The organism is Granulicella mallensis MP5ACTX8 (assembly GCF_000178955.2).
GTDB lineage: Bacteria > Acidobacteriota > Terriglobia > Terriglobales > Acidobacteriaceae > Granulicella > Granulicella mallensis.
Window position 1 is genome coordinate 1,492,072 of sequence record NC_016631.1, and the last position, 56,118, is coordinate 1,548,189.

A 56,118-nucleotide genomic window follows, 5' to 3' on the forward strand; every position below is an offset into this window, starting at 1 on the left:
CGGTGTATCGTGCAGTCGCGATAGGTCGCCCCTTTGGGGCTTGCAGTCGTGGCTGTTTGAGCGCGCTTTTTCTACCTTGAGCAGCCGTACCCGGGCTTTCGTGCTGGAAATGATCCCAATATCATGGGCGAGATAAATCCTTCGGGGTCCTTCGACTGCGTGTCTCGCAAAAGCGCGAGACACTTCGCTCAGGATGACGTTTCAGTGGGGGTGAACAAGGACAACAGGAACATTTACCTTGTGTTCGTTAGTTCGTGCTGTAGAAGGTGTACGTGGCTGCGTAGGGGACGCGGAGGACGACGTTCACGTTCTTCGCGTCGCATCCGGAGGTGGGGGCCTGGCCGGCCTGGGTGTCGGAGCGGCGTACGAAGGTGATGTTCGACAGGGCGCCGGTGGTGGTGCCGGTTGGGTGCGTCTCGAGCAGGAGCCAGGGGATGTTGGCGGGGTTGTCGGAGGGCTTCGTCTGCAGGACCTTGCCGGTGATCGAGCTGCCGTCGCTCCAGGTCCAGGTGGGGCCGGCGGTGTGCACGCCTATCTGCTGGTGGGTGGTGGGATCGAAGAGTCCTGCTGCGGGCTCTTCAAAGACCCAGGCGAAGCCGCCGTTCTGCGCGGTGCAGTTGTAGGTTTGAACGCCGTGACCTTCGACGGTGTAACGAACATGAGCCGTTGCGGGAGGCAGAGTCGGGTCCGCTGTTTGCTGTGGGGCGAAGAGAGCGAGCAGTGCGAGCGCGAGGATCATATTCCGTCTGACTTTCTCAGCGCAGAGGCGCTGGAATGAATGCGGCCCTGGGCCGGTTTTGAGGTCGCGTTGCTACACGATACCTCTCGCGAGGGTCGATGCGATAGTTGCCAGGATGTTGCAGTCGCGGTTCTATCCTAGAGACGCATGGTACCTGAGAAGTGTTTCTAACGAGGGAATGAAAATGGCGCCGACGAAGCTTGTTGCGGTGATTACCGGGGCCTCCAGTGGGATTGGCCTGGAGTTTGCGCGAAGCTGGCGAAGAGGCATGGAGAAGAGATAGATTTCTAACCGTAATTTGCTTGGCCGGGTGGTTGCGGGGTGGCATAGTGGGTGACAGTTCGTGGCGCCTGTCTCGCTGGGCCTTGTATGGCGAGTAGAGCTTCTGGTTTGCGATGAAGCCCCGGTGGAGATCAGCGGGTTGTGGCACGGAGGGGTGTGGCTTGTTGGATGCTCGCCGGTGCGGAAGACAGCAGATTCCCTGCGGGAATGACAACTAGAAAAGCAAGAACAAGAACAAGAGCGAAAGCAAAGGCGAAAGTGAACTCACACCCGTAGAGGGTGTTTTTTATTGGAGATTTTATGGCTACTGCACGTTGTTTGAAGGTTATGCCTGGCGCTGAGATGCAGCAGGAAGCGCAGCCGGGTAAGAATCGCTATGAGCTGTAAGTTGATGGCCTGATGGATGGCAAGACGAAGTCGCAGGCGGCGCTGGCTGCGGGGTTTTCCAAGAATCAGGCGCGTCATCCGGGCAGGAGTATCGAAGGGCCTGTTACCGAGGCGCTGCTGCATAAGGCCCTGACGCGGGAGCCTTCGGGTGAGGTTGCGACGAGCCGTTACGAACTCTATGTAGCGGGCTTGATGGATGGCAAGACAAAGAGACGGGCGGCGCTGGATGCAGGATTTCCTGCGAAGCGAGCGGATCATCCGACCACGCGGATCGAGGGGCCCATCACAGAGATGTTGATCCGCAAGGCGATGGCCCATGCAGGGATCACGCTGAATATCCTGGCGGAGAAGATGCGCGAGGGGTTGGATGCGGTGCGTCCGCAGGTGGTGGCGAGCGGCGAGCGAGGTAAGGCGGCGACCGTGCAGATGATTGCCGACTTCGAGACGCGGCTGAAGTATATCCAGCAGTTGTTCAAGATGATGGGGGCTGTCGAGCCGGAGGAGCGTGAGGTGCAGGAGGTGCGGGTGAATATTGTGGCGGTGGGGGCGCGGGAAGAGACGGTGGTGCAGTAGGACGGATGAGCTCTGCGGAGATCTGGCGCGCTGAAGCGCGTTCCCTCAGCGGCTAAAGCCGCGTGCCGGTTCAAGCTTTTACGGCACGGCTGAAGGCGGCCCTTAAACGAAACATGATTTTCAGCGTGCTCTGTTCTAGCGTGAGTTCTGCCACGCTTGAAAATCTTTGATTGTGTCGGGGGTTAGTTCGAGGATTGTTTCGGCAAGATCGGCAGAGCCCTTGCTGACGGCGATTGCGGCTAAAGCGCTGAGGCGGAAGTCTTCACTCCAGGGGCGGAATGTTACGGCACAGACAAGACTCGGCAATGTTTCGATGGCCTGGGTATACGCTGCCGATAGAGTATCGGGTACGGTGATGCCTTTGCGGTAGCGGCAGATTTCAATCCATGTAGGCAGCAGAAAGAAATCGTAGGTCGTTCGCTCCGGCGCTGTAGCGATCACACGGGTTATATGTGGCACCGCAGCGAATGAGGCGGAATAGACATCGCCTTGATGGGCGAGGGCGCTCCAGAGTGAAAACCATGGTTCATTCTTCGGGCCGGAGGGAGGGAACTCCTCCAGCTGACGCAACAGGTCAGGAATATCGGAGGCCTCTCCATAGGCGTGGTCGAGATTCGACCACGCCTGGTTCTCAAGACTGAGCATCGCTACTCTCCGGTTGAGCTAGTCGAGAAAGCGGCTGGTGATGCCGCCGTAGGCGTCGATGCGGCGGTCGCGGAGGAAGGGCCAGTGCTGGCGGGTGATCTCGACTTCCTTGGAGTCGAGGTCGGCGTAGAGGATCTCTTCCTTGTCGTGCGAGGCCTTGGCGAGGATGCGGCCGAAGGGATCGGCGATGAAGCTGCCGCCCCAGAACTCGAGGCCGGAGGCCGGGGTGTGGTCGCCGGGGCCCTCCATCATGACGCCGTTGTGCTCCACGTCTCCGTGCTCGTGGCCTACGCGGTTGACGGCGCAGACGAAGACACCGTTCGCGATGGCGTGGGCGCGCTGGATGGTCTGCCAGGCGTCGTACTGGCGCTCGCCGTACTCGGCCTTCTCGCTGGGGTGCCAGCCGATGGCGGTGGGGAAGAAGAGCGTCTCGGCGCCCTTGAGCGCGGTGACGCGTGCGCCTTCGGGATACCACTGGTCCCAGCAGACGAGCGTGCCGATGGGGCCGGCGGAGGTCTTCTGCGCCATGAAGCCGAGGTCGCCGGGCGTGAAGTAGAACTTCTCGTAGTAGAGCGGGTCGTCGGGGATGTGCATCTTGCGGTAGATCGCGGCGAGGTTGTCCGGCGCGGCGCTGGTGTGGTCGAGGATGGCCGCGGTGTTGTGATACAAACCCGGAGCGCGGCGCTCGAAGAGGGAAGCGATGACGACGAGCTTGTGCTCGCGAACGACTTCGCTGAGGGCGGCGGTCGAGGGGCCGGGGATGGACTCGGTGATATCGAAGAGGACGTGTTCCTCGCGCTGGCAAAAGTACTGCGCGCGGAAGAGCTCCGGCAGGCAGATGAGTTTGGCGCCGTTTTCGGCGGCCTCGCGCACGCGGGCTACGGCCTTCGCGAGGTTGGCCTCGGTGGAGGGGGCGCAGGACATCTGGATGAGGGCGACGCGAGTCGTTTTCGATATGGGCATGAGGGCTCCGGTTAAGCTACTTCAACTACAAGATTTGTCTGCTTCGCGAAGCGAAGGATGTCTTTGTCTCGCGTCATCAGTGCCAGATTTTCGATGCGCGCAGTGGCAACAAGGATGCGGTCAGAAGGGTCTTTGTTGAGTGAATCGGGTAAGTCTACCGATTCAATGGCGATCTGTGGAGTGAAGGGCAAAAGCTGAATGCCAGGAAGTTGAAGCGCCCTCTCGGCCCAGCGTTCCACCCCGAAAGGCAAGGCCAGACGTCCTTTGCGAACTAAAAGAGCAATCTCCCAGATCGATATGACAGAGATGTATGCCGCTCCCGTTTGACGTGCGCGGTCAATGGAAGAGATTGCGGATGGTTTCAGGCCTGGAGCTCCGTTGATGTAGCGAACCCATACATGGGTATCAAGAAGAAGACGTGTCGAGCTACTCATTCCCTACAGTCCATTCTTCCCCGGTAGGACCCACGATGTCTCCCTGCTCATGGACGGTGCCACGCATCCAGCCATAACCGGAGACGGGTGTTGCTTCTGTCAGTGGAACAATCTTTGCGACTGGAACGCCCCGTCGCATCAATGTGATCTCTGTCCTGTCGGTTTCCACGCTTTTTAGAAGAGAGGACAGGTTTGCTTTTGCCTGGGCCACGGAGGCGCTCCTGTTGAGTACAGGAACCCGGCCAGCCACCTTGAGTTTGCGAGAAACAAGTTTTGCCGGTGGAGTATGCGGTAAATGCTTGGGAAGGGTGGCCATATGGTCATCTCCAAATGACTAGTATATACCGAAAGAAACACGAGGAATTGCCCACAGAACCTGGTCAAGTCTTCCCATTCATCCGCAATCCAGAAATAGTGGAATCGCGAAGGAACGATGTTGCTTGACGATGAATTTCTGCTAACTTTAGATGTGGCCCAAAGGTTGCCCGCGGCCTCGGTAATTTGTTCCCCCTGCACCGTTCTTGCAAAAATCCATCACCCGGCAGCAAACGCTGTCACCCCAAGGAGTGCCATGTCGAGCGAATTTCGCAATTTTCTGGAGTTGTCCTACGAAGAGCTGGAAGACCTGAACCTGCAGGCCAAAGAGCAGCGCAAGAAGCGCGTAGCCGCAGACGTCATCCAGGAAGAGCGCCTGAAGTATCTTGCGGATACACCCGGCATCAAGGCTGTGACGGTCCTGTTCTCGGACCTCGAAGGCCGCCTGCACATGCTCGACTACGACAAGAAGTTCCTGATCAAGAGCTATGACAACCTGACGTTCGACGGCTCCTCGATCCGCGGCTTTACGGCGCAGCGTGAGAGCGATCTTCGCCTGGGCCTCGACTGGAGCGCGTTCTACTGGACGCCGGCCGATGTGTTCGGTTCGGGCAAGGTGCTGGTGTTCGGCGAAGTCATCGACAAGAACGGCGGACACTACTCGGGTGACCTGCGCGGTGTGTTGAAGAGCTTTGCTACCGAGCAGTTCGAGAAGAACGGTTACACGCTGAACGCGGCCAACGAGATCGAAGGCTTCCTGTTCGACGGTATCGATGCAGAGCGCACGTTCCACGAGACGGGCAAGTTTGAGTACGTCAACCAAGGCGGCTACTACCACTCACTGCCGGGCGACCCGCTGCGCGAGTTCATCGACACGACCGCTGAAGTGCAGCGCGCGATGGGCTTTGAGAATGAAAAGGACCACCCGGAAGTGGCGCCTTCGCAGTTCGAGATCAACTACTCGTACGGCGATGTGGTGGCGGCTGCCGACCAGATCCAGCTCTACAAACTGATCTGCCGCCAGGTTGCGACCCAGATGGGCATGACGGCGAGCTTCCTGCCGAAGCCGGTTACGGGCGTGAACGGCTCGGGTATGCACACCAACGTTTCGATCACGAACAAGAGCGGCAAGAACCTCTTCTGGGATCCGAAGGGCGAGGAGAAGGTCTCGAAGTTTGCATGGGGTTTTGTGGACAAGATCCTGACCCATGGCAACGACCTCTGCCTGCTGCTGAACGCCAGCGTGAATGCGTATCGCCGCCTCGATCCTCACTTCGAAGCTCCGAATCAGATCAAGGCTTCGGCGACGGATCGTGGCTCGATGGTTCGTATTCCGATCGGCAATGAGAAGTCGGCGCGTGTCGAGGTTCGTTCGGTTGGACCGGATGCGAACCCGTACATGGTGCTGTACTCGATCTTCAAGAGCGGCTTGCAGGGCAATACGTCGAAGATCAAGAACCTGCGCCAGGCTGAGCGGTATCTGCCGGACAACATCTATACGGCTCTCGAAGACTTCCGCAATGCGGAGTGGACGACCGAGCTGCTGGGTGAGGATGTGAAGGCTCGCTACGCGGACCTGAAGCAGGCTTCGGCTGATCGCTGCGCACGGTTGCTGGGTACGATCGTCAAGCCGTCAGAGATCCAATTCCACCACGATGTTTATAACCAGTTGCTGTGGGGCCAGTTCTAAGAGGCCCTTTAGCAGTGGGAGATGCCCCGGCTTTGGCCGGGGCATTTTTTTTGTTTCTGGTGGCCGCGTAGCTCGGTCAGTTGTGGTCGTGGCACGGCTTTCGTGGTGACACCGGCAGACAGCAGGTTCCTCGCTTCGCTCGGAATGACAACCAGAAAAGCAAAGGCGAATCAGAGGTTGAGGTTGGAAATCTGTGGTGTGGGCGTTTATCGCTCGGCTTGTGAGTAAGCCGTTGCCAGTTGCATTTTGACGGTGGTAGGTTGGGCGGCATCTTGAAGGAGGGCCCCAACCTATGCAGACCAGTTATAACGACATTCCGGTACCCAGCGACGGACAGGCGATTGAGTATGCCAACGGCAAGTACACTGTGCCGGACCATCCGATCATTCCGTTCATTGAAGGCGATGGTACGGGACGCGATATCTGGAAGGCGTCGCAACGGGTGTTCGATGCGGCGGTTGAGAAGGCCTATGGGGGCAAGCGCTCGGTGAAGTGGTTCGAGGTGCTGGCGGGCGAGAAGAGCTATCGCAAGACACAGAACTGGCTGCCGGACGATACGGTGAAGGCAACGGTGGACTTTCGCGTGTCGATCAAAGGGCCGCTGACGACGCCGGTGGGTGGTGGGATTCGCAGCCTGAATGTGGCGCTGCGGCAGTTGATGGATCTATACCAGTGCGTGCGGCCGGTGAAGTACTACAGCGGTGTGCCGAGCCCGGTGAAGTCGCCTGAAAAGCTGGATGTGGTGATCTTCCGGGAGAACACCGAGGACATCTATGCGGGCATCGAGTTCCGCGAGGGAACGCCGGAGGCTGCGAAGTTCATCGCGTTCGTGAACGATGAGATGCTGAAGGGCACGAAGAAGAAGGTGCGGCTGGACTCGGGTGTGGGAGTGAAGCCGATCTCGATTACGGGATCGAAGCGGCTGGTGCGCGCGGCGATTCAGTATGCGATCGACCATCAGCGCAAGACGGTGACTCTGGTACACAAGGGGAACATTCAGAAGTTCACCGAGGGCGCGTTTCGCGAGTGGGGCTACGAGGTAGCGACGCAGGAGTTTCGTGCGCATACCGTGACCGAGCGGGAGAGCTGGATCCTGGGGAATCTCGAACAGAATCCGAAGCTGACGCCGGAGGAGAACGCGGCGCTGGTGGAACCGGGAATCGAGTTCGCGTCGAAGGAGTTTGGCGAGAGCATCGTGCAGGAGGTGCGCGATGTGGTGGCGAGCATCGGAGCGACGCACGGCAATGGGCAGTGGAAGAACAAGATCCTGGTGAATGACCGCATTGCGGATTCGATCTTTCAGCAGATCATCATTCGGCCTTCAGACTACAGCGTGCTTGCGACGACGAACCTCAATGGCGACTACATCTCCGATGCAGCGGCGGCGCAGGTGGGTGGATTGGGGATCGCTCCGGGAGCGAACATCGGCGATGGCTACGCGGTGTTTGAAGCGACGCATGGAACGGCACCGAAGTATGCGGACAAGGATGTGATCAACCCGGGATCGGTGATGCTTTCGGGCGTGATGATGTTTGATTTTCTCGGCTGGAGTGAGGCCGCGCGGCTGATCGAAAGCTCGATGGAGAAGACCATTCAACAGAAGTTCGTGACGTATGACTTCGAGCGGCAGATGCAGGGTGCGACGAAGGCGAAGACGAGTGAGTTCGCCAGCCGGATGATTGAGAATATGGGGTGAGAGGAGCCGGCCTCTAAACAGCGAAGGGGTTGATAATTGCGACAGGAAACCCTTCGAAGTCACGCACATTACGTGTTGCGACGGTTAGATCGTACGTGAAAGCCTGTGCCGCAATCATGGCATCCGCAAGCATGTCGGATGAATGCCTGGCCATGAATTTTGCTGTCAATTGTGCCGCAGCGCCATCCAGGGGAAGGACGTCGAACGTGGTCGACAATGTCGTTATCCACTGCTCGATCTCTACTGCTTTCGACTTGTCCTGCCGACGAGTTAGTTCAGAGCCTCGTTGGAGTTCGTACAGGGTGATAGAGGACAAAAATAAGTCGTCCAGCTTCTGTGCTCGATACCACTGTAGCAACGCGCCGTGAGGGCGCAGCTTCCGCATTTCGGAGATCACATTCGTATCGAGAATGTACATCGTCTTCTAACGCAGTGACTTTCGTTTCCGGCGCGGGTGACGTTCCGGAACATCAAATGGTGGTGCTGACTGTAAGAACGCCAGTACACGCTCTTTCCGTTCTTCTTCGCTGGCCAACCCGTTGGTCTTATGTTTCTGAGAGCGTTCGTACTCATCCATTGAGACAATAACTGCTTCTTTGACACCGCGTCGGGTAATAATCTGAGGTCCACTACTATGAGCCGACGCGATCACCTCGCTCAACTTTGCCTTTGCTTCTTGTAGTTGCCACGTTGCCATGCGGGACGCTCCTGACCAGGTACCTGACTAGGTTAGCATCGGTGCGAGCAGGCGACAATTGGCCGGTTAGCGGTCAATTGTTCGGCGCCCGGCAGGTATCATTAACAAGACGACACGCAAGAGCCTGCGACCGCGGGCGCTACGGGCGCCATACCCTTCTGGAGAACTTTTCACCATGCGTAAGAAAGTCACTATTGTCGGTGCCGGTAACGTCGGCGCCACTGCCGCTCATTGGATTGCAGCGAAAGAACTCGCGGATGTTGTGCTGATCGATGTGATCGAAGGTGTGCCGCAGGGCAAGGCCCTCGACCTGTCTCAGGCCATGCCGATCGAGAAGCGCGATTGCTCGATCGTGGGTACGAATGACTATGCCGATACCGCGAACTCCGACATCGTTGTGATTACGGCGGGCATTGCTCGCAAGCCCGGCATGAGCCGCGACGATTTGTTGAATACCAACTTCAAGATCATGAGCGAGGTGGTCGAGAAGGTCGTGAAGGCATCGCCGAATACGATCCTCATCATCGTCTCGAACCCACTCGACGCGATGGCGCAGACGGCCTTCAAGAAAGCCGGATTGCCGCGCGAGCGTGTGATCGGCATGGCTGGTGTGCTCGACTCCGCACGCTTCCGCACGTTCATCGCCGAGGAGTTGAAGGTATCGGTGGAGAACGTAACGGCGTTCGTGCTCGGCGGACACGGTGACACGATGGTGCCGCTGTCGCGCTACTCGACGATGGCCGGCATTCCCATCACGGAGCTGATCGAGCCCACACGGTTGAAGGAGCTTGAGACCCGCACGGCCAATGGCGGCGCGGAGATTGTGAAGCATCTCAAGACGGGCTCGGCGTACTACGCGCCTTCGGCGGCGGCTGTGGAGATGGTGGAAGCGATCCTGAAGGACAAGAAGAAGATCCTTCCCTGTGCGGCTTATCTGCAGGGCGAGTATGGCATCAGCGGACTGTACGTCGGTGTGCCTTGCAAGCTGGGGGCCAAGGGCTTGGAGCAGATCATCGAGATCAAGCTTACGGCCGAGGAACAGACTGCGTTGAACAAGAGCGCGGAAGCGGTGCGTGAGTTGTGCACCGTGATTGGCGTTGCTTAGTTGGTTGGCTGGGGGAGATCCGGGCTTTAGCCGTGAAGGGGCTCTTGGCTAAGCGAGCATTCCCTCCGTGGCTAAAGCCACACTAACAATCGTGCAGAGACGGCGGGACTGAAGTCCCGCCCCTTCAAAGCAAAGGCAATCGGCGAGGCAACGAATGCACGAATCAGGACACTAGAGCATGAGTAAAGCGCTCTAAGGACGTACAAAGGGCTCGCCGAGGCGAGCCCTTTGTGTTGCCGCTGAAGCTGAACTAGCTGCGGTTGATGGTGACGCTCTCGAGCACGACTGCTGTCTTGGGGCGGTCCATGCCGTCGCGCGCTACCTTGCTGATCTTTTCGACGATGTCATAGCCTTCGGTGACTTCACCGAAGATGGTGTGCTTGCCCGTGAGCCAGCTGGTGTCGGTGACAGTGATGAAGAACTGCGAGCCGTTGGTGTTGGGGCCGGAGTTCGCCATGGCGAGCTTGCCGGGCTGCTTGAAGTGGTGGGGGCTGCCCTTGGTCTCGTCGGCGAACTTGTAGCCGGGACCGCCCATGCCGTTGCCTTCGGGATCGCCACCCTGGATCATGAACTCGGGGATGACGCGGTGGAAGACGGTTCCGTCATAGAGCTTGGCGCCCTTCTTGGAGCGCGAGTTCCACTCCTTGGTGCCTTCGGCCAGGGCGATGAAGTTGGCGACGGTTTCGGGGGCTTCAGCCTCGAAGAGGTTGCATACGATGGTGCCTTCGGAGGTCTTGAAGGTTGCGGTAGTGGGCATTGTTTCTCCTTACGTGCTTTGGTTGAAGATTGGATGCTCTGGGATAGCTCGTGGGTTTCTATTCAGCGATGAGCTATGAGGAAAACAGCGAAGAGAAAAGGCGGTTATTGCGGCGGATGTTGGGCTGCCACAGGGGGAGTGGCGGGGGCGGCTGCCGGGAGGGCCGGTTCCGGTGGAAGGGGTTGGCCGTCGGGAACGATCGTCACCTTGTTCATGACTACGGGCGTCAGAGGCTTGTCTTCGGCGTTGCGTTCGACGCGTGCGATGGAGGCCACGAGCAGAACGCTATGGGCGTCGCACTGGCCAAAGATGGTGTGCTTGCCGTTGAGGTCGGGTTGGGGAGCTTCGGTGATGAAGAACTGTGAGCCGTTGGTGTTGGGGCCGGAGTTGGCCATGGCAAGACGTCCGGGGATGTCGAAGCGCAGCGCGGGAGAGAATTCGTCTTCAAAGTAGAAGCCTGGGTCACCGCTGCCGGTGCCGAGACGGTCGCCTCCCTGGATCATGAAGCCGGGGATGACGCGGTGGAAGGTTGTGCTGTCGTAGAAAGGCTTGCCGGTGACCTGCTTCTGCGTGGTGGGATCGGTCCAGGCTTTCTTGCCGGTGGCGAGGCCGATGAAGTTGGCGACGGTGAGGGGCGCTTCCTTGTCGAAGAACTTGCAGGTGAGCCGTCCCATCGTGGTATCGATGACGACGGTGGGGCCGGTAGGAGCTGCGGGCGGCTCATCGTGCGCGGTGGTGCTGGGTGCGTCAGGCAGTGCTGCCGGGGTTGGGGTCTGAGCGTAGGCCGCCGCAGAGAGGACGAGCGAGCAGAGGAGAGCTGGGAGCTTGAGGTTCGCGAACGTCATTTCAGGTACAAGGCTACTCCGAAGAGGCGAGCGGGGCAAAGGGGCGGTTTCGATTTATTGGTCTTCACGTAACGTTTCCATGGCATCGTATGTCTCATGGCTGTGTCACATATTAAGGGAGAATTCAATCATGGTTAAAAAAGCAATCTGGGTGATGTTGAAGGCGAAGCCGGGCAAAGAGGCTGAGGTAGAGGCGTTTCTGAGCCAGGGTGGGGCGATGGCGAACGAAGAGCCGCTGACGGTGAACTGGTACGGGGTGAAGATCGCGCCGGGCATGTATGGCGTGTTCGACACGTTCGCTGATGAGGAAGGCCGCGACGCTCATCTGAATGGCGAGATCGCAAAGGCGCTGATGGCGAGCGCGCCTGATCTGTTCTCGAATGAGATCAAGATCGAGAAGATGGAAGTTCTGGCTTCGAAGTAGTGGGCTACTCCTTCGCGGCCTCGGCCTGGACATCGGCGAAGACGCGAAGGAGATTTCCGCCGAGGAGTTTCTTTAACTGCTCCTCGGTGTAGCCGCGCCGCTGGAGTGCGGCGGTGATTTTCGGCAGGTCGGCGGCGCTGGAGATCTCAGCCGGCAGGATGGAAAAGCCGTCGAAGTCCGAGCCGATGCCGACGTGGTCGATGCCCGCAACCTTCGCGACGTGATCGAAGTGGTCGATCAGCGAGTCGAAGGGAGCCAGCGGCATCGTGGGCGCGAGATGCTGTGCGTAGAACGCGCGATCGATGGCAAGAAAAACAGAGTAGGGAACGGGTTCTCCTCGTTCGAGGTAGGGGGCGGTGGCCGCGGCATAGAGCGGCTCGCGCTGCGGCTGGGTGGCGGACCAGGCGGTGCGCCAGTTGTCGTCGATGAAGGACGTGCAGAAGTTCACCATCACGACTCCGTTGTTGGTTGCGACGGCGCAGAGCTGTTCGTCGGTGAGGTTGCGAAGAGTGTCGGTGAGTGCCCGGGCGCTGGAGTGCGACGCGATGATGGGCGCGTGCGTGGTCTGCAGCACATCCCAGAAAGTTTTGTCGGAGACGTGGCTTACGTCGACCATCATGCCCAGGCGGTTCATCTCGCGGATGACGTCGCGGCCGAAGTCGTTGAGTCCGTTGTGGTGGTGCACGCTGGGATTGTCGAGATCGCCGGAGCTGTCGGCCCACTCGTTGGTGTTGGTCCAGGTGAGCGTCATGTAGCGCACGCCCAGGCGATGATAGAGGCGCAGCAGGCCGAGGTCGGCCTCGATGGAATGGCCGCCTTCGATGCCCAGCAGCGCGCAGAAGACGCCGTCCTGATGCGCTTGCACGATGTCCGCGGGGGTGAGGCCGAAGCGCATGGTGGAGGGGTGTTTGCGGAGCTGCTCGTAGACTCCGTCGATCAACTGCAGTGTGCGATAGGCGTAGCGGCCACGCCAGCCTTTGGGCTCAACCCAGATGGCGAAGAACTCCGCGGCAAGGTTGCCCTGGCCAGCGCTGTCGAGGTTCAGCATGCCGGAGTTCAGGGGATCGGAGAAGTTCCAGCCTTCGTCCACGAAGCGTTGCGGGGTGTCGGCGTGACCGTCGATGACGAGGGCGGAGGCGTGGAATTTTGCGGAATCTTGCATGTGATTGAGGCCGCTGACGTTATATCAGTCTGCGAGGTCGATTGTAACAATGCCGGCAATCGCTGCCTGATGGCGCGGCAACCCGTGAGAGCTACAGGCCATCTGTCTAGGGTAGAGGTGACTTATGGCAATCGGTGTAGATTCAACAAAGACTGGAGCACGACCATCGCATGAGGCGATCGAGAGCACGGGCGGCGTTGCGACAAACGTAGCCAAGACCCCCATGCAACGCGTGGACAACACAGCCATGGAAAGCGCCAAGCGTGCACAGAACCGGGTCCACAGCAATGAGACGAAGGAACCGGGGAACTCGATCTTTACGAAGTAAGCCAACAGACAGACGCTCAACGAAGAAGCCCCGCCTGGAGCGGGGTTTCTTGCGTTGATAGGGGTTGAAGTTAGAATGCTGCCGCGCCAGCCTCGGCGACGCTGTGGTCCTGTTCGCCGGAGCCGCCGCTGACACCGATGGAGCCGATGACCTTGTCGTCCTGCTTGATGGGAATGCCGCCGGCGAAGATCATGACCTTGCCGTCGTTGGAGGCGTGGATGCCGAAGAACTGGCCGCCGGATTGCGAGTGCGCTGCGAGCTGGCCGGTCTCGATGTCGAAGGCACGCGAGGTCCAGGCCTTCTTCTGGGAGATGTCGATGGAACCCATCCAGGCGTTCTCCATGCGCTCGAAGGCGAGCAGGTTGCCGCCTGCATCGGCAACGGCGATGCACATGGGCTGCTTGATCTCTTCGGCTTTCTTGGTGGCTGCGGCGATGATGCGGCGGGCGTCGGCGAGTTGCAGGGTCTTGATGGTGGTGCTCATGGGAATCTCCTCTAGCGAGTAACGTGCGCTCTTTGAGATTGTATGCAAAGGATGCGACGCCGGGTTGTGGTGGTGGTTTAGAGAATGATGAAATTCGCCGATGTGTTATGAATGCTGATTCAAAACGTAGAACAAGTGATGTCCTATAAGGGCTTTCCACAGGGAAAGAGAGGGTGCTTGATCCCGCTGCGGTATCGGCTCCGCAGAAGAAAGCAATTCAGTCGTTACGGCTGCGCCTTCACTCCGGCCTGCGGCAGCAAGGTGTAAGTCGTTGTCTCGGTCGTTGTCGGCACGGTTGAAACCGTGCCCTTCCGGTTCGTGGATTCCCTCTCAATGCGGTGATAATGAAGAGGTGAACGTACTGATCAACACCCACTCGATTGAAGGAATTGAAGCGCGAATTGCTCCGCTTCGTGAACGGCTTACACGACATCCGCTTTATGCGGCGATCAAGACTCGGGAGCATCTGCAGCTCTTTATGGAATCGCATGTGTTTGCGGTGTGGGATTTCATGTCTCTGCTGAAGGCTTTGCAGAAGGAGTTGACCTGCGTCTCCGTGCCGTGGACTCCGACGCGCTGGCCGGAGAGTCGTCGCTTCATCAATGAGATCGTGCTGGGAGAAGAGAGCGACCAGTTTGAAGGCCGCGCGGTAAGCCACTTTGAGGTGTACCTGGAGGCGATGGAGGAGTGCGGGGCGGATACGGCGCCCATTCGTACGTTGGTGCAGCGCGCGCCTCATGGCCTTCTGCTGGAGGTTGCGCCTGAGGCGGCACAGGAGTTTGTCCGTGCTACGTTTGCGTTGATCGATCGCGCCAGCGTGCCTGCTATGGCGGCGGCGTTTACGTTTGGGCGGGAAGATGTGATTCCGGATATCTTTCGCGAGCTGGTGCGGGATTTGAATCGTCAGCAGCCGGGGAGTTTTGGAAAGTTCGTCTGGTATCTCGAGCGGCATATCGAGGTGGATGGTGAAGACCATGGGCCGCTCTCGTTGCGGATGGTGGCGGATCTGTGTGGGGATGATGCGGAGTTGTGGGAAGAGGCGGGTGCGGCGGCAGAAGCGGCGATTGAGGCGCGGTTGGCGTTGTGGGATAGGATTCTGGAGTTGATTCAGGGGTAGAGGGAGGCTGGGCAGAGGCTTGATGGCTCTTATGAATATTCAGGACTATCTAATCGACCAGAACGAAAAAGATTGGTCCGAGCTTTTGTCGGGCTGGTCGGATGTATTGCCCCTGTCATTTACGCTTTGGCTGGTGAATCGTTTTGGCGATGTGTTTACCGTCTTTGAAGATGGTTCTGTTCATATGCTCGATCTGGGCGTTGGAGTGATCAAACGGGTAGCGGACAATCGCGACCACTTCGCCATCCAGCTTGATGAAGAGGAGAACGCCAGCAACTGGTTCATGATTCAGCTCGTTGACGGGTGCGTTGCTGCGGGCCTCAAACTGGAACCCAACCAATGTTACGGCTATAAAATTCCACCCATCCTTGGAGGGAAATACACCATTGAAAATGTGGTGCCGTTAAATCTCTCCGAACATTATTCATTTTTGGCCGGCATTTATCGTCAGACTAAAGCTTTGGCGGATGGGACCTCGGTCAAAATGAAGATAGTTATGCCTGAGTAACGAGACGTGGTGGGACCGAGTGCAGGCCCATGAATTTTGTAATAGCGTCTAAACCCAGCCCCGAAGGGGCGGTTTCATCATAGCCCAGGGTGAAACCCTGGGTACGGGATCGCCTGAAATGCAGAGCGCTGTAAGCGCGATCTATCGATCAATCCCACACATACCGTTCATCGTATTCGACGCCGTATTTCTCTAGGAATATTCGATACTCCTGCTGAAATGTGAGGGTCTTGTGATGCTCTTCCTGCATGTCGATATATTTCTTCAACACCTCCAGATCTGAAGAGCCGACGGAAAATACGCCATAGCCGCTCTGCCATGCAAAGTTGGCAAGAGTCGGTGATTGGGCCTTGAGCCATTTTGAGGAGGATATTTTTAGTTCTTTTACAAGCTCTGCAACCGCAAGAGTTTGTGAGAGGAGAATGGCGAGATGGATATGGTCTGCAACGCCTCCTACGCGATAGCATTCACATCCAGCGTTTCGGGTTACGGTCGCGAGATATGCGTGGAGTTTTGGGCGTATCTCTTCTTTGAGAAGCGGTAAGCGATCTTTTGTGCTGAAGATGACGTGGATGAGGAGATAAGAGAGCGATTGCGCCATACAGAGAGGATAGATCGCGCTTACAGCGCTCTGCATTTCAGGGGGTACCTAACCCAGGGTTTCACCCTGGGCTATGATGGGGCCGCCCCTTCGGGGCTGGGGTCGTGCCTGGTTATACGCCGTGGCATTTACGGTCAGGGTTCCAGTTTATGTATCTGGTATTTCGTGGCCCCGTAGTAAAGATGTGTGGACTTTGAGGGTCTCGCCCCCACATATGGAACATGGTCGAGGTGGCAGGAGAGCAATTGCGACATCCAGAGAAGATGGATCGCGCTTACAGCGCTCTGGGTTTCAGGGGGGGACCGTAACCCAGGGTTTCACCCTGGGCTATGATGGAGCCGCCCCTTCGGGGCTTGAGTGCGTGCCTGCTTTGATCGGTGGGCTTCCGTAGAAGCGCTGTTCGCAGTAACTGTCCAGCAACTACCGCGTAAAGAGATCCTTCACCTGTTGCACGAATACATCGCGGCCCATGTCGCTGATGGCCTCGGTGAGGGGAAGGCCCTTGGGGCAGGCCTGGACGCAGTTCTGGGCGAAGCCGCACTCCTGGATGCCGCCGTCGCCTGCCAAGGCGCGGAGACGATCTTCCTTGAGCACGGAGCCGGCAGGGTCCATGTTGAAGAGACGGGCCTGGGCGATGGTGGCCGCGCCGACGAAGCCGGTCGCGTCGTTGAACTGCGGGCAGACCTCCATGCAGATGGTGCAGGAGATGCAGTTGGAGAGCGGATAGCGCTGCTCCTGCACCTGCGGGAACTGGCGGGGTGCGGGGCCGAGGTCGTAAGTGCCGTCGATCGGCACCCAGGCCTTGACGGCCTTCAGGTTCTCGAAGAGCACCGAACGGTCGACCGCGAGGTCGCGAACGACAGGGAACTTGCTCAGGGGCGCGAGCCTGATGGGCTGTTCGAGTTTGTCGACCAGCGCGGAGCAGGCCATCATCGCCTTGCCGTTAATGAGCATCGCGCAGGAGCCGCAGATCTCTTCCAGGCAGTTCGAGTCGTAGGTGATCGGCGTGGTCTCGACGCCGGTGACGGTCGTGGGGTTGAGCGCGATCTCGCCGAGCAGCGAGGTGATGTTCATGTTCGGGCGATAGGGAATCTCAAAGGCTTCGGTCGTGGCTTTGCCGTCCGGCGTGGACTGGCGTTTGATTTCGACCTTGATCGTCCTGGTGGCTGCTTGTGCCATGTTGGTATTCCCTCGCTTTTTTCTCTTACCGCAGACTTCTCTGGTGCTACACAGGGATCACGCGCGAGCGGTTTGAATGCCGCCCGTGGCGACCCTGATGGCGGAAGAGGCCTAGTGGCTGCTGGCGAATATGTGGTGCCGCTTGTGTTCCAGCGAGACCAGAATGCCTTCTTCCAGTGACATCGGCAGGCGGCCCTTTTCTGCCAGGGTGTCCCGCTTGCTGTGGAGGTTGATGTTATACGTGACCATCCCAACAACGACGGCCACGTAGACGGTTGCGAGCGTGATGTACAGTAGGTCGATCATGCACCGTTAGATGGCGAAATCAGCGACCACGGATAGTGTTTCCCGTACGGTTGTGGGCCTACGCCCGTTTCGTGTTGGGCACGCTTGGAGCCGTGCCCTTTCAAGACATAAGAACTTTGCTATTCCGAAATTCCTGTGACGGTGCATCGCCATAGGGTGTTATCCGGTAGAAGTAGCTCATATTCCTGGAATAATAGAGCGCTCTTCGTTTTATGAGGATCCTTCAAAAGTCGCGCCTGATAATCTCCCAGTAACAGATCGTAGGGTTGGACGGGACTGTACGATCTCGTTTGCAATTCAACTTTTTTCCCATTGAGGATGGCGTCCACGTACGTTACGTCGTAGTTCTGAGGCGTGCCAATGTCTTCAGTGCGGTAATGCAGACCGGAAACATGCACTTTAATCGGGTAAACCACTCCCGGTTTTGGATGTGGCAGTTCGTCCCCAAAACGCGTCTTCTGACCGCGTGCTGCGAAGCAACAAAAGCCGATCGCCAAAGCAACAAGGAACTTTCTCATTCTTACCTCATTGATTGAACCCAAGCGCTTCAATCTAGTTATGTGCCGAAGGGATGAGTCGGGCTTACAGCCCTCGGATCTTCTTTGGCACCTGACCCGGGGCTAGGCCCTGGGCTGGTATGAGACGGGCCTTCAGCCCTACAGCAACAACCTGGTCCTGCGATAAAAGCCTGGGCCTATGGCGGGGAGCAGATTCCCTTCGGGAATGACAACAAGAAAAACAAAGGCAACAAGAAAAGCAAAGTCAACTGCAACGACAAAAGCAAAGGCAAAAGCTAGGCGGTGGCGTCGTAACGGCGCGGCCGTGGGGTGATGAACTGGGTGTCTACCTCTTCGAACTCGAAGGCGGGAGCGCCGTCTTTGTAGGAGGCCTTGGTGGTCTTGAGGAACTTTTCGTCGTTGCGCTCGGGGAAGTCGGGCTTGTAGTGCGCGCCGCGGCTCTCGTCGCGGAGACGGGCTCCCTGCACGATCACGCGGCCGAGCTCGAGCATGTTGTAGAGCTGGCGGGTGAAGGCGAAGCTGGTGTTGGCCCACTGGCTCTTGTCCGAGAGGTTGACGTTCCGGTAGCGCTCGAGCAGCTCGACGATCTTGGCGTCGGCTTCATCCAGGCCTGAGTTATACCGAATGATCGTCGCGTGCTTGGTCATGGTCTCGCCCAGCTCGCGCCAGATCTTGAAGGGGTTCTCCGTGCCCTTGTTGTTCAGCAGGGCGGAGTTCATCTCCTTCTGGCGGGCCAGTTCTGCGGCGTGGCCACCGTCGCCTTCCTGGGCCGGCAGGGCCTTGGCGTAGGCCATCGCCTGCGGTCCGGCGACGAAGCCGCCGTAGATGCAGGAGAGCAGCGAGTTCGCGCCGAGGCGGTTGGCTCCGTGGATCGAATAGTCCGCTTCGCCCGCGGCGTAGACGCCGGGGATGTTGGTCTGCTGGTTGAAGTCCACCCAGAGGCCGCCCATGGTGTAGTGCATGCCGGGGAAGATCTTCATCGGGACTTCGCGGGGGTCGTCGCCGACGAACTTCTCGTAGATCTCGAGGATGCCTTCGAGCTTGCGGTCGAGAGTAGCGCGATCGATGTGCGTGAGATCGAGGTAGACCATCGGCTGGCCGTCGATGCCCATGCCGTGTTCGTAGACGACCTTGAAGATGGCGCGGGTGGCGACGTCACGCGGCACGAGGTTGCCGTACTTCGGGTACCATTCTTCAAGGAAGTACCAGCGATCGGCCTCGGGGATGGAGCGGGCGACGCGTTTGTCGTTCTTGTCGCGGGGTACCCAGACGCGTCCGCCTTCGCCGCGTGCGGATTCGGACATGAGGCGAAGCTTGTCTTCGCCGGGGATGGCGGTGGGATGAACCTGGATGAACTCGCCGTTGGCGTAAAAGGCTCCCTGCTGGTAGAGGGCTGACTGGGCGGAGCCGGTGCAGACGACGGAGTTGGTGGACTTGCCGAAGATGGCTCCGTTGCCGCCGGTGCAGACGATGACGGCGTCGGCGGGGAAGGTGCGGGTCTCCATGGAGCGGAGGTCCATCGCGCAGATGCCGCGTGCGGCGCCCTTGGAGTCGAGCACGGCGGAGAGGAACTCCCAGCCTTCGTACTTGGTGACCTTGCCTTCGGACTCGTAGCGGCGTACCTGCTCGTCGAGCGCGTAGAGCAATTGCTGGCCGGTGGTCGCGCCCGCGAAGGCGGTGCGGTGGTAGAGCGTGCCGCCAAAGCGGCGGAAGTCGAGCAGGCCTTCCGGGGTACGGTTGAAGGGCACGCCCATGCGATCGAGGAGATCGATGATGGCGGGGCCCTGCGCGGTCATGGCCTTGACGGGCGTCTGGTTGGCGAGGAAGTCGCCGCCGTAGATGGTGTCGTCGAAGTGCTTGAGGACGTCGTCGCCTTCGCCCTTGAGGTTCTTGGCGGCGTTGATGCCGCCCTGGGCGCAGACCGAGTGCGAGCGCTTGACCGGGACGATGGAGAAGAGGTCGACGGTGCCGCCGGCTTCGGCGATCTTGATGACGGCGGAGAGACCGGCGAGGCCTCCTCCGACGACGATGATTCTGGGTGTAGCTGCCATTCCGTACCTCAGGGGCTTAGCCCCGTTCTAAGTTAGGCGTTTGGCGGCATGGATGAAGCCATGCCTTAATGAACTTTGATTACTGCACGTTGCCCGGCTGTTGTGGGTTCGTGGAGTTTGGGGGAGCGGTGCTCGGGGCAGGAAGATAGATTCCAGCAGGTTGATCGGGCATCACGTCTTCTGGCGCGTTCGCATACTTCGGATTGATAAACGCGTACATGCCGACGAGGCCAAGAATGCAAAGTGCCGTGCCGCCTGCGGCGCAGACATAGCCAAAGCTCTTGCGAGCCTTATCGCCTGGGGTGATGCCCCACTTGGCGGCGAAGAGCCAGATGCCGTAGGCGAAGTGCCAGCAGGTTGCGATCATCGCGATGACGTAGATGGCGAGCATCCAGGGATTGTGCAGCTCGTGCTGCACCTTGGCGAAGGCCGCTCCGGGATGCTCGGGCAGGCTGATGCCGCTGAAGCGCTGCCGCCAGAGGTGTTGAACGATGTAGAGCAGCGCGATGATGCCGGTGATGCGCTGGGTGAGATAGCCCCAGTTGCCTGCCCAGGGGTAGACGTTTACTGTGGCGCGACCGCGGAAGGCGATCCAGACCCCGTAAAGCGCGTGAAAGGCCAGGGGGATGAAGATGAAGCACCACTCGAGGATGCGGACCAGCGGCAGGCTGTTGAGGAACTTTACCTGCTGGGCGTAGGCGAGCGGGCCGTTGACGGCTTCGAAGTTGGAGACGATGTGCTCGATCAGGAACGCGCCGATGGGCACGATGCCGGAGAGCGAGTGCAGCCGGCGCCAGAGGTAGCTGTGGCCTTGGCCGGCGCGGAGTGGCTGGACGCCTCGGATGGTGGGGGTTGCGGGAGGTGCGGCTGCGGCCATGCGGTACTCCTGATGTCCTTGGGGAGGCTGGGCTTAGAGCTTGGCCTGGGGTTGTGGGCAGGTTAGATTCATGCGGTTTGTGCCGCGGGTAGGCAGGATGATTATTCCGCTGTGTTAAATGCAGCGTCAAGCAAAGGCTGGTTTTGGTGAGCGGTAATCGGCGTCTTTGTGCGAATTTGTTACAGCGGCGTTTCCTGGAGCTGGGCGAGGAGGTCGCGAAAGGCATTGCCGCGATGGCTGATCTGCCACTTCTGTTCGCGGGAAAGCTCGGCTAATGTGAGGTTTAGCGAGGGGATGAGGAAGAGGGGATCGTAGCCGAAGCCGTCTTTGCCGCGCGGGGCTTCGAGGAGCCGGCCTTCGACGGTGCCCTCGGAGCGGAGGAGGACTTCGCCGTCGCAGGCGAGGGCCAGGGTGCAGACGAAACGGGCGGTACGGTCGGGGTGATTTGCGAGGAGGGAGAGCAGGCAGCGGTTGTTGCGCTCGTCCTTTGTCCCGAGGCCCGGTTCGAAGCCGAGGTCGTCGGCGAAGCGTGCGGAGCGGACGCCGGGCTGGCCGTTGAGGGCGTCGGCGGCGAGTCCGGAGTCGTCGGCGAAGACCAGCAGGCCGGGGGCGAGGAGAGAGTAGGCGACGGCTTTGAGCTCCGCGTTGCCCATGAAGGTGGGGGCGTCCTCGACGGGCTCGGGCATGGACTGGAGGCCCGGCAGGGCGAGGACGTCGATGCCGGCGGAGCTGGCGCTGGTAGAGAACTCGGCGAGCTTGCCGGGGTTGGAGGTGGCGGCGTAGAGGGTCATCGTTACGAGATTAGAACAGTTCTCGTGCGGGGGCTGGGTACGAATCTCGAGAGGCGAGTTGGGGGTGGTGGTGGGGTATAGACGCAAGCGAGCCACACAGATCTTCGAAGCGCGCTCTGCGTCGGAGGTATCGTTCGCGGTACAAACGACCGCTCTCCTTTATCTGGCACAGTCGCTACTGGGAGCTAAAAGCGGTCGCCCTTGGCGATACCCCACCCTGCCGCACGATAAAACCGTGCGTCGAGGATGGGGCACCCGGTTGTGGTTGGCTCAGTGGCAGCAGTGGTGGGCGGGGGCATCGGGTGCTGGGGCTTCGTCCATCATCTTCAGCATCTCGGGGCCGCCGGTCTTCAGGAAGCGGAGGAGGAGGATCGTGGAGATGAGCAGGAAGAGGATGTTGAGCACGGAGGTGTAGTTCCAGCGGAGGCTCTCCTGCATGATGTGCGCGGAGCGGTCGTGAGGAATGAGATGCAGCGCTCCGAAGATGGCTTCGACGGCGAGCGCGGAAAGTGCCATTGCGGCGTAGAAGGCAGCGAAGAGAAGGGCTGCGACTTTGAGTCCGTAGTACTTGCGATAGATGTTGAGGATGGGAAGGATGATGAGGTCGGCGAAGAGGAAGGCGATGACGCCTCCGAAGCTGATGCCTCCGTTCCAGAGCACGGCGGCAAGGGGTACATTGCCGACCGAGCAGACGAAGGACAGCACGGCGACGAGCGGGCCGATGAACGGTCCCCAGAGCTTGGCCAGCGTGGGGTGGCCGACGAGGAAGAAGCCCTGCCAGAAGTGCTGCGGCACCCAGGCGGCGAGGCAACCGGAGATGAGCAGGCCGCCGGCGATGTCCGGCCACAGAGAGTACCAGTCCATCCAGTAGTAGTGCGTGGTGGCGGTGTAGCCCTTGGCCGAGGTGAGCTTCTGCCAGAAGGTGCCGGAGTGCAGGCTCATATCCATGGCGGCGTGGCCTTCCATGCGTCCGATGAGACCGCGTTCGGCCTGCTTGCGGGCGGCCTCGATGACGCGGGGCTTGAGCGTGGCGCGGAGGAAGAGCACGACGAGCGCGATCATGATTGGCCCGCCGACGAACTCCGCCGCCATGAAGCGCCAGCCGAGCAGGGCAGCGAGCAGGACGCTGAGTTCTATGACGAGGTTTGTGGACGCGAACTGGAAGGCGATGGCGGCGATGAAGTCCGCGCCCTTGCGAAAGAGCGAGCGTGCGAGCGCCGTGGCTGCGTAGGAGCAGGAGGAGCTTGCCGCGCCGAGAGCGGAGGCGATGACGATGGTCTTCGCGGAGGAGTCGGGCAGGAGTTTGCTGACGTGCTCTTTGGAGACGACGGCCTCGATGATGGCGGAGAGAATGAAGCCGAGGCAGAGTGCCCAGAGGATCTCCCAGGCCATGATGCCGGTCATTTGCAGCGCGTGGATGAGGGGTGTCAGCATGGCGTCTCCTGTTCTATGTTGCGTCACTACAAGGGCAGACGTAATTGGCGGCGCGGCATTACACCTCGGGCTATTTGTGCGGTGCGAGAGCGTTGTCGCGCAGGAAACCGATGCGGCCGTGCGGGCCGACGGCGAAGGGAAGCGAGAGGGCGTTCCAGTTCTTGTCGGCGTCGGGGGCGTCGCTGGGGCCGGGTGTGAGGGCGCGCCAGTTGCGGCCGTCGTCGGTGGAGATGTCTGTGCCGTTAGGGCCGACGGTGATCCAGGTTTTGGTGGAGGTGTCGTAGGCTACGGCAGAGCGGTAGCCGTGGGGTGGGGTGAGCGATGGGATCGCGCGACGAGAGAGCGAAGTGATTATCGGGGCTCTATGAGGTACGAATACGCTGGCACTTGGAGAATCCGGTCTACGATAGTCGCCTCCAACCACCATGAAATCCGCATCTAGTATGTAACCTTTGATGGTCTGCCGACGTGCGATTGAAAACGCTCCGGCGCTTTCACTGGATGCTATCGGAAGCTTGATGTCGCTAAACCCTTCCGATGGTTTACAGTCGCATGGATCATGATGTTGGTAGAAGATGAAACGTGCCCCTCCGTTTCCACCCGTCACAAATGCAATCTGGCCATGTGGTCCAGACATTACGGCAGCGCTATTGCTTGCTGCAAAGAGGGATTCGTCCTTTTGGGATACCGCCAGGTGCTGCTTCGTCGTTGGCGCCAGTGGCTGCCAGGTATTCCCTTGGTCCGTCGTCCTGTAGATCACAAAATTGCCGTTTACTGGATCGCCGACAAGCATTCCGTACACATATTTAGGCTTTGATCCGGGATCAAACGTGAGCGCGTCCCAAAAACCTTCCGGATCGGGGTTGGTGAGGACTAGCGTCCAGGTCTGGCACCCATCCGTGGTTTGGTAGAGACGAGACAGGTCGCCTTTGCCGCTGGACATGACGATGGCGGTTTTGTTGTCGAAGGCCTGAATACCGCGGAAGTCGAGATGTTCGGCGTTGGGTGGGATGGTGCAGTGTTGCCAATGGGTGCCGTTGTCTTCGGTGCGGAGGATGGTGCCTTCCGTGCCGGAGGCCCAGGCGATGCCGTGGCCGAGACTGTGGATGCCGCGCAGGCTGGCGGTGGTGTGGGCGTCTTGAAGGGTCCATTGGGCGTGGGCCGCGGTGGCGAAGGCCAGCGTTGTGAGCAGGAGGGGGACGCGCATGGGAGGAGTGTAAATGGTGGAGTTGTGGCGGCTTGGGTGAAGCAGATTTCCTACGGGGGTGACAACAAGAAAAGCAAGAGCAACGGCAAAATTGGGTGCCCCATCTTCGGCGCATTTTTTTGCGCCTAAGGTAGGCATCGCTGAAAGCGACCGCTCTGCACGAGTTTGTTGTACTAAAGGCAGTGGCGATACGAGCGATAAGCAGGAGCGGTCGGGCGTTCGCCCGATACCCCACCCTGCCGCGCAAAGAACGCGCGTCGAGGATGGGGCACCCGATTTATTGGGGTTAGGCGGTGAGGATCTCTTCTTCCAGGCTCTGCTTTTCGTAGAGGTCGTTGTAGTAGCCACCGCGTGCGAGCAGTTCGTCGTGTGTGCCGAGTTCGGCGATGCGGCCGTCGACCAGCACTGCGATGCGGTCTGCATTGCGGGCTGTAGACACGCGGTGGGCGATGAGGATCGTTGTGCGGCCCTGCATCGCTGTGCGCAGGCCGCCGAGGATCTGCTCTTCGGTGTAGGTGTCGACTGAGGCCAGTGCGTCGTCGAGGATGAGGATGCGCGGATCGCGCAGCACGGCGCGTGCGATAGCGGTGCGCTGCTTCTGGCCGCCGGAGAGGGTCATGCCGCGTTCGCCTACTACCGTAGCGAAGCCCTGCGGGAACTCGAGGATCTCGGTGCCGATGTGTGCGGTGCGGGCGGCGGCTTCGATCCCGGTTTCTGTCGCTTCGGGAACGCCGAAGGCGATGTTGTCGGCGATGGTGGTGGAGAAGAGGAACGTCTCCTGCGGTACGAAGCCGATGGCATGACGTAGAGAGGCGAGCGAGTACTCGCGAATGGGGCGGCCGTCGATCAGCACCATGCCGGGCGCTGCTTCCTGCAGGCGCGGGATGAGGGAGACGAGCGTCGATTTGCCGGAGCCGGTGGGGCCGACGATGGCGAGGCTCGATCCGGCGGGGATCTCAAGCGAGATGTTGTGCAGGACTTCGCCGCCGGTGGTGTAGGCGAAGCTGAGATTGTTGAACTCGATACTGCCTGCAACCGGCTCGGTGGCGACTTCCGGCTTCGCTTCGCTGTCGTCGATGGCAGGCTGCTGCTTCATCAACTGGTCGATGCGGACGACCGAGGCGGCGCCACGCTGCACGAGGTTGACGACCCAGCCGACCGCGATCATGGGCCAGATGAGCTGCACCATGTAGACGTTGTAGGTGGTGAACTGGCCGACGCTCATGTGGTGCAGGACGACTTCGCGGCCGCCGACGAAGAGGGTGAGCATCAGCGAGAAGCCGAGGAAGAACTCCAGTGTGGGCCAGAGCATCGCCATCAGCCGGGCGAGGAGGAGGCTGCGGCGAATGTACTCGCGGTTGGACTCCTCGAACGCGGCGATCTGCGCCTCTTCCTGCGCGAAGGCGCGGATGAGGCGGGCGCCGGAGAAGTTCTCTTCGGCCTGCGCGGAGATGTCGGAGAACATGGCCTGGATGCGCTCGAAGCGCGTGTGAATGCGTGCGCCGAAGTACTGCACGAGCACTGACGCGAAGGGCAGCGGGACGAAGGCGCACAGGGTCAGCCAGGGGCTGATGCGGAGCATGAACGGAAGCGCGACGGCGGTGAAGAAAATGGTGTTCGCGCTGTACATGATGGCCGGGCCGAGCAACTGGCGCACGGCGTTCAGGTCGTTGGTCGAGCGCGCCATGATGTCGCCGGTGCGGTGTTGCTGGAAGAAGCTGGGCGGCTGCAGTTCGAGGTGAGCGAAGAGATCGTTGCGCAGGTCGTACTCGATCTCGCGCGAGGCGCCGATGATGATCTGGCGCATGAGATAGAGGAAGATGCCGGAGACCGTCGCGATGCCCAGCAGGAGCAGAGCGTGGTGCTCGACCTTGGCGGCGCTCAGGCCGTGGCGCATGTCGTCGATGGCGGAGCCGACAACGAGCGGAACCATCGCCTTGGCACTGTTATAGAGGATGAGAGACAGACCGCCCAGGGCGAAGTTCCGCCAGTAGCGTTTGAGATAGGGGAACAGCGGACTGAGGCGTTGAAACATATAGAGGCAACAAACAGGAATTAGGAAACAGGAAACAGAAAAGGCAGAAGTGGCGGGGCATGGCTGGATGCCATGCCCCGCCGACACTACTAGTTAGATTACTGCTTCGGGGTTGTGGATGCAGGCTGAGTGGTGTTGCCTGCGGGCTGCGTGGTTGTTCCTGCGGGTGTCGCGGGCTTGGCGGCAGGCGGCACGGGGTGCACGGGAGGAGCTGGAGGTGTCTTCGGTGCGGGGGCGCTGTCGCTCTCGCTGACGACTTCCATGTCGAATACCAGCATGGACTTCGCGGGGATGATGGGAGGACGGCCCTGCTCGCCGTAGGCCAGCTGATAGGGGATGAAGAGGCGGCGCTTGCCACCGACGTGCATGCCCTCAAAACCGGTGTCCCAGCCCTGGATGACGCGATGCATGCCGTAGGGGAAGGAGATAGGCTCCTTGCCGGGGTGGTCTTCGGAGGAGTCGAACTTGGTACCGTCCGGCAGGTAGCCGGTGTACTTCACGGACAGATATTTGCCCTGGCGAACGGGATCTCCCGTGCCGACGATGATATCGACGTAGTTGAGAGAGTAGGTGGTTGGGGTTGCTCCCAGGCTCTCGCGGACCTCAGGGCTGAGGAGCGGCGAGGCGTAGTCCAGCTTCATATCGGGCGTACGAGTGAGGGTATAGAGCGGCTTGGCGCAGGAGACCCCGGCAGGCAGAGCGGGGATCTTGGACGAAAGCGTGGGCAAGGTGGAGCAACCGACAACGCGGTGTGCCGTTGTGGCGGTGGCGTGGTGGACGGGTGTGGTTGAGGCTGTCTGTGCCGCGAGCGGGAGAGCTGTCGCGACGAGGGCGAGGGCAGAGAGAGTTGTGGTTTTCATTTCGGAATTAGTTTAGCTCGGCGCTGTAGTTTCGTGGTGAAGATGGGGAAGATCGCAGGTCGTGGTTACTTGTCGCTTCGTTTTTACTTTTGTTTTTCTGGTTTGTCATTCCGAGCGCAGCGAGCGAACCTGCTGTCTCCCGTTCTTAGCTAGAGCTAGCATGACCACTTTACTCCAGTAAAAAGCGAGATCTCTGCTTCGTGTCCCTGTTTTCTGTGGTGGTGCGAGCGAAAAACGGGAGGAAGCAGGTTCGCTCGCTACGCTCGGAATGACAAACCAGAAATGCAACAGCAACGGCAGAAGCAGATTCCCTGCGGGAATGACAAACCAGAAAAACAAAGGCAAAAGCAACGGCAACGATTTTGCTGCGGATGAAGCAACTACGTGGGCACCCGCAGCAGCAGGTACGTACCGACCATGGCGAAGAGGATGTCCGGCGACCAGGCGGCCAGGATAGAGGGCAGCGAGTTGACGTTGCCGAGGTTCTCGAAGATGGCCGCGATCACCCAATAGGAGATGGCGACGCCGATGCCCGCTCCCATGCCGGCAAGGCCGCCTCGTTTGCCGGTGGAGAGCGCGAACGGCACGGCGAGGATGGCCATGACGAGCGCCATGAGCGGATAGGCGATCTTGCGATTGAGCTGGACGCGCAGCCTGGTGGTGTCGAAGCCACTCTGCTTCAGGTCGCGGATGTACTTAGAGAGTTCGCTGTAGGACATCTCCTGCGACTGACGGTCTTCTTTTTTGAAGTAGCCCGGCTGCTCGTGGATCTCCGGAAAGCTGTTGAGGGTGAACGGCTGGTAGCTGCTGATGGCGTCTCCGCTGAAGGTGCGCTGCCAGCCGTTCTCGAAGACCCAGCGGTTGACGCTATCGTCCCAGCGCGCGCTGGTGGCGAAGATGCGGCGCGTCAGGGTGAAGGTGCCGGGCTGGAACTCGAAGACCGTCAGGTTGGCGAAGACGTTCTTATCGGAGTCGAAGAACTGGTAGTAGAAGATGCGCGTGGGTTCTTTGTTGCCGAGAGTCTGTCCGGACATCCACTTGCGGTCGGCACGCAGGAAGGTCTGCGCGGGTTTGCCCTTGATGACGGAGCGCAGGGCCTCCTGCTTGCGATTGGCAGCGGGAAGGTAGGTTTCGTCGAAGGCGAAGAGTATAGCCGAGAGAGCCAGCGCGACCAGGAGCACCGGCGTGGCGATGCGATAGAGGCTGACGCCGGTGGCCTTCATCGCGGTGAGTTCGCTGGTGCGGCTGAGAGCGCCGAAGGTGATGAGTACCGCGACGAGGGAACAGAGCGGGGTGACGTTGTAGAGGATGAACGGGATCAGGTTCAGCAGGTATTCGCCGACGGTGACGAGCGGCGTGCGGTACTTGATGATGTCGCCGATGAGCTCGAAGAAGGTGAAGATCAGGAAGAGTCCGACGAGGCTGGTGAGCACCAGGCCGAAGTTTCGCAGGAAGCTGCCCATGACGTACTCATCGAGGATGAGCGGGAAGCGGATGCGCAGGGCACGGCGAAGCTGCTGCATGCGCGCGCCGGAGCCGAAGCCCTCTGTGTTGGCGGATTTCGTGCGTCGAGGCTTCGAGAAGAGCCTGCTGAGCGTGGCCCCAGCGCTTGAGAGCAGGTTGAGCGCAACGCCGCCGCGCGACATCTGCTGCAGCAGTAGAACTCCGGCGACGCCGAAGATGATGTTGGCTCCCCAGACCCCGGCAAAGGCTGAGAGCTTGCCCTGCCGGGCGAGCGCACTGCCAACGAACGAGAGGATGTAATACGCGAAGACCAGAACCAGCGTAATCGCGAAGCCCGTGCCCTTGCCGCCGCGCTTGGACGAGAGGCCGAGGGGGACGCCGACGAGCATCAGGACAAGGCACGCCGCTGGATATGAGAAGCGGCGATGGAGTTCGATGAAGTAAGGCTGCGTGTCACCGCTGCCGTGGGCGAACTTCCAGAGTTCGCCCATGCTGAGCGCTTGGATGGGCGTGTCGCGGCGGCTGATGTGCGAGTCCTCTTCCTGCTGGCCCGTCTGGATGGGCAGTTCGGTGCTGGCGAAGGTAGAGATGTCGTACTGGTTTGGGTTGTTGCCGGCGATGTCGTGCCGCGAGCCGTCGGAGAGCTGCATGCGCAACGTCTGAGGATCACCGGGAGTGCCGGTGACGAGGGCCTCCTGCGACGTAATGATGTGCGGGGTCGCGGGCTGGGTTAAGTCGGCCAGAAAGACGTTCTTCCACTCGGCGGCACCGGAGCCGGGGACGACATCCTGCACATAGAGGACGTAGTTTTTGAAGTCTTCGTAGAAGACGCGCGGCTGAACCTGGATGGCGGCTTCGCCGCTTGCGCCCTGGGCCTCGTATTGCAGCAACGCGGCGGCGGCGCGGGGGGCGACGTAGAGCGAGTTCACCAGGCCCACGGCCCAGGAGAGAACCGCGACGATGCTGACGATGCGCACGAAGGAGAGCACACCCATACCGCTGGCGCGCATCGCGGTGATTTCGCTGTCGGCGGCCAGGCGGCTGAGGCCTAGGAGGATGCCGATCAACACGGCCATCGGAATGGTCAGCGTGAGGAAGTAGGGGAGGAGGTAGCCGATGAGGCGGAGAATATCGGCGAACGAAGCCGCGCCGTGTACGGCGAGTTCCATCAGCGCGAGCAGATAGCGCATGAAGAGGATGAAGGTGAAGAGCACGCCACCCAGCAGAGCGTAGCCGACAACCTCGCGAAGTATGTAACGAGTGAAGATGCGCAAGTTTTGCGCCGCGTCCGTGCGGCTATTTTGAGTGTACCGGAGGAGCAGGGATTAGGAGCAGGGATTAGGGAACAGGGATTAGGTTTTCATATGAGTGAGTCGCGCTGGTCTTGTAATCCCTAATCCCTAATCCCTAATCCCTGCTCTTCCGGGGTGAATCGATAGCCTACGCCGCGCACAGTCAGCAGGTGCACCGGGTTGGAGGGGTTGGGTTCGAGGTAGCGGCGCAGGCGGACGATGAAGTTGTCGATGGCGCGGGTGTCGGTGTCTTCATGCACGTGCCAGACGTTTTCGAGGATCTCTTTGCGGGCGATGATCTTGCCCGGCCTCTCGATGAGGTAGCGCAGCAGGTCCGCCTCCATGAGCGTGAGATGCACGACCTTGTCGGGAGTGCGGATCTCCAGGTCGTCGAAGTTGATGGTGCGGCCGGCGCAGAGATAGATTCCTGTGGGGTTGGTGACCTCTTCTTCCGGGAGCGGGGCAGGGACAGGAGGCGGGGTGTCAATGGCCGGAGTTTGCTCGCGCTGCCAGTGCATGCGGCGCAGCAGGCCGCTGAGGCGAGCGAACAGGATGGCCAGATCGAAGGGTTTGGGCAGGTAGTCGTCCGCGCCTGCTTCAAAGCCTTCGACGACGTCTTCGCTGCGTCCGCGCGCCGTCAGCATCAGGACTGGCGTGTAGTGGCCGGCCTCGCGCAGGGCACGGACGATGGAGAAGCCGTCGCGGCCGGGGAGCATGACGTCGAGCAGGATGGCGGTGGGCTGTTCTTCCGTTGCCAGCAGCCAGGCGAGCGCGGCGTCGCCGTCGGACTCGTGATGCACGCGGTAGCCCTCGGCCTCCAGGTTGAAGAGCAGGCCTTGCGCGAGGTGCTCTTCGTCTTCGATGACGGCGATGAGGGCGGGGGTCATAGCCGGCCTGCTTTTTGCCATTGCAGGAGGTGGTTCGGGTGCTTCATGGCAACAATGCTAAATGAGCTGCTGCTCCTATGCTTCGAAGTCATAGGTCGAAAAGGGGCCAGCGGTGGAGTAACGTAAAGACCCTCGGGGTCCTTCGACTGCGCCACTCGCAAAGTACGCGAGTGGCTTCGCTCAGGATGACGAATTTATGGGAGGGGAAGGATCAAAGGCGAGGGCTGCCGCTATGTTGATGCGGAATCCGTAGTCATCTTATTGCCGATGGCCAGCGGCAGTCGCAGCAGCATGGTGGAACCTTTGCCGGTGCCTTCGCTGGTGGCTCGAACGCTGCCGCCGTGTTGCCGGGCGATGGTGCGGACGAGAAAGAGGCCGAGTCCCGTTCCCTTGATCTTGACCGGGTCGTTGGCGGGGGCGCGATAGAAGCGTTTGAAGATGCGCTTGAGCTCCGGTGGAGGAATGCCCAGGCCGGTATCGGTGATGGACAGTACGACCCAGGTGTAGCGTTCGATGCCCAGGCGGCAGACGATGTGAACGCCGTTGGGGGAGTACTTCACCGCATTATCGAGAAGGTTCATCACGGCGGTGCGCAGGTCTTCGGCGTTGCCCATGACGTAGAGGCGGACGTTGCCGGGGACTTCGGCGAGCTCAATGGTTTCAGGGGAGAGATGGTGGCGGCGAAGCACGGTCTGGATGCAGTCCGCGACCAGGGGATGAAGCTCGATGCGCGCGCGCTGTTGCTCGCGTCTCTGACCGAGTTCTCCGGCCTTGAGCACGGTCTCGACGGTGTTCAGCAGGCGGTCGGTGTCGGAGCGCATGATGCCGTAAAACTTCTGGCGCTGGGCTTCGTCGACGGGATGGCGCTGGAGTGTCTCGAGGTAGAGACGGATGCTGGCGATGGGGGTTTTGAGCTCGTGCGTGACGGCGTTCAGGAAGGAGTCCTGCCGCTCGTTGCGGCGGATCTCGCGGACGAGGAAGACGGTGTTCAGAACTACGCCCGCGATGAGGGCGGAGAAGAGGATGACCCCGAAGATGTCCGCGGCGAGACGGCGGGTGTTGAGCAGGATCCAGCCGATATTGAGCGTAATGGCTACGCCGCTCATAAAGACGCCGAGCGTGATGAAGAGGGCGATGGCTCCGCGGCGTCGATTGAAGTTCATAGGTGTCGGACGTTCTCCAGAGTATATCGGTTGGAGTGTTGTTTGTTTTTCGTCGTCATTCCCGCATTCGTGGTGGCACCGCGACATAGGGGAAGACCACGAATGCGTACCCGAACGCTGTTGGTGGGCACGTGCGCTTGTGGTGGCACTCAATGCGGGGGTCCTTCGCCTACGGCTCAGGATGACGACGAAAAACAGACAACGGCAAGAACGAGCAACAACTCAAGGCCAAAGCAAAAGCGCAGAGCTTATGCTCTGCGCTTTTTTTACTTCAGGGTTCGGAGGGTCTAGCTGACGCCTGCCGGCTTGGGGTTGGCGGGGTCGAACTGCGCGATCTGGACCTTCTTCGCGAGTCCGAGCTTCTCCATGACCCAGATGCCGTAGTAGTTGATGTCGAACTCGTACCAGGTGAGGCCGTGGCGGGCGCTGACCGGGTGAGCGTGGTGGTTGTTGTGCCAGCCTTCGCCGCCGGTGAGGAGAGCAACCCACCAGTTGTTGCGGGAGTCGTCCTTGGTCTCAAAGCGGCGAGCGCCCCAGAGGTGCGTTGCCGAGTTGACCAGCCAGGTGGCGTGCAGGCCCAGCGTGACGCGGAGGAAGGTTCCCCAGAGCATCATGCCGACAGCGCCTACGATGCGGTGACCGGTAGGAGCGAGAGCCGCGCCGAGAGCCAGCTGCAGGAAGCCGGCGATGGTCAGCGGGAGCCAGTGGTACTTCGACAGCCAGACGTGAACGCGGTCGCGTGAGAGGTCGGGAGCGTAGCGGCCCAGAAGGGCAGTCTCCGAGTGAAGAGCGCGGCCGGAGATGATCCAGCCAGCGTGGGCCCACCAGGTACCATCGTGCGGGGTGTGCGGATCGCCTTCGTCGTCAGAGTTCTGATGGTGCACGCGATGGGTGGCTACCCAGAAGATCGGTCCGCCTTCAAGGGCCAGGGTGCCGCAGGCGGTGAGGAAGTACTCGAGCCAGCGCGGAACGCGGTAGCCGCGATGCGTGAGCAGGCGATGGTAGGCCATGCCGATGCCGACGTTGATCGCGAAGAAGTACATGATGACGCCTGCGGCGAGGTTCTTCCAGGAGAAGAAGAAGAGCGCGGCGATGGCGCCGATATGGAACGCGCTCATGGCGATGGTCGTGATCCAGTTGATGCGGCCCTGCTGGTGCTCACGGCCCATGCGCAGGTCCTGCTTGATCTTTTGCGTCGTCTGCTTGACGGCTTGGAGGGGATTCGAGGCAGGCGCCGGCGCGGTTTCAATGTCGTCGATTTCGGCTTGAGTCAGGAGAGAGTTCATCAATGCGTCCTCTGTACCCATGGATGTTGCAGGTACAACTACGACGATAGAGGAGATTCGCGAGGCTGCGTGTAAGACTTTTGTAAGGGGAGAAATCGCCTGTAATGGCAGGGGTTTTCGTGTTGATGCGGTCGACCGATTAGTGGACGGAGAGCGTGCCGTCGAGGTCGACTGCGAGCGCGTCTCCGTCGACCTGCATCGAGTGGATCTTCAGGTTGTCGAGTTTGAGATCGTAGCCTGTGGTCTGCGCGGAGTTGCTGAGCAGCTGCCGCATCAGGTCGGCGGCGTTGACCTTCATCTGCTGGGGGAGCTGGTGGCTCAGGAAGGGAACGAGGAGGAAGTTAAGTTCCTTCGAATCGCTCAGGCGTTCGATGCGCGCATCGCGAAAGCCGATGATCTCACCCTGCGCGTCGGGGATGATGGAGACGTCCGCGTCGGTGTTGAGTCCGATGCCGATACACGCGCCACGCAGGCCTGTTCCGAGTTTGGAGTGTGTTTTTACGTGGACTACGACGCGGTCGTTTACGAAGCTGACCTTGGGGGCTTCGGCGTAGACGTAGCACGCTGAGCCTGCTTTGCCGCGGATGTAGTAGCGTCCGCCCTCGCCGGTGAAGAGCTGCCGGGCAAGAGTTTGCTCCAGTGCCTTCGACGAGATCTTGAGCTCGATCGCGTGTGCCTGTGTGGCGATGAAAGTGGCAGCGAGCGATAAGAGGATTCGGAGCGGGGCGAGCTTCATGCTTTGAGGATAAGCGAAGAGGGGACTAGTTGAAGCGCGGTTGGGTGGCGGCTTGGCATTCCCTCAGCGGCTAAAGCCGCAAAAATGGGAGCGCGTGTGGCGGCGGGGCTGAAGCCCCGCCCTTTCAAGGCAAAAAGCGATGCCGTGGTGGTGCCAGAAGCAGATTCCCTACGGGAATGACAAGCAAGAAAAGCAAAGACAATGCGGCAGTGGTATGGAAAGCAGATTCCCTGGGGGAATGACAACAAGAAAGGCAAAAGCAAAGGCAAGGCCTTGCTTATTTACCTAGTTCGGCTGTTGCGGTCCAAGCCCGAGCTTGATCAGTGCGCGAGAGTCGGGAGTGATCTTGGTCTGCCAGCCGTTATCGCCCTGCAGCTTCTGCATGGCGGCTACGCTCTGGGAGTCCCAGGAGCCGGTAGGCTCGCCGGACATGTAGCCGGATTTGATGAGCGCCGATTGAATCTCGGTGGCGCGTTCCGGAGCCATGCCGGGCGCCGATTCGTGGCGTACCGAACGTGTGTTGTGCGAGTAACGTGCGTTTCTCAGCGTCGCATGTGTGGTCGAGTTGTGTCTCGGGCGCGTGGTGCCGAAGCAGGGAACTGCGATCAGCAGAAGGCCAGTCGAGACGAGATTTTGTAGGTTTATGCGCATCCAGTTCATCCCCTTGAATCGGGTGGTGCGTCGAGCGCTAAACGCCCGGCATGAGGTTCAGGGTAGCGTATTCATGCTCCAGCAATCAAGGGGTGTGGAGTGACGATCGAGATACCGTTTTGGGCAATCGAGGCAAAAGAGAAGGGCGCAGGCATGGTGCCTGCGCCCTATCTCGTTTCGTGCTCACTGTTTACGGAAGAGTCCCGCCGACGTAGGTGTTGCCGCCGCCCTGGAGCTGGGTGTTCCGAATAACGAATACTACGTCGGAACCGGTCTTCAGGCTGGAGACGATAGCGCGATAGCTCGCTTCGTCGGTGACGGGTTGACGGTTGATCTCGGTGATCACGGAGCCCTGAGGCAGACCGATCTCATCCGCAAAGGAGCCGGGACGGACCGAGGTGACGATGACGCCGCCCTTGATACCGAGCTTGGTGATCGCTGCCTGTGGCGCGGGTTGGACCGTAATGCCGAGCTTGCTCTGTCCGGCATCGGACTCCTCGGGTGTGTTCGAGTCTTCCTGACTTCCGCCGAGGTCGGCGAAGGTCTTGGCGCGGTCGGTGATGCCCACACTGATGGTTTGCTGTTTGCCGTCGCGCAGATAACCGAGCTTCACGGTCTCGCCGGGGTGCTTGGCCGAGATGATGGAGACCAGTTGGTCACCATCCTTGATCGACTTGCCGTCGATGGTGACGATGGCATCCCGGGGCTGCAGACCAGCTTTTGCTGCCGGGCCATTGGGGGTAACCGCTCCGACGATGACGCCGCCGTTGGCGAAGCCGTACATGCGGCTTACTGCCGAAGACTGCGCTGCCTGGAACGTGATGCCGATGGAGCCACGCGTGACCTTGTGGTCAGGCCCGATGAGCATGTTGTAGACGCTGGCGAGTGTATTCGACGGCATCGCGAATCCGACGCCCTCCGAACCGGCCGACTGGGTGTAGATGGCGGTGTTCATGCCGATGACCTCACCGGCCATATCGACGAGCGGACCACCGGAGTTGCCGGGGTTGATCGCCGCATCGGTCTGGATGAAGCGCTGGAACTGGTTGGTGGCCACACCGCCGGGGCCGGGGCCCTCTTCGATGCTGCGGTTTTCGGCCGAGACGATACCTGCCGAGACGGTCTGCGAGAGACCGAATGGGCTGCCGATGGCCAGCACCCAGTCGCCTACCTGGGCTCCCTCGGAGTTGCCGAGCTTGATGGTCGGCAGCGGAGTCTTGGAGTCGATCTTGATGACGGCGATGTCGGTTTCCTTATCGACGCCGATCACGGTTGCCGGACGGCCCGGGTCGCCGGGGGTGGCTTCGGGGTCGGTGGAGAGCCTTACGTAGATGTGATCGGCCTTGTCGACGACGTGGTTGTTGGTGATGATGTAGCCGCGCGGATCGACGATGAAGCCGGAACCGAGAGCGCGGCGGGGACCTGCATCGGGGGTCTCGCCGCCGTTACCACCGAAGAAGTGGTTGAAGAAGTCCTGCATGTTGCCCTGATCGCCTTGGTCGCCCTGATCCCCGTTGTCATCGCCATCCGGCGCCTGGGGTACGGGACCGCGCTGCAGACCGCGGCGATTGTTGCGCTTGGCCGACTGCTTGGGGAGAGATTCCGTGTTGATGTTCACGACGGCCGGACCCACCTGCTTCACGATGGCGGAGAAGCCATTGGAGAGAGTAGCGGGTGAAGGGATGACCAGGGGCCGTGCGTCGCTGGAGTCTATGCGCTGCTGCTCTTTGCCGCTGACGCTGCTGGTCAGCACCGAGCCCGCGAGAATGCCGACAGACAGTGCAGCCAGGATGGTGAAGGTGGCGGTCAAGCGGCCACTGCGGAGATTTGTCCACAGGCCGCGCCCAATATTCTTCGATGATTCCATCTGTTTATTTCCTCGTTCTCATTTGAGATCGAACCGCGAGTCTTACAGACCCGGCCGATGACCTCCGTGGAGAGGCTTTCAGTTCGCCGCTGTTATAGACGTGCCTGCTCTTGAAAAGTCGTCCTGATGCTGCAGAGCCAGGGCGGCCTTACACAGAGCGGCTTCCCTTAGGATACTCGGCTTTGGCGAAGAGTTGGCCCAAACTCGGCGGCCAAAATCCCCGCGAGGATCAGCGCCGCTCCGCAGAGTGCTCGTGCGCCGAGGTGTTCGTGCAGGAAAATCAGCGATGTCAGCCAGGCGAAGACAGGCTCCAGGGTGAAGATCAGGGCGGTGTGAGAGGCCGGGAGGTGCTGCTGCGCCCAGCTCTGGATGGTGAAGGCCGCCGCCGTGGCGAGGATCGCCGTAACGGCCAGGGCGAGGACTGCGCGGGAGGTCAGGTGGAACGCCGGATGTCCTCCGAGGGGGAGTGTGATCAACAGGACGAAGGCGGCGAAACCGATCTGCAGCGTTCCAAGGCGGCGGGCGGAGACGTTGGTTGCGGCGTGGGCTAGCGTGAGCAGATGCGCGGCGAATGCTACGGCGCAGGCCAGGGTAAGCCACTCTCCCAGGCCGAGCCCGACGAGCAGCGCTGCGCCAGAGCCGGGCGGTGTGGTGAGCAGGACGAGACCGGCAAAGGCCGCGAAGGCTCCGATGAAGGTGTAGAGGCCGGGCTTTACTGCGCCTGCGGCCCGCACGCGCGGGATCATGCCCAGCAGCGGAACGAAGACCACGACCAGGCCGGTGATGAAGGCGGACTTCGAGGCCGAGGTGCGTGCGAGACCGGCGGTTTGAAACTGATATCCCAGGCCGAGGAAGAGCCCGGCGACGGCTCCGAAGCGGAGGTCCTTTCGGCTCAGGCCGCGCAGGCTGCGTCCGTTCAGCGCGGCCAGGATGAGGAAGGCGAGCGTCATGCGCAGCAGGTTGAAGAGCAGCGGGGAGACGTCGAGCAGGGCCGATTTGACGAGAGGGAAGGTCGCGCCCCAGACGAGCGTTACGGCGATGAGCAGGAGGTGGGCCGTGAGGGTGTGCGAGCGTTTTGTCTGGTTGGGCATTGACGGAGCGAGAAGCAGATTCCCTTCGGGAATGACAACAAGAAAAGCAAAGGCTAGGGCTTTTGGGCTTAGATGGATTCTGAGGCTACGAGCGTGCTGGCATCGAGCAATAGCAGCAGCACGCGTCGCAGGGCGAGGTCGCGGCCCGTTGGGTCGTACCACTCGTCGAGGGTGTGGATGCCGCCGCCGGTGCCGCCGGCTCCGATGGCCAGCGCGGGAACGCCGAGCGAGAGCGGCAGGTTGGCGTCGGTCGAGCCGATGCGGGATTCGGTTGGAAGGCGGAGGTGGCGGTCGACCGCGCGCAGGCTGCGCGAGAGCGGGGCGTTCTCGGGCAGCTCGCCGGCGGCGCGATTGCCGATGCGTTCCACGTGAAGGTGGAGTTGATCGGAGCCCTCGGCTTTGAGGGTGGCCTCCAGGGTTTTGAGGACCGCCATCTCCGTGTGGTCGAGCTGCAGCGCGGAGATCGAGCGCAGATCGAGGTCGGCGGTTGCGGAGGGTGGGATCGAGTTGACCGAGGTGCCTCCACTGATGGTGCCGCAGTTGATGGTGGTGCGCGGCTGGCGCGGCAGAGGAAGACGCGCGATGGCGAGCAGGGCAGCGCTGAGGGTGAGGATCGGATTGGGCCGGCCGGCGTCGGCCCAGGAGTGGCCGCCGGGGCCGGTGATGGTTACACGCAGACGACGGCTGCCCAGGGCGCGATCCACGACCGTTCCATTGCCGCCGCCTTCGAGCGCGATGGCCGTGCGAATGCGCTTTGCATAGGGCGATGGCCCGAAGAGATAGCGCATGCCGCGCAGGTCGCCTTCGCCCTCTTCGCCGACGTTGGCCGCGAAGAGGAGAGTGCAGGCGGGTTTGATCTGTGCTGATTGGATCGCCGCAATCAGGCCCAGGAGGGCAGTGAGTCCGGCTCCGTTGTCGCAGACGCCGGGGCCGAGGATGCGTGATTCGTCCTCGTGCGGCGTGCAGTCGGTTCCGACGGGAAAGACGGTATCGAGATGGGCGGAGAGCAGGACGACTGGGCCGTCGGGCGCGCCATTGTGCAACTCGGCGAGGACGTTGCCTTCGTTGTCGATGTGCGTGCCGGAGAGGCCGAGCATTGTGAACTGATGGCTGTACCACTCGGCGCGTTTGGCCTCGCCAAAGGGTGGGGCGGGGATGGCCATGGACTCCATCTGCCAGCGCCGCAGTTGCGGCTCATGGAGGTGCAGCCACGCAAAGGCGGCGTGTACGGCGCGGTTGCTCGCCAGGCTGGCGATGCGGAGATTGTCAGCCGCACTCATGAGGGTTCCTTTATTCGTAATGGGGTGCAGCTCAATTCTTCGCGCTCTCCATCCATTCAGATTGGGCAAGAGTTGCTGCTTCTTACTGGTGAATCGACAGCTTTGCGTTATACCGGATCATATTCGACGGAGTGAAGAAAAAGTCCACATGCGGGCGCTGTGGGACCGGCGGCGGTGCGGTTTCGGGCTGCAAGGATGCGGGGGATCTCATCCACGGCGAGGCTGCCGCGGCCAACATCGGCGAGGGTTCCCACGATGTTGCGCACCATGTGGTGCAGGAATCCGCTGCCCGTTACGCGGTAGACGAGCAGGCCGTCCTCATGGGCCCATCCTGCCTGCAGGAGGGTCTTTACCGGATTCGGTCCATGGGCTTTTCCGTTGGCGTCATCGCTCTCTTCTTCGCGAAGTCCGCGCTCGGGATCGGAGGCGGCGAAGGAGGTGAAATCGTGCGTGCCGCAGAGATATTTCGAGGCCTCCTGCATGGGTTCGATCGCCAGTTGCCAGCGGCAGTCCCAGGCGTAGGGTGCGAGGAAGGGGGAGCAGATGCGTTCGCTGGGGGACGCCGCTGTCCGGCGTTCGAAGATGCGGTACTCGTAGGTCTTGCGCCGCGCGCTGTGCCGGGCATGAAAGCTCTCGTCTACCAGCTCGGCGGTCAGGATGCGAATACTCGGCGGCAGGGCGCGGTTCAGGGCGCGCTGCAGGTTGGCGGGGGGGATCGAAGTTTCGAGGGCGAACGAGGTTACCTGGGCCAGGGCGTGGACGCCGGAGTCGGTGCGGCCGGAGCCCTGCGGCAGGACGCTCTCTCCGGTGACATATTTGAGCGCCAGGGCCAGCGAGCCCTGGACGGTTGGCAGCTCCGGTTGTACCTGCCAGCCGTGAAAGAGCGTGCCGTCATAGCTGAGTGTGAGTTTCCAGTGGTTCATGTCGTCCTGAACGAAAGCTATCATTCCTGTAAATAAGTGTGTCCCTTGTTGGTTCCAAGCATCTTCCATGCATCTTAGAGGGGCTCATTCAACCTAGCTCCGATATACTGAATCGGCAATCCATTACAGACCTTGTGGGGCTGGAACCAGGCGGTTCCCGCTACCGTATCTACATCTACGGCATCGTCTGGGTCATTGAGTCACTAGAGAACCAAGTGTTGGAGAATCGGACCGTGAAATTAAGGCATTTGCAGGCGACAGCGTGTGTCGCGATGACTTTGGTTAGCGTACTGCCGCAGGGGGTAGCGCAGCAGGCGACGTCGACAGTATCCAACCAGACCCAAGTCAGTCCGACGGCTCCTGCCCCTACGCGAGCGGTGCAGAACGACACCACGGGTAATCCTGGATTGCCGCAAGCCCCTGCTCCAAGGGCGACGGAGCCTCTCTACCTGCGCCCGACCTTTACGAATTACAGCAAGGGCAAGCCATTCTTCCCCAATCCTTTCAAGGATTACACGTCGACGACCTACGAGGCGCCCCGGCTCGGCAATACGTCGAAGCTGGATGACCTGCTGCATAACGGCAAGATCTACCTGAGCCTGAGCGATGCCGTGACCCTGGCGCTGGAGAACAACTTCGATATCGCTATCGCGCGCATCAACCTGGATATCGCGGACACGGACCTGCTGCGCGCCAGGGCGGGTTCCTCCCTGCGCGGTGTTTCGACCGGTCTGGTAGCCAACACGCTGGGCGGAACGACGACCACCATCACCGGTGGCGGTGGACCGGGCGGCACGTCGAGCGGTTCGGGCGGCGGCGGCGCGGGCGCGAACGGAATCGTGCTCAGCACCAACGGCAGCGGCCCGACGCCCGAGGCGCTGGACCCTACCCTTACGGGATCGCTCGAATATGAATCGGCAGATACGGCGCAATCGAGCCCACTACTCGCCGGAGCTGCCTCGCTGAATTCGAATACGGCGACCTACAACTTCGGCTATGCCCAGGGATTTCTGACCGGCACCCAGGTGCAGGCGACCTTCAATAACAACCGGGTTACGACCAACGGCACGTTCAGCAGCTACAGTCCACAGCTCCAGACAATCTTTCAGGTAAAGGCGACGCAACACCTGTTGCAGGGCTTCGGGACGGGCATCAATGGCCGCTTTATCCTCCAGGCCAAGAACGATCGGCGGATTACGGATTCCGCGTTCCGGCAGCAACTGCTCTACACGGTCAACCAGGTGGAGAACATCTACTGGGGCCTGGTGAGCGCGTATGAAGATGAGCAGGCCAAGGAGCGTGCGCTCACGCAGTCCACGCAACTGGCCTCGGACAACCGGAAGCAGCTTCAGATCGGTACGCTGGCTCCGTTGGATGTTGTGAACTCCGATAGCTCGGTAGCCAGCGACAAGCAGGCGCTGATTGCCGCCCAGACGAATCTCGAATACCAGCAACTCATCATGAAGCAGGCGATTGCCCGCAACCTGAACGACCCGCAACTGTCGACTGCGCCGGTGATTCCCACCGACCGCGTCGGGCTGGATCGTCTGCCGGAAGAAGATATGCCTGTAGAGGACCTGGTCCGCCAGGCTTATGTGAACAATCCGCAGATCGAGCAGGCGGTGTTGAACATGAAGAACAACGCGATCACCATCAAGGCGGAGAAGAACGGCCTGCTGCCTGTGGTCGATGCGTACGCCTTCTATGGGGGCAGCGCGCTGGGAGGATCTCAGAATCCGGCTGAGGTCTGTGGTTTTAGCCTTGATCCGAACTCACCGGCGCAGACTTGCGCCGCCCTGGGCGAGGGCGTTCCAACGGTTGGTTACGGCTCGGTCCTGGGGCACACGTTCAACAACAGCTCGCCGGACCGGGGTGTTGGCCTGAGCATCTCGATCCCGCTCCGGAACCGTACGGCGCAGGCGGACCAGGCGCGGTCGCAGATGGAGTATCGCCAGTCGCAGATGCGTTTGCAGCAGCTCTATACGCAGATCCGGATCCAGATCATCAATGGACAGTACGCTCTGACCAACGATCGGGCGCAGGTATCGGCGGCGCAGGCGTCGCGCGACTATGCGGCGCAGAGCTACGAGGCCGAGCAGAAGAAGTACAAGCTTGGCGCTTCGACGACCGCCAACGTGTTGCAGCAGGGAAGAAGCCTGGCGACCGCGGAGAACACGCTGATCTCTTCGACGGGGGCGTATGCGAAGGACCGCGCGGCTTTGCTACAGTTGCTTTCGAGCACGCTGGACCGTTACGGCATCAGCATCGAGGCTGCGGCCTCCGGCACGATTGCCATGGCTCCGATCATTCCAGGGCTGACCGCGCCGAAGGCTCCGGAGACTCCGAAGCCGCTCAACGCCACACCTCCGCCCGTGCAGTAGGTAGGGCAGGAAAACAGCTCCAGGTAGCCCCATTCAATTGCAGGGAAGAAGCAGAGGGCTGTAAGACCGACTTATCTCGTGTGTAGATACTGAGATAAGTCGGTCTTACAGTCCTCTGCTTTCCTGTTGATCCGATACCTGGGGCTACGCTTGCAGCGAGCTAAAAACCGCTCGCTGCAGCGCTCCACCCCAGGCTGGGATGAAACGGGCCCTTGGCCCTAAAGATTAGGGCTCTCTTGTTATCGTGGCTTTCCGCAGTCTGTTAGCGTGGAGAGGTTCTTGCCGAGCGAGCATTCCCTCTGTGGCTAAAGCCACACCAGCAGCAGTACAGGGACGGCGGGACTGAAGTCCCGCCCCTTCAAAGCAAAGGCCATCGCGAACTAAAGACTCAGCACACTGGAAAGGGCCGCAAGCGAATATTGCTTGCGGCCCTTTTCTCGTTCGCGCATCTGATCGATTCAGAGTCTGCGGTATCGTCGAAAGAGAACTGGAGTTTTGCAATGAGCACTGAACATGAGAACTCGCTGGGCCGCGCTGCCTCGGCTTATTTGCGCTCGGCGCGTCATCAACCGATCGACTGGCACGAGTGGGGCACAGAGGCCTTCGCCAAGGCGGAGCGCGAGAACAAGCCAGTGCTGCTGGATATCGGCGCGGTGTGGTGCCACTGGTGCCATGTGATGGACCGCGAGAGCTATGAGAACGCCGCGACTGCCGAGGTCATCAATGAGCACTTCATCGCCGTAAAGGTGGATCGCGACGAACGTCCCGATGTGGACACGCGTTATCAGGCGGCGATCTCTACCATCAGTGGGCAGGGCGGGTGGCCGCTGACTGCTTTTCTTACTCCTGAGGGCAAGCCGTACTTTGGTGGAACGTATTTTCCACCTGACGACCGCTATGGCCGTCCGAGTTTTCAGCGCGTGCTGCTTACGATGGCGGATGTGTTTCAGAATCGCCGCGATGAAGTCGAGGAGTCGGCCGGTGGTGTGATGCTGGCCATCGAGGAGAATGAGAGCTTCTCCGTACCTGCGGGGAATCCGGGAGCGCCGCTGCTGGACAAGCTCGTCGCTTTGACGGTCTCGCAGTTCGATCAGAAGAATGGCGGTTTTGGATCGCAGCCGAAGTTTCCGAACTCGGGTGCGATCGATCTTTTGATCGATGCGGCTTCGCGTGGTGGAGAGTTGGCGGAGCAGGCCCGCCATGTGGCAACGGTAACGCTTCAGAAGATGGCTGCTGGCGGGATTCACGATCAGCTCGCGGGTGGGTTCCATCGCTACTCGGTGGATGAGCGCTGGATCGTGCCGCACTTCGAGAAGATGGCCTACGACAACAGCGAGCTGTTGAAGAACTACGTGCATGCCTTCCAGAGCTTTGGCGAGCCGGAGTTTGCGCGGGTTGCCAAAGATATTCTGCGCTGGATGGATGAGTGGTTGAGCGACCGCGAGCAGGGAGGCTTCTACGCCTCGCAGGATGCCGACGATTCATTGGACGATGACGGTGACTACTTCACCTGGACTCGCGCCGAGGCGAAGGCCGTGCTGACGGCGGAGGAGTTCGCGGTCGCGGAGCTGTACTTCAATCTGCGCGATGTTGGGGATATGCACCACAATCCCCAGAAGAACGTTCTGCATCTGGGGGAGCCTGTTGAAGCCATTGCGCGCAAGTTGAATCGCGCGCTGGATGAGGTGAACGAGACGCTTGCCGCGGCGACAGGAAAGCTCTATGCCGCACGGCTTCAGCGCAAGACGCCGTACGTCGACAAGACGATCTACACGGGTTGGAACGGCATGTGTCTTGCGGCTTACTTCGAAGCTGCGCGTGTGCTCGATCTGCCCGAGGTGCGCTCGTTTGCGTTACGTTCGCTGGACCGAGTGCTGAATGTTGCGTGGGACCCTGTCGAGGGACTGGCGCATGTGGTTGCCTATGGCGAAGGCGGATCGGCGGCGCGGGTTGCGGGGGTACTTGAGGACTATGGTTTTCTCGCGAATGCCGTGCTCGATGCCTGGGAGTCTACGGGCGAACTGCGCTACTTTACGGCTGCCCAGGCGATAGCGGATGTGATGCTGGTGCGGTTTTACGATGCGGCCGGTGGTGGCTTCTTCGATACCGAACGGATGGAAGGTGCCCCCCAGCCCATCGGGGCTTTGAGCACTCGGCGCAAGCCGCTGCAAGATGCGCCGACACCGGCAGGGAACTCTGTGGCCGTGACATTGCTACTGAGGCTGGCTGCTCTGACGAATCACAGCGATTACGGCGAGCGTGCGCAGGAGACGCTGGAGGCCTTCGCCGGAGTCGTTGAGCATTTCGGCTTGTATGCCGCCAGCTATGGGCTTGCGCTGCGCCGGGCCGTTGAGTCTTCGGTGCAGATTTGTGTTGTTGGGGACGATGCCAGGGCGCGTGAGCTTGAGGCTGCGGCGGTCGCAGGGTTTGCGGTGAATAAAAGCGTGATTCGCCTGGATCGCTCGCGGTTCCACGAGCTTCCCGCGGCGCTGGCCGAGACACTGCCGAATCTGCCGCAGGTGGAGGGTAGTTTTGCGGTCGTCTGCAAGGGCAATACGTGTTTGCCGCCGATACAGAGTGTTGAGGAGCTTAGGAATACAACGACTAGAGTTTGATTCTTTGTGTGGTGAGTCGTTGGTTCGTCGAAGAATTAGGCCATCTTTCTTCGACGACCTAAGACCTCAGGAATAGCTATGCCGCTGCTGGCGGTGCTGTCGGATCGGCTTTCTGGAATACCAGTGTGCTGCTGGCTGTGCCGAAGGGAATGTTCTCTTTGTCGAAGGCGATGAGTACCCTGCGGCGTAGTTCGCGCAGCACGCCATCGCGCTGGTTGGCGCGGACGCGCAGGTTGATGGGGTAGAGGACTTCGTGGCCATTGATCTTGTCCACGCCCAGGATCTGCGGATCGGCGATGATGACGTCGTGGAACGCCTCATCGGCCTTGAGGTCGGTAGCCAGTTTTGTCAGCAGCGCCATCACCCGGTCGGGGTTTACCTGCGTATCGACGCTGACCGTCAGCGTTGCGACGGAGAAGTCGCGTGACAGGTTGGAGACGGTTGCGATCTGGCTGTTCGGAACGATGTACAGGGTGCCGTCGCCATCGCGCAGCGTGGTGCAGCGCAAGGTCAGGCTTTCGACCGTGCCCTGCAGGCCTGCAACCTTTACGACGTCGCCGATGTTGTACTGATCTTCGATCAGGATGAAGACGCCGGTGAGCATGTCCTTGAAGATGGACTGTGCGCCAAAGCTGATGCCCAGGCCGATGACGCCGGCTGAGGCGATGAAGGGGGCGAGCGAGAAACCGATCGCGTCCAGGGTCTGAATAAAGATATAGAAGCCCAGCAGGCTGTAGGCGGTCGCGCGAATAATCCCGGCGGCGGTGCGCAGTTGCGCTGCCCTTTGCGAGTTTCCTACCAGGCGGTCCGCGTGTTTGCGCATGCGCTTCACGAAGAAGGAGACGACCTGCTGGAAACATAACGCGATGATCAGGGCAAGCAGGATCTTGGGCACGCCGCGCTGGAGAAAGCTCAGGAGGTCGGTGTGCCAGCCGTCTTCCAGTGTCCGAAACGGTAGAAATTTAGAAAGGGGCATGTTCAATCTCGCTCAGGGGTCTCGTGAAGAGGATACGGGAACATTGGGATCGTTAGATAGATGCAAAACAGATGCACAACGCCTTGAATGCAATGCTTTTCGTTTGTGTCCCCCAGGAACGGGTTTCGAGGGAGAACCGGAGGCCGGATATTTGAAGCGACCCAGCCGAAGAACGCACTAGCCAACGCTTTCCACGGCGTGATACGAGTAGAATCTTGCAAGAATAGGAGCGGGGGAGACACGGGCTTTGATACAGAAAAATATGTCCAACAGTAAGGCCACGGTATCGTCGGCAGGTGAGCCTGTCGCCGCAGGTCTTTCCGCCGCGCAGTTGATTGAGTTCTACCGGCTCATGTACCTCTCGCGGCGCACGGACGACCGTGAGATCCTGCTCAAACGGCAGCAGAAGATCTTTTTTCAGATCTCCTGCGCCGGGCATGAGGCCCTGCTGGTCGCTGCCGGCCTGGCTATGAAGCCGGGCTATGACTGGTTCTTTCCGTACTATCGCGACCGTGCCCTCTGCCTTGCGCTGGGCAATACGGTTGAGGATCAACTGCTGCAGGCCGTCGGCGCAGCGGACGATCCCGCCAGCGGCGGACGCCAGATGCCTTCGCATTGGACGAGCCGGCAGCTGAATATTGTTTCGCCTTCCTCTTCGACTGCGACGCAGTGCCTGCACGCTATCGGCTGCGCCGAGGCTGGGCGCTACTTCACGCAACATCCCGAGGCTGCGAAGAAGGCAGATGGGGATTATCGCGAGTTCAAGGATGTGAAGTTCCACGCCGACGAGGTTGTGTATGTATCGATCGGCGAGGGCTCGACGAGCCAGGGCGAGTTCTGGGAGTCGTTGAATACGGCCTCCAACAGCAAGCTGCCTGTGCTGTATGTCGTCGAGGACAATGGATACGCGATCTCTACCCCGGTCGAGGCGAACACTCCCGGCGGCAATATCTCGCGGCTGATCTCAAATTTTCCGAATTTTCACTTTGCTGAAGTGGACGGCACCGATGCCGTCGCGAGCTACCAGGCGATGGTCGAAGCGGTGGCGTACTGCCGGTCGGGCAAGGGGCCTGCGCTGGTGCATGGGCATGTCGTGCGGCCGTACTCGCACTCGCTGAGCGACGACGAGCGGCAATATCGCAGTGAAGAAGAGTTGCAGGCCGACGCGCTACGCGATCCGATTTCGCGGATGCAGATGTGGCTGTTACGCGAGGGCATCCTCGATGCGCAGGGAATCAATGAACTGGAGCGCAAGGTAGACGAAGAGGTGCAGCATGCCTCCGACCGCGCGCTTGCGGCGGTGCTTCCGCAGCCGGATACGATCCTGCGGCATGTGTACTCGGAAGATTTTGATCCGACGACTGAGAGCCTTGAGCGTGGAGCAGAGCCGACAGCCGATTCCAACGAACGCACGATGCTCGACCTCATCAACGCCTGCCTGCAGGACGAGATGCGCCGCGATGAGCGCATCGTCATCTTCGGCGAGGACGTTGCCGATGCGACGCGCGACAAGGAGCTGCGCGCCGGAAAACTGAAGGGCAAGGGCGGCGTCTTCAAGGTGACGGCGGGACTGCAGAAAGAGTTCGGCAACGACCGTGCGTGGAACTCTCCGCTGGCCGAGGCCAACATTACCGGTCGCGCGATCGGCATGGCGGTGCGCGGAATGAAGCCGGTGGTCGAGATTCAGTTCTTCGACTACATCTGGCCGGCGATGCACCAGATGCGCAATGAGCTTTCCGTGATGCGCTGGCGCTCGAACGGGCAGTTCTCCTGCCCGCTGGTGATGCGTGTTCCGATTGGCGGCTATCTCACGGGTGGATCGATTTATCACTCGCAGTCGGGTGAGAGCATCTTTACGCATACTCCGGGTGTGCGGGTGATCATGCCGTCGAATGCGCTCGATGCGATCGGGTTGCTGCGCACGGCGATTCGCTGCGACGACCCTGTGCTGTTCCTCGAGCATAAGCGTCTGTATCGCGAGACCTTTGGGCGGTCGGCGTATCCGGGACCGAACTATACGATTCCGTTCGGCAAGGCGAAGACTGTGAAGGAAGGCAAGGACCTCACCGTGATTACCTACGGCGCGGTGGTGCCACGGGCTTTGCAGGCTGCCCAGCGGATGCAGCGCGAGAAGGGCGTCGACGTCGAGGTGATCGATCTGCGCAGTCTCAGTCCCTATGACTGGGAGGCGATTGCGACCTCGGTGCGCAAGACCAGCAAGGTGATTGTGGCGCATGAGGACATGCTGAGCTGGGGCTACGGGGCGGAGATCGCCGCGCGGATTGGCGATGAGCTGTTCCACGATCTGGATGCGCCGGTGCGACGGGTGGGATCGATGGATACGTTTGTGGCCTATCAGCCGCTGCTGGAAGATGTGATTCTGCCGCAGCCGGAGCACCTGTTCCAGGCGATGAGCGATCTGGCGGCGTTTTAGGATATCTAGACGGCGAAGATTGCTGGCGTTGTTTTTGCCTTTGCTTTTTTGGTTGTCATTCCCGCAGGGAATCTGTTGTTTGTTCGTACCACCACAGATCTGTCTGTGCATGCGCCTTGCCTGTTCGAGCTGGAAGCGGATTCCCTGCGGGAATGACAACAAGAAAAACAAAGACAAAAGCTACGGCCAAGGTCAGCGCCAGCACGTTGGTCTATTTTTAACATTCCATTCCACAACTGCTGATTTGAGTCGGGGTCTAAGAAGGTGGCATAAGACACATCTCAGGAGAACTTCGTCATGACGACGTCATTGAAGTCTTTGGGTCCTGTAGTAGAAGCGGGTAAGGCCGCTACCGTTGCTGTACTTTGCGTTTTGATGGCTGTGCCGCCGGCGGTTGCCGCGGTGCCGACGACGACTTCGGAGAAGGTTACGCTGCCAGCTTCCGTTCAGAAGACACCGCTCACGCACCAGCAGAAGACTCTTCATGCGCTCAATCGCCTGACCTTCGGTCCGCGGCCCGGGGATGAGCAGGCCGTGAACAAGATGGGCATGGAAGCCTGGTTTCAGCATCAGCTTCATCCTGAGAACATCGACGATTCGGGCTTTGAGGCGCGGCTGGACCAGTTTCCCGCGTTGAAGCTCTCGCAGGAAGAGTTGATGAGCCGCTATCCGATGCCGCAGACCGTGCGCGAGATGGCCCGCAACCATGATCCTCTGCCTGCCGATCCTGTGGAGCATGCGATCTATGCGGACGCCATCGCGTACTACGATACCGTGGCGGGCAAAGGCGACGATAAGGCTGCTGCCAAGACCGGCGAAGTGAAGGCTAATGATGCAGGCGATAGCATGGGCGACGCGATGCAGATGCAGAAAAACGCTCCTGCAAAGATGGATGGCGCTTCGATCGACAACGCAATGACGGCGGACGGTACGGCGCCGAAGACCAAGGCTAACGGCAAGCGCAAGTTCAGCGGCACACCGATGTCCGACGACGAGGTAGAGGCTGTGCTGGCACTCCAGCCGGAGCAGCGTTTTGCAAAGCTCGTTGCGATGTCTCCCGAGGAGATGATCGGTTTCCGTAGGGGCCTTAAGCCGCGCCAGCAAGGTGCGTTGTTGAAGGATCTCTCGCCTGAGCAGCGGGAGGATGTGGCCTCCATGCAGAGGCCGGAGCGCATGGTGATCGCCGAGGCCCTGCAGGAGCGGCTGCTGCGCGATGTTTATTCGGAGCGGCAGTTGCAGGCTGTGATGGTGGACTTCTGGCTGAACCACTTCAGCGTCTATGTGGGGAAGAACCAGATCGAGCCGTACCTTCTGGCTTCTTATGAGCGTGATTCCGTTCTGCCGAATGCGTTGGGCAAGTTCGAGGACCTGCTCGTGGCCAATGCCAAGAGCCCGGCGATGCTGCTGTATTTGGACAATGCCCAGAGTGTCGGGCCGGATTCGAAGGCGGCGGAGCGAAGCAAGAGGATCAGCGAGGTCGCTCCTGACTCGAAGATCGCCAAGGCTGCTGCGAAGGGCCTGAATGAAAACTACGGACGCGAGCTGATGGAGCTGCACACGCTCGGCGTGAACGGCGGCTATACCCAGCAGGACGTGATCGAGGTCGCCAAGTGCTTTACCGGCTGGACGATCGACCGGCCCTATCAGGGCGGCAGCGGCAGCTTTGTCTTTGACGCCAGGCGCCATGAGCCAGGACCGAAGACCGTTCTCGGGCAGATGATCCCTGAAGGGGGCGTGAACGAGGGGCTTCAGGTGTTGCACATTCTGGCTACGAGCCCGGCGACGGCACGATTTGTTTCAACCCAGTTGGCGGTGCGCTTCGTCAGCGATACGCCCTCCCCGGCGCTGGTCAATCGCATGGCTGCGACGTTCCTCAAGACGGATGGCGATATCAAGGCGGTGCTGAGCACGATGTTCCACTCGCCTGAGTTCTGGGCTCCGTCGGTCTATCGCGCAAAGGTGAAGACGCCGATCGAGTTCATGGCTTCGGCGCTGCGGGCCAGCGATGCAAACCTGGTCAATCCGGCGGTGGCGGTACAGGCGATGAATCAGCTGGGGATGCCGATCTACGGGATGCAGACTCCGAACGGCTACTCGTGGAAGGCCGATCACTGGGTCAGCAGTAATGCTCTGGTCTCGCGCATGAACTTTGCGCTGGTGTTGAGCGGCGGCCATGTTCAGGGAGCCCATCCGGATTGGCCGCATCTGCTGGGAGATGCGGAAGAGTCTCCGATGGTCACGGCGCCTGACTCGGCTACGGAGTTGCAGCTGGAATCGTTGTTGCTGGGCCAGCCGGCGACTCCACGGACTCGTGGGACGGTGATGGAGCAGTTTACGAATCCGGATACGCAGCAGACGGCTCAGCAGAACTTTGCGATGAAGGCGAATGCGGCGGATGACATGGGAGCTTCCCTGGTGCGGATTGGCGGCAAGAAGCAGCAGGGCCAGGGGCCGGGGCTGCAGGCTGGCCAGCCGGCGACGCCGCTCGCGACCATGGCGGGATTGTTGTTGGGCTCTCCTGACTTTCAGCGGAGATAATGTCACGTTGGCGCAGAAGATGCATGGGTGTATCGAGATACAGCTGTGTCTGAAATTCACGTAGGGCTCTGCACTTCCAGGCAACTTTCGTCGGGGAGTAGAGTTACTACCAGCAAGGGAAGTTGCGTCAGGGACGGCGCTTCCAGGCAATCGAGGAGTTTTCATGTCGACCAGGACGATCTATACCGATTCAAGCGATTGGGGTTGCGATATGCATGGGCGCGATCTTCCGCGGCGCAACACTGTCACGCGGCGTGGATTCATGCGCGGAGGAGCCCTGGCCCTGGTGGGTACCTCGGTCATTCCGAGCTTTCTCACGCGGTCCATCTATGCGGAGATGACCACCGCTGCCGCCAACAAGAAGAAGCTGGTTGTGATCTTCCAGCGCGGTGCCTGCGATGGTCTGAACGTCGTAGTGCCCCATGCGGAGAAGAACTACTACGCGATGCGCCCCACGATCGCGATCAAGCAGAACGAGGTGATCGACCTCAACGGGTTCTTTGGCCTGCATCCTTCGATGGCGGCGTTCAAGCCTCTCTACGATCAGGGGCATCTGGCGATCGTCCACGCTGCAGGATCGCCGGACACCACGCGGTCGCACTTCGATGCGCAGGACTATATGGAGTCGGGCACGCCGGGCGTCAAGGTGACGCAGGATGGCTGGCTGAACCGTGCGCTCCAGGACGAGAAGCTGGCGGGCAAGCCTTCCGCCTTCCGCGCCGTCGCGCTGGGAACCCAGGTTCCCCGGACCCTGCAGGGCAAGGTTCCGGCCATTGCCGTCGCCAATCTGGCTGACTTCTCGGTCGCGGGCCGTGGGCCGCAGACTTCTCCGATCTCGAATGCCTTCCAGGCGATGTATGACGAGAGCTCGGATGCTGTGCTGCACGGCACGGGCGAGGAGACGTTTGAGGCCGTCAAGATGCTCAAGTCGGCCGATCCGGCCCACTATCAGCCGGCGGCGGGAGTTACCTATCCCAACACGGCGTTTGGCAACAGCCTGAAGCAGGTCGCTCAGTTGCTCAAGGCGAATCTTGGGGTGGAGGCGGCGTTCTCCGACATCGGCGGCTGGGACACGCACCAGAATCAGGGGGGAGCGACCGGTCAGCTCTCCAATCGGCTGAAGGAGTTCTCCGAGACGATTGCGGCCTTCTGGAAGGATATGGGGAACGACTCCGAGAACGTCACGCTGGTTACGATGTCCGAGTTCGGCCGTACGGCCCGGCAGAACGGCACCGGCGGAACCGACCATGGCCACGCGAATGTGATGTTCGTTCTCGGCGGCACGGTAAAGGGCGGCAAGGTCTACGGCAGATGGCCGGGGCTCTCCAATGAGCAGCTCAATGAGGGACGCGATCTCACCGTGACAACTGATTTTCGGAATGTTCTGGGTGAGGCTGCCTATAAAACTCTGGGATCGCGGAATATGGAAGCGGTCTTCCCTGGAGCAAAGGTTAATCCGGCATCTTTCCTTAACTTTGCGTAAGTTGCTTATAGGGAACAGCTTAGATTGTAAAAAGAAGAGCAGGCCGGATGTCTTCGGTCTGCTCTTTTACTTTTCTTGAGGTACTTCGAGAAAATATATGGAAAGTGGAAAACTTTTTCCAAAAACTTACGTCTTATTGGATGTAACACAATGCAACAGCCGGCCCAGCAGTCCCCACGGTTCCCGGCATCCCCTATCCGCACAACCCTCCCCACCCCTCTGTAAGGTCGCCAGAACATCGGCGGCCTTCACGCCTTTTAGACATAAGTAGTAAAAGACAAAAGCTTTAACGCAAAGGTTTCGCAGAGAGCGCGCCAAGGGAGGCTTTGTCTGCCTTGGGACTGTCATCCAACTGCAATCGATTTCACTCCAAGAGTCATCCGATGGCAGGTCCTAGGGTTTCTGGGGTACGTAGGTATCCAGAAAGCGCCGGAGAGAACCGTGAAGGGCTGCTTGGTCCTGACCGGGGGCGAGCTCGACGGTCAGTTTCGGGTTGGCGGCACTCGACAGGTTGGCCGGGATCGGGCCGGTCGTGGAGGAGATTAAGAGTTTGGGGGTAGCGAGGCTGCGCAGACGATCGGCCAGAGGGAAGCGCTCGTGGAAGAGCAGGCTGATGGGGACCATCCTCGAGCGGGAGTCCTGCCGGACGCGGGTTTCGAAGTCGCCGTCGGGGTTCTGGAGAATCAGGGCGGCGATCTCTTTGTGGTCTGTGCAGAGCTTGGCTGCCAGAGAGGCGCCAGCGCCGCTGCCGTAGGCGATAACGGAGCTGTTGGGGATGCCGCGCAGGCCTGTCACGTAGCTCAGGGCCGATTCAGCGTCGCCCTCCATCAAGACTTCCGTGGGGTGTTTGCCGCCGCTCCGGCCAAAGCCGCGGTAGTCGAAGAGCAGGACGTTGAGCTGGGCATCGTGGAGAGTGCGAGCCTCCGGCAGAGCATCGCTCATGGAGCCCTGGCCGCTATGGAGCATGATCACAGTCGGGTAGGAGGGTACGTCGCCGGGAATCCACCAGCCGTCGAGCTGGGGCTGGCCGCTGGCGTCCACGCCGAAGTGGACTTCCGTGAAGGCGAGGTTGAGGTCCTTTGGGGTTTGGGTGATGGCTCGTGAGGGCTGGAGCACGAGTTGCCACTGGCCATAGGAAAAGAGACCGCATACGGTGAGATAGGCGCAGAGTATGGCGAAGGCGATCACCACGCCGAGTGCCTGCAGAATCCATCGCGGATCGACGACTTCAGGGGGGGCGCTGTTGGTGAAATTCGGTCGGATCTGCGGCTTGGGCGGACGGTTCGGCATGGTTCTCCTGATCTTGTCCAGCATCTCATGGGTAAAAGAAAATGAGCGAAGGCTAAAGTAAGCCGGAGGAGAGCGTGTGTCCCACTGGGTTCGGTTGTGCGGGGTGAAGGAGATTCCTGAGCCGGGAAGTGTCATGGAGGCTGAGGCGGAGGGGGTAGCGATCTGCCTGGCCAACGTCGATGGCCGGTTGGCGGCGCTGGATAACTGGTGTCCGCATCGTCGCGGGCCACTTGGTGCGGGCTGGATTGAGGGGGAGGCCGTGGTGTGTCCCTGGCACTCGTGGGCTTTCAATACTGTTACCGGGATTGCGGAGCCGCCGGAGCGGGCCCGGGTGGATGTCATGCCGGTAAAGATTGAAAACGACGATCTCCTGGTGAATTTAGGCGATTCTGACGTGCCGCGACTCTAGCCTGATCCCCAATAGATTTTTAATTCAGAAAACTCTTTTACTCAGCTTTGCTTCTCATAGGATGATGGGCAGCGACGAATTCACATCGATCGCCCTGATTGGAGAATTTTTTAGATGAAGCGTACATTGCTCTCTCTCTTCGCTCTCGTCCTTTTCGCTGGCACCTTCAGCGCAGCCGAAGCGCAGCATCATCGTCACCGTGTTTGCCATTTTCACCACGGCCACCGTGTTTGCCACTGGGCGTAGTTTCGCGTCTCCAACTGTGAAGGCCCGGTCAAAAGCCGGGCCTTTTCGTTTATGCACCCCGGAGACTGATAAAATCGTTTAAATCCACTCTCCGGGGAGAGGCAATGCAAGCAATTCTCGCCCTTGAAGACGGGCGCCTCTTTCGCGGTAAGGCCTTCGGTTCGCAGGTTGAACGCGTTGGCGAGGTAGTCTTCAACACATCACTGACCGGTTACCAGGAGATCTTCACCGATCCTTCCTATGCAGGCCAGATCGTTATTTTGACAAACCCTCACATTGGGAACTATGGCACTTCACCTTCAGATGCAGAGGCTTCCCGCCCCTATATCGAGGGATTGGTCGTGCGTGAGTTCTCTCCGGTGAGCTCAAACTGGCGTTCCACCGAGGTCGCCGACGAGTATCTGGAGCGCAACGGCGTTCCGGTGATCGCAGAGATCGACACGCGAGCCGTGGTGCGCCATCTGCGCGCCAATGGCGTCATGCGTGGAGTGATCTCGACGGCGGTCGAGGATACGGACGCGCTCGTCGCCAAGGCTCGTGCCCACAAGAAGATGGACGGCACCGACCTGGCCAGCGTCGTTTCGACGAAGACCTCCTACACCTGGGACTCGACAGAACCGCGCAATGAGACGGGCGACTTCCTGTTGCCCACGGACTCAGGAGCGGTGGGGCAGATGCACGTGGTCGCTTATGACTTCGGCATCAAGCAGAACATTCTGCGCATGCTCTCGCGCGAGAACTGCCGCGTGACGGTGGTGCCGGCAAAGACCTCCGCCGCCGAGGTGCTGGCGCTGGAGCCGGATGGCATCTTCTTCTCCAACGGCCCCGGCGACCCCGAGCCGCTGGAGTACGCGCAGCAGAACATCCGCGACCTGCAGGGCAAGAAGCCGCTGTTCGGCATCTGCCTGGGGCACCAGTTGTTCGGCCTGGCGCTCGGCGGCAAAACCTACAAGTTGAAGTTCGGGCATCATGGCGGGAACCATCCGATCAAGAACCTCGAGACCGGCAAGGTCGAGATCACGGCGCAGAACCATAACTTCAACGTCGATCCGAAGTCTCTGCCCGATGACGTAGCGGTGACGCACGTCAACCTGAACGACGACACGCTTGCCGGTCTGAAGCACAAGACCGATCCGATGTTCAGCGTGCAGTACCATCCCGAGGCAAGCCCCGGGCCGCATGATTCGCACTATCTGTTCCGGGACTTCCGTAAGATGATGGAAGAGTGGAGGAAACCCTAATGGCGAAGACCAGCATGGAGATCGTGATGAGCGATGACCTGAAACGGCGTCTTTCCGCTGCTGCCGAGAAGACAGGAAAGACCGTGCAGGAGTTTGCCCAGGAAGCACTCTATACCTATGTCGAAGATATTGAAGACGGTGTCGTCTCGGATGTCGCGCTTTCGGAAGAAGGGTTGACGTACATACTTCCTGAAGGAGAGCGAGTTGCAGGCCTGGAACATTCAATATACGAAGCAAGCCGAAAGACAGCTTAAAAGACTTTCCCCAGACGTTGAAACACGAATCCGATCCTTCATGGAAAACCGAGTTGCCAAACTGGAGGCTCCTCAGGTCATCGCGAAGAAGTTGAGTGGTGCCTATGAGGACAGGATTCGTTATCGTGTTGGCGATTACCGTGTGATTTGCCGCATTGAAGACCATCTCCTCCTCATTCTTGTAGTTGAGGTAGCGCACCGCCGTGAGGTATATCGTTAGATGCCACGCAGGAACGACATTGCAAAGATTCTAGTTATCGGCTCCGGGCCGATCGTCATTGGCCAGTCCGCTGAGTTCGATTACTCCGGCACGCAGGCCTGCAAGGCCCTCAAGGCTGAGGGCTACGAGGTGGTGCTGGTGAATTCGAACCCGGCCTCCATCATGACCGATCCCGAACTTGCCGACCGCACCTACATTGAACCGTTGACTCTTAAGTATGTTGAAGAGATCCTGCGCGTCGAAGTCGAGATGATGGCGGGCAAGGAAGGCGTGTTCGCTGTGCTGCCGACCGTCGGCGGACAGACCGCGCTCAATCTTGCGGTCGATCTCGCCGACGCGGGCGTGCTCGAGAAGTATGGCGTCGAGCTCATCGGCGCGAAG

Annotated in this window: 53 protein-coding genes (1 of these 53 only partly in view); 18 read left to right on the forward strand and 35 right to left on the reverse strand. The window is 60.2% G+C overall.

Annotation, left to right across the window (positions count from 1 at the left end):
* Positions 1–247: 247 nt before the first annotated feature.
* Positions 248–739, reverse strand: coding sequence for a DUF3455 domain-containing protein (locus ACIX8_RS06330; RefSeq protein ID WP_014264502.1), 492 nt, complete (start codon positions 737–739; stop codon positions 248–250).
* A 681-nt stretch (positions 740–1,420) separates the two neighbouring features.
* Between ACIX8_RS06330 and ACIX8_RS06335 the strand changes: the two genes are divergently transcribed.
* A complete protein-coding gene (locus ACIX8_RS06335) occupies positions 1,421–1,981 on the forward strand; it encodes a hypothetical protein (RefSeq protein WP_014264503.1) in 561 nt (186 codons plus the stop codon).
* A gap of 135 nt (positions 1,982–2,116) precedes the next feature.
* Here the strand turns inward: ACIX8_RS06335 and ACIX8_RS06340 are convergent, their stop codons facing one another.
* The 4 genes from ACIX8_RS06340 to ACIX8_RS06355 are packed head-to-tail and all read right to left on the reverse strand — an operon-like array spanning position 2,117 to position 4,339.
* Positions 2,117–2,626: a hypothetical protein gene (locus tag ACIX8_RS06340; RefSeq protein WP_014264504.1), complete on the reverse strand. Its 510-nt coding sequence runs from the start codon at positions 2,624–2,626 to the stop codon at positions 2,117–2,119.
* 18 nt (positions 2,627–2,644) lie between these two features.
* On the reverse strand, positions 2,645–3,589 hold the full coding sequence (locus tag ACIX8_RS06345) for a carbon-nitrogen hydrolase (RefSeq protein ID WP_014264505.1): 945 nt from the start codon (positions 3,587–3,589) through the stop codon (positions 2,645–2,647).
* A gap of 11 nt (positions 3,590–3,600) precedes the next feature.
* Entirely contained in the window at positions 3,601–4,023 is a 423-nt protein-coding gene (locus ACIX8_RS06350) for a type II toxin-antitoxin system VapC family toxin (RefSeq protein ID WP_014264506.1), read from the reverse strand.
* On the reverse strand, positions 4,016–4,339 hold the full coding sequence (locus ACIX8_RS06355) for a type II toxin-antitoxin system Phd/YefM family antitoxin (protein WP_014264507.1): 324 nt from the start codon (positions 4,337–4,339) through the stop codon (positions 4,016–4,018). Before ACIX8_RS06355 ends, ACIX8_RS06350 begins: the two co-directional genes overlap by 8 nt.
* Before the next feature lie 255 nt (positions 4,340–4,594).
* Here ACIX8_RS06355 and ACIX8_RS06360 point away from each other — a divergent pair, with 255 nt between their 5' ends.
* Positions 4,595–6,028 (forward strand): glutamine synthetase family protein, encoded by a 1,434-nt coding sequence (locus ACIX8_RS06360; RefSeq protein ID WP_014264508.1) that lies wholly within the window; start codon positions 4,595–4,597, stop codon positions 6,026–6,028.
* A gap of 292 nt (positions 6,029–6,320) precedes the next feature.
* Complete coding sequence (locus ACIX8_RS06365; protein WP_014264509.1) at positions 6,321–7,724, forward strand: NADP-dependent isocitrate dehydrogenase; 1,404 nt, start codon at positions 6,321–6,323, stop codon at positions 7,722–7,724.
* Between the two features lie 13 nt (positions 7,725–7,737).
* Here ACIX8_RS06365 and ACIX8_RS06370 read toward each other — a convergent pair whose 3' ends face one another.
* Complete coding sequence (locus ACIX8_RS06370; RefSeq protein WP_014264510.1) at positions 7,738–8,142, reverse strand: type II toxin-antitoxin system VapC family toxin; 405 nt, start codon at positions 8,140–8,142, stop codon at positions 7,738–7,740.
* 6 nt (positions 8,143–8,148) lie between these two features.
* The gene (locus ACIX8_RS25100; RefSeq protein WP_014264511.1) at positions 8,149–8,421 is read right to left on the reverse strand and encodes a type II toxin-antitoxin system Phd/YefM family antitoxin; all 273 of its coding nucleotides are present in this window, start codon (positions 8,419–8,421) and stop codon (positions 8,149–8,151) included.
* Positions 8,422–8,596: 175 nt separating this feature from the next.
* Between ACIX8_RS25100 and mdh the strand changes: the two genes are divergently transcribed.
* A complete protein-coding gene (gene mdh / locus ACIX8_RS06375; RefSeq protein WP_014264512.1) occupies positions 8,597–9,526 on the forward strand; it encodes a malate dehydrogenase in 930 nt (309 codons plus the stop codon).
* A gap of 250 nt (positions 9,527–9,776) precedes the next feature.
* Here the strand turns inward: mdh and ACIX8_RS06380 are convergent, their stop codons facing one another.
* Together ACIX8_RS06380 and ACIX8_RS06385 are read right to left on the reverse strand one after the other, a co-directional pair.
* Positions 9,777–10,283, reverse strand: a complete 507-nt coding sequence (locus ACIX8_RS06380) for a peptidylprolyl isomerase (RefSeq protein ID WP_014264513.1) — start codon at positions 10,281–10,283, stop codon at positions 9,777–9,779.
* Between the two features lie 104 nt (positions 10,284–10,387).
* Positions 10,388–11,128 (reverse strand): peptidylprolyl isomerase, encoded by a 741-nt coding sequence (locus ACIX8_RS06385; protein WP_014264514.1) that lies wholly within the window; start codon positions 11,126–11,128, stop codon positions 10,388–10,390.
* A 130-nt stretch (positions 11,129–11,258) separates the two neighbouring features.
* Between ACIX8_RS06385 and ACIX8_RS06390 the strand changes: the two genes are divergently transcribed.
* Positions 11,259–11,552 carry a putative quinol monooxygenase gene (locus tag ACIX8_RS06390; RefSeq protein ID WP_014264515.1) on the forward strand — a complete coding sequence of 98 codons (294 nt, stop codon included), beginning with the start codon at positions 11,259–11,261 and terminating at the stop codon, positions 11,550–11,552.
* A 4-nt stretch (positions 11,553–11,556) separates the two neighbouring features.
* On the opposite strand, the gene ACIX8_RS06395 is transcribed toward ACIX8_RS06390, so the two are convergent.
* Complete coding sequence (locus ACIX8_RS06395; RefSeq protein ID WP_014264516.1) at positions 11,557–12,714, reverse strand: dipeptidase; 1,158 nt, start codon at positions 12,712–12,714, stop codon at positions 11,557–11,559.
* A gap of 124 nt (positions 12,715–12,838) precedes the next feature.
* Between ACIX8_RS06395 and ACIX8_RS06400 the strand changes: the two genes are divergently transcribed.
* On the forward strand, positions 12,839–13,042 hold the full coding sequence (locus ACIX8_RS06400; RefSeq protein WP_014264517.1) for a hypothetical protein: 204 nt from the start codon (positions 12,839–12,841) through the stop codon (positions 13,040–13,042).
* Positions 13,043–13,112: 70 nt separating this feature from the next.
* Here the strand turns inward: ACIX8_RS06400 and ACIX8_RS06405 are convergent, their stop codons facing one another.
* On the reverse strand, positions 13,113–13,526 hold the full coding sequence (locus ACIX8_RS06405) for a GlcG/HbpS family heme-binding protein (protein ID WP_014264518.1): 414 nt from the start codon (positions 13,524–13,526) through the stop codon (positions 13,113–13,115).
* Positions 13,527–13,878: 352 nt separating this feature from the next.
* On the opposite strand from ACIX8_RS06405, the gene ACIX8_RS06410 reads away from it, so the two are divergent.
* Positions 13,879–14,643 carry a DUF3050 domain-containing protein gene (locus tag ACIX8_RS06410; protein WP_014264519.1) on the forward strand — a complete coding sequence of 255 codons (765 nt, stop codon included), beginning with the start codon at positions 13,879–13,881 and terminating at the stop codon, positions 14,641–14,643.
* Positions 14,644–14,665: 22 nt separating this feature from the next.
* Entirely contained in the window at positions 14,666–15,151 is a 486-nt protein-coding gene (locus ACIX8_RS06415) for a DUF1851 domain-containing protein (RefSeq protein ID WP_014264520.1), read from the forward strand.
* Between the two features lie 148 nt (positions 15,152–15,299).
* Here the strand turns inward: ACIX8_RS06415 and tnpA are convergent, their stop codons facing one another.
* The 21 genes from tnpA to truA form a co-directional block, all read right to left on the reverse strand.
* Positions 15,300–15,788: an IS200/IS605 family transposase gene (gene tnpA, locus ACIX8_RS06420; protein WP_014264521.1), complete on the reverse strand. Its 489-nt coding sequence runs from the start codon at positions 15,786–15,788 to the stop codon at positions 15,300–15,302.
* Positions 15,789–16,172: 384 nt separating this feature from the next.
* Positions 16,173–16,931: a succinate dehydrogenase iron-sulfur subunit gene (gene sdhB, locus ACIX8_RS06425; RefSeq protein ID WP_014264522.1), complete on the reverse strand. Its 759-nt coding sequence runs from the start codon at positions 16,929–16,931 to the stop codon at positions 16,173–16,175.
* Positions 16,932–17,042: 111 nt separating this feature from the next.
* The gene (locus ACIX8_RS06430; RefSeq protein WP_014264523.1) at positions 17,043–17,237 is read right to left on the reverse strand and encodes a hypothetical protein; all 195 of its coding nucleotides are present in this window, start codon (positions 17,235–17,237) and stop codon (positions 17,043–17,045) included.
* Positions 17,238–17,356: 119 nt separating this feature from the next.
* On the reverse strand, positions 17,357–17,755 hold the full coding sequence (locus tag ACIX8_RS06435) for a hypothetical protein (RefSeq protein ID WP_014264524.1): 399 nt from the start codon (positions 17,753–17,755) through the stop codon (positions 17,357–17,359).
* 275 nt (positions 17,756–18,030) lie between these two features.
* Complete coding sequence (sdhA, locus tag ACIX8_RS06440) at positions 18,031–19,806, reverse strand: succinate dehydrogenase flavoprotein subunit (protein ID WP_014264525.1); 1,776 nt, start codon at positions 19,804–19,806, stop codon at positions 18,031–18,033.
* A 79-nt stretch (positions 19,807–19,885) separates the two neighbouring features.
* Positions 19,886–20,683, reverse strand: coding sequence for a succinate dehydrogenase (locus ACIX8_RS06445; protein WP_014264526.1), 798 nt, complete (start codon positions 20,681–20,683; stop codon positions 19,886–19,888).
* A 179-nt stretch (positions 20,684–20,862) separates the two neighbouring features.
* On the reverse strand, positions 20,863–21,570 hold the full coding sequence (rdgB, locus tag ACIX8_RS06450; RefSeq protein ID WP_014264527.1) for an RdgB/HAM1 family non-canonical purine NTP pyrophosphatase: 708 nt from the start codon (positions 21,568–21,570) through the stop codon (positions 20,863–20,865).
* A gap of 174 nt (positions 21,571–21,744) precedes the next feature.
* Positions 21,745–22,908 (reverse strand): permease, encoded by a 1,164-nt coding sequence (locus tag ACIX8_RS06455; protein ID WP_014264528.1) that lies wholly within the window; start codon positions 22,906–22,908, stop codon positions 21,745–21,747.
* 70 nt (positions 22,909–22,978) lie between these two features.
* A complete protein-coding gene (locus tag ACIX8_RS06460; protein WP_044177985.1) occupies positions 22,979–24,115 on the reverse strand; it encodes a WD40/YVTN/BNR-like repeat-containing protein in 1,137 nt (378 codons plus the stop codon).
* A 286-nt stretch (positions 24,116–24,401) separates the two neighbouring features.
* Positions 24,402–26,150, reverse strand: coding sequence for an ABC transporter ATP-binding protein (locus ACIX8_RS06465; RefSeq protein WP_014264530.1), 1,749 nt, complete (start codon positions 26,148–26,150; stop codon positions 24,402–24,404).
* A 98-nt stretch (positions 26,151–26,248) separates the two neighbouring features.
* Complete coding sequence (locus ACIX8_RS25105; protein WP_014264531.1) at positions 26,249–27,010, reverse strand: FKBP-type peptidyl-prolyl cis-trans isomerase; 762 nt, start codon at positions 27,008–27,010, stop codon at positions 26,249–26,251.
* Positions 27,011–27,390: 380 nt separating this feature from the next.
* Entirely contained in the window at positions 27,391–29,748 is a 2,358-nt protein-coding gene (lptG, locus tag ACIX8_RS06475; RefSeq protein ID WP_014264532.1) for an LPS export ABC transporter permease LptG, read from the reverse strand.
* A gap of 119 nt (positions 29,749–29,867) precedes the next feature.
* A complete protein-coding gene (locus tag ACIX8_RS06480; RefSeq protein WP_014264533.1) occupies positions 29,868–30,653 on the reverse strand; it encodes a response regulator transcription factor in 786 nt (261 codons plus the stop codon).
* Between the two features lie 230 nt (positions 30,654–30,883).
* Complete coding sequence (locus tag ACIX8_RS06485; RefSeq protein WP_014264534.1) at positions 30,884–31,816, reverse strand: sensor histidine kinase; 933 nt, start codon at positions 31,814–31,816, stop codon at positions 30,884–30,886.
* 287 nt (positions 31,817–32,103) lie between these two features.
* Positions 32,104–33,102 carry an acyl-CoA desaturase gene (locus tag ACIX8_RS06490; RefSeq protein ID WP_014264535.1) on the reverse strand — a complete coding sequence of 333 codons (999 nt, stop codon included), beginning with the start codon at positions 33,100–33,102 and terminating at the stop codon, positions 32,104–32,106.
* A 139-nt stretch (positions 33,103–33,241) separates the two neighbouring features.
* Positions 33,242–33,838 carry a hypothetical protein gene (locus tag ACIX8_RS06495; RefSeq protein ID WP_014264536.1) on the reverse strand — a complete coding sequence of 199 codons (597 nt, stop codon included), beginning with the start codon at positions 33,836–33,838 and terminating at the stop codon, positions 33,242–33,244.
* Between the two features lie 285 nt (positions 33,839–34,123).
* On the reverse strand, positions 34,124–34,489 hold the full coding sequence (locus ACIX8_RS26120; protein ID WP_014264537.1) for a peptidoglycan-binding domain-containing protein: 366 nt from the start codon (positions 34,487–34,489) through the stop codon (positions 34,124–34,126).
* A 190-nt stretch (positions 34,490–34,679) separates the two neighbouring features.
* Positions 34,680–36,356, reverse strand: a complete 1,677-nt coding sequence (locus tag ACIX8_RS06505) for a trypsin-like peptidase domain-containing protein (RefSeq protein ID WP_014264538.1) — start codon at positions 36,354–36,356, stop codon at positions 34,680–34,682.
* 167 nt (positions 36,357–36,523) lie between these two features.
* On the reverse strand, positions 36,524–37,447 hold the full coding sequence (locus ACIX8_RS06510; protein ID WP_014264539.1) for a DMT family transporter: 924 nt from the start codon (positions 37,445–37,447) through the stop codon (positions 36,524–36,526).
* 68 nt (positions 37,448–37,515) lie between these two features.
* Positions 37,516–38,727, reverse strand: coding sequence for a M20/M25/M40 family metallo-hydrolase (locus ACIX8_RS06515; protein WP_014264540.1), 1,212 nt, complete (start codon positions 38,725–38,727; stop codon positions 37,516–37,518).
* Positions 38,728–38,834: 107 nt separating this feature from the next.
* Positions 38,835–39,650: a tRNA pseudouridine(38-40) synthase TruA gene (gene truA / locus ACIX8_RS06520; protein ID WP_014264541.1), complete on the reverse strand. Its 816-nt coding sequence runs from the start codon at positions 39,648–39,650 to the stop codon at positions 38,835–38,837.
* Between the two features lie 233 nt (positions 39,651–39,883).
* Here truA and ACIX8_RS06525 point away from each other — a divergent pair, with 233 nt between their 5' ends.
* Together ACIX8_RS06525 and ACIX8_RS06530 are read left to right on the forward strand one after the other, a co-directional pair.
* Positions 39,884–42,031, forward strand: coding sequence for a TolC family protein (locus tag ACIX8_RS06525; RefSeq protein ID WP_223295475.1), 2,148 nt, complete (start codon positions 39,884–39,886; stop codon positions 42,029–42,031).
* A gap of 500 nt (positions 42,032–42,531) precedes the next feature.
* Positions 42,532–44,646 carry a thioredoxin domain-containing protein gene (locus tag ACIX8_RS06530; RefSeq protein WP_014264543.1) on the forward strand — a complete coding sequence of 705 codons (2,115 nt, stop codon included), beginning with the start codon at positions 42,532–42,534 and terminating at the stop codon, positions 44,644–44,646.
* 76 nt (positions 44,647–44,722) lie between these two features.
* On the opposite strand, the gene ACIX8_RS06535 is transcribed toward ACIX8_RS06530, so the two are convergent.
* Positions 44,723–45,622 (reverse strand): mechanosensitive ion channel family protein, encoded by a 900-nt coding sequence (locus ACIX8_RS06535; protein ID WP_014264544.1) that lies wholly within the window; start codon positions 45,620–45,622, stop codon positions 44,723–44,725.
* Between the two features lie 262 nt (positions 45,623–45,884).
* Here ACIX8_RS06535 and ACIX8_RS06540 point away from each other — a divergent pair, with 262 nt between their 5' ends.
* The 3 genes from ACIX8_RS06540 (at position 45,885) to ACIX8_RS06550 (ending at position 52,077) form a co-directional block, all read left to right on the forward strand.
* Complete coding sequence (locus tag ACIX8_RS06540; protein WP_014264545.1) at positions 45,885–48,056, forward strand: alpha-ketoacid dehydrogenase subunit alpha/beta; 2,172 nt, start codon at positions 45,885–45,887, stop codon at positions 48,054–48,056.
* A 297-nt stretch (positions 48,057–48,353) separates the two neighbouring features.
* Positions 48,354–50,594, forward strand: coding sequence for a DUF1800 domain-containing protein (locus ACIX8_RS06545; RefSeq protein WP_014264546.1), 2,241 nt, complete (start codon positions 48,354–48,356; stop codon positions 50,592–50,594).
* Between the two features lie 163 nt (positions 50,595–50,757).
* Positions 50,758–52,077 (forward strand): DUF1501 domain-containing protein, encoded by a 1,320-nt coding sequence (locus tag ACIX8_RS06550; RefSeq protein WP_014264547.1) that lies wholly within the window; start codon positions 50,758–50,760, stop codon positions 52,075–52,077.
* A 393-nt stretch (positions 52,078–52,470) separates the two neighbouring features.
* Here the strand turns inward: ACIX8_RS06550 and ACIX8_RS06555 are convergent, their stop codons facing one another.
* Positions 52,471–53,367: an alpha/beta hydrolase gene (locus ACIX8_RS06555; protein ID WP_014264548.1), complete on the reverse strand. Its 897-nt coding sequence runs from the start codon at positions 53,365–53,367 to the stop codon at positions 52,471–52,473.
* Positions 53,368–53,443: 76 nt separating this feature from the next.
* On the opposite strand from ACIX8_RS06555, the gene ACIX8_RS06560 reads away from it, so the two are divergent.
* Complete coding sequence (locus ACIX8_RS06560) at positions 53,444–53,776, forward strand: Rieske (2Fe-2S) protein (RefSeq protein WP_014264549.1); 333 nt, start codon at positions 53,444–53,446, stop codon at positions 53,774–53,776.
* Between the two features lie 54 nt (positions 53,777–53,830).
* Here ACIX8_RS06560 and ACIX8_RS25860 read toward each other — a convergent pair whose 3' ends face one another.
* The gene (locus ACIX8_RS25860) at positions 53,831–54,013 is read right to left on the reverse strand and encodes a hypothetical protein (protein WP_044176286.1); all 183 of its coding nucleotides are present in this window, start codon (positions 54,011–54,013) and stop codon (positions 53,831–53,833) included.
* 113 nt (positions 54,014–54,126) lie between these two features.
* Between ACIX8_RS25860 and carA the strand changes: the two genes are divergently transcribed.
* The 4 genes in view from carA to carB are tightly spaced (each overlapping or abutting the next) and all read left to right on the forward strand, a layout consistent with a single transcriptional unit that may run on beyond the window.
* Positions 54,127–55,263 (forward strand): glutamine-hydrolyzing carbamoyl-phosphate synthase small subunit, encoded by a 1,137-nt coding sequence (gene carA, locus ACIX8_RS06570; RefSeq protein ID WP_014264550.1) that lies wholly within the window; start codon positions 54,127–54,129, stop codon positions 55,261–55,263.
* Entirely contained in the window at positions 55,263–55,517 is a 255-nt protein-coding gene (locus tag ACIX8_RS06575) for a CopG family transcriptional regulator (RefSeq protein WP_014264551.1), read from the forward strand. Before carA ends, ACIX8_RS06575 begins: the two co-directional genes overlap by 1 nt.
* On the forward strand, positions 55,468–55,737 hold the full coding sequence (locus ACIX8_RS06580) for a type II toxin-antitoxin system RelE family toxin (protein ID WP_014264552.1): 270 nt from the start codon (positions 55,468–55,470) through the stop codon (positions 55,735–55,737). Before ACIX8_RS06575 ends, ACIX8_RS06580 begins: the two co-directional genes overlap by 50 nt.
* Positions 55,738–56,118 carry the start of a carbamoyl-phosphate synthase large subunit gene (gene carB, locus ACIX8_RS06585; protein WP_014264553.1) on the forward strand. The gene runs 2,904 nt beyond the window's last position, so the window shows 381 of its 3,285 coding nt (coding positions 1–381); its start codon is at positions 55,738–55,740; its stop codon lies off the right edge, out of view.

Excerpts from the sequence above, each read along its gene's own strand:
- ACIX8_RS06490 (WP_014264535.1), bottom strand. The coding sequence starts at position 33,102 with ATGAACTCTCTCCTGACTCAAGCCGAAATCGACGACATTGAAACCGCG.
- ACIX8_RS06515 (WP_014264540.1), bottom strand. The coding sequence starts at position 38,727 with ATGAGTGCGGCTGACAATCTCCGCATCGCCAGCCTGGCGAGCAACCGC.
- ACIX8_RS06480 (WP_014264533.1), bottom strand. The coding sequence starts at position 30,653 with ATGACCCCCGCCCTCATCGCCGTCATCGAAGACGAAGAGCACCTCGCG.
- ACIX8_RS25105 (WP_014264531.1), bottom strand. The coding sequence starts at position 27,010 with ATGAAAACCACAACTCTCTCTGCCCTCGCCCTCGTCGCGACAGCTCTC.
- ACIX8_RS26120 (WP_014264537.1), bottom strand. The coding sequence starts at position 34,489 with ATGCGCATAAACCTACAAAATCTCGTCTCGACTGGCCTTCTGCTGATC.
- ACIX8_RS06550 (WP_014264547.1), top strand. The coding sequence starts at position 50,758 with ATGTCGACCAGGACGATCTATACCGATTCAAGCGATTGGGGTTGCGAT.
- ACIX8_RS06575 (WP_014264551.1), top strand. The coding sequence starts at position 55,263 with ATGGCGAAGACCAGCATGGAGATCGTGATGAGCGATGACCTGAAACGG.
- ACIX8_RS06445 (WP_014264526.1), bottom strand. The coding sequence starts at position 20,683 with ATGGCCGCAGCCGCACCTCCCGCAACCCCCACCATCCGAGGCGTCCAG.
- ACIX8_RS06345 (WP_014264505.1), bottom strand. The coding sequence starts at position 3,589 with ATGCCCATATCGAAAACGACTCGCGTCGCCCTCATCCAGATGTCCTGC.
- carA (WP_014264550.1), top strand. The coding sequence starts at position 54,127 with ATGCAAGCAATTCTCGCCCTTGAAGACGGGCGCCTCTTTCGCGGTAAG.
- tnpA (WP_014264521.1), bottom strand. The coding sequence starts at position 15,788 with ATGCAGAGCGCTGTAAGCGCGATCTATCCTCTCTGTATGGCGCAATCG.
- ACIX8_RS06510 (WP_014264539.1), bottom strand. The coding sequence starts at position 37,447 with ATGCCCAACCAGACAAAACGCTCGCACACCCTCACGGCCCACCTCCTG.
- ACIX8_RS06370 (WP_014264510.1), bottom strand. The coding sequence starts at position 8,142 with ATGTACATTCTCGATACGAATGTGATCTCCGAAATGCGGAAGCTGCGC.
- ACIX8_RS06535 (WP_014264544.1), bottom strand. The coding sequence starts at position 45,622 with ATGCCCCTTTCTAAATTTCTACCGTTTCGGACACTGGAAGACGGCTGG.
- ACIX8_RS06540 (WP_014264545.1), top strand. The coding sequence starts at position 45,885 with ATGTCCAACAGTAAGGCCACGGTATCGTCGGCAGGTGAGCCTGTCGCC.
- ACIX8_RS06505 (WP_014264538.1), bottom strand. The coding sequence starts at position 36,356 with ATGGAATCATCGAAGAATATTGGGCGCGGCCTGTGGACAAATCTCCGC.
- ACIX8_RS06360 (WP_014264508.1), top strand. The coding sequence starts at position 4,595 with ATGTCGAGCGAATTTCGCAATTTTCTGGAGTTGTCCTACGAAGAGCTG.
- ACIX8_RS06530 (WP_014264543.1), top strand. The coding sequence starts at position 42,532 with ATGAGCACTGAACATGAGAACTCGCTGGGCCGCGCTGCCTCGGCTTAT.
- ACIX8_RS06435 (WP_014264524.1), bottom strand. The coding sequence starts at position 17,755 with ATGAGAAAGTTCCTTGTTGCTTTGGCGATCGGCTTTTGTTGCTTCGCA.
- sdhA (WP_014264525.1), bottom strand. The coding sequence starts at position 19,806 with ATGGCAGCTACACCCAGAATCATCGTCGTCGGAGGAGGCCTCGCCGGT.
- ACIX8_RS06460 (WP_044177985.1), bottom strand. The coding sequence starts at position 24,115 with ATGCGCGTCCCCCTCCTGCTCACAACGCTGGCCTTCGCCACCGCGGCC.
- ACIX8_RS06555 (WP_014264548.1), bottom strand. The coding sequence starts at position 53,367 with ATGCCGAACCGTCCGCCCAAGCCGCAGATCCGACCGAATTTCACCAAC.
- ACIX8_RS06455 (WP_014264528.1), bottom strand. The coding sequence starts at position 22,908 with ATGCTGACACCCCTCATCCACGCGCTGCAAATGACCGGCATCATGGCC.
- truA (WP_014264541.1), bottom strand. The coding sequence starts at position 39,650 with ATGAACCACTGGAAACTCACACTCAGCTATGACGGCACGCTCTTTCAC.
- ACIX8_RS06545 (WP_014264546.1), top strand. The coding sequence starts at position 48,354 with ATGACGACGTCATTGAAGTCTTTGGGTCCTGTAGTAGAAGCGGGTAAG.
- ACIX8_RS06465 (WP_014264530.1), bottom strand. The coding sequence starts at position 26,150 with ATGTTTCAACGCCTCAGTCCGCTGTTCCCCTATCTCAAACGCTACTGG.
- ACIX8_RS06350 (WP_014264506.1), bottom strand. The coding sequence starts at position 4,023 with ATGAGTAGCTCGACACGTCTTCTTCTTGATACCCATGTATGGGTTCGC.
- ACIX8_RS06380 (WP_014264513.1), bottom strand. The coding sequence starts at position 10,283 with ATGCCCACTACCGCAACCTTCAAGACCTCCGAAGGCACCATCGTATGC.
- mdh (WP_014264512.1), top strand. The coding sequence starts at position 8,597 with ATGCGTAAGAAAGTCACTATTGTCGGTGCCGGTAACGTCGGCGCCACT.
- ACIX8_RS25100 (WP_014264511.1), bottom strand. The coding sequence starts at position 8,421 with ATGGCAACGTGGCAACTACAAGAAGCAAAGGCAAAGTTGAGCGAGGTG.
- ACIX8_RS06395 (WP_014264516.1), bottom strand. The coding sequence starts at position 12,714 with ATGCAAGATTCCGCAAAATTCCACGCCTCCGCCCTCGTCATCGACGGT.
- ACIX8_RS06340 (WP_014264504.1), bottom strand. The coding sequence starts at position 2,626 with ATGCTCAGTCTTGAGAACCAGGCGTGGTCGAATCTCGACCACGCCTAT.
- ACIX8_RS06405 (WP_014264518.1), bottom strand. The coding sequence starts at position 13,526 with ATGAGCACCACCATCAAGACCCTGCAACTCGCCGACGCCCGCCGCATC.
- ACIX8_RS06430 (WP_014264523.1), bottom strand. The coding sequence starts at position 17,237 with ATGATCGACCTACTGTACATCACGCTCGCAACCGTCTACGTGGCCGTC.
- ACIX8_RS06400 (WP_014264517.1), top strand. The coding sequence starts at position 12,839 with ATGGCAATCGGTGTAGATTCAACAAAGACTGGAGCACGACCATCGCAT.
- ACIX8_RS06335 (WP_014264503.1), top strand. The coding sequence starts at position 1,421 with ATGGATGGCAAGACGAAGTCGCAGGCGGCGCTGGCTGCGGGGTTTTCC.
- ACIX8_RS06485 (WP_014264534.1), bottom strand. The coding sequence starts at position 31,816 with ATGAACTTCAATCGACGCCGCGGAGCCATCGCCCTCTTCATCACGCTC.
- sdhB (WP_014264522.1), bottom strand. The coding sequence starts at position 16,931 with ATGGCACAAGCAGCCACCAGGACGATCAAGGTCGAAATCAAACGCCAG.
- ACIX8_RS06385 (WP_014264514.1), bottom strand. The coding sequence starts at position 11,128 with ATGACGTTCGCGAACCTCAAGCTCCCAGCTCTCCTCTGCTCGCTCGTC.
- ACIX8_RS06355 (WP_014264507.1), bottom strand. The coding sequence starts at position 4,339 with ATGGCCACCCTTCCCAAGCATTTACCGCATACTCCACCGGCAAAACTT.
- ACIX8_RS06330 (WP_014264502.1), bottom strand. The coding sequence starts at position 739 with ATGATCCTCGCGCTCGCACTGCTCGCTCTCTTCGCCCCACAGCAAACA.
- ACIX8_RS06365 (WP_014264509.1), top strand. The coding sequence starts at position 6,321 with ATGCAGACCAGTTATAACGACATTCCGGTACCCAGCGACGGACAGGCG.
- ACIX8_RS06495 (WP_014264536.1), bottom strand. The coding sequence starts at position 33,838 with ATGAAGCTCGCCCCGCTCCGAATCCTCTTATCGCTCGCTGCCACTTTC.
- ACIX8_RS06390 (WP_014264515.1), top strand. The coding sequence starts at position 11,259 with ATGGTTAAAAAAGCAATCTGGGTGATGTTGAAGGCGAAGCCGGGCAAA.
- ACIX8_RS06415 (WP_014264520.1), top strand. The coding sequence starts at position 14,666 with ATGGCTCTTATGAATATTCAGGACTATCTAATCGACCAGAACGAAAAA.